Source organism: Saccharopolyspora mangrovi, from assembly GCF_035320975.1.
Taxonomy (GTDB): Bacteria; Actinomycetota; Actinomycetes; order Mycobacteriales; family Pseudonocardiaceae; genus Saccharopolyspora; species Saccharopolyspora mangrovi.
In genome coordinates this window covers 113,452-169,072 of sequence record NZ_JAWLNX010000009.1, presented here as the reverse complement: position 1 = coordinate 169,072, position 55,621 = coordinate 113,452, and the positions used below count along the sequence as shown (strand labels likewise).

Genomic DNA, 55,621 nt, shown 5'->3' with positions numbered 1-55,621 from the left:
GCACGTTGGTGGAGCCGTCGGAGAGGAACACGCCCGTGCCCGCTGCGGCGACCTGCATGGCGTGCCGCGCGTAGTCGCAGGCGCGGTGCGCGAGGTGCTGGTGGGCGGCGGTGAGCCCGCAGGACGCGGTGTAGTCGTAGGTGCCGAAGTGCAGCCCGGTGACCCGCCCGGCCCCGGCGCGCAGGAAGCGCGGCAGCGCGAACCGGCCCTCGGAGTCCACGATGGACTGAGTGGTCTCCACCTGGATCTCGAAGCGCAGCGTGCCCTCGTCGAGCCCGAACCGCTGCTCCAGCAAGCCGAGGATCTCCACGAACACCTCGACCTGCGCGACGTCGACGACCTTCGGGAAGGTCAGCACGAACCCGTCCGGCACACCCCCGGTGCGCGCCAGCAGCGCGGTCAGGAACACGTCCAGCGTCCGGACCGAGCGTTCGCGCAGCTCAGGCATGTCGTAGGACTTCACGCGCAACCCGAAGTCGGTCGGCGCCACGCCGTCGCGCAACCAGTCGGCCACGACCCCGGCGGTGCGCACCGCGTCGTCGTCCTCGGCGTTGGCGCGGTAGCCGTCCTCGAAGTCGATCCGCAGGTCCTGCACGGGAGATCCGGCCAGCTTGGCCCGCACCCTGGGGTGCACGGCCTCGGCGATCTCCGAGGTCAGCCCCAGGATCTCGGCCAGCCGGGAGGGTGTGGCCGCGTGCTCGTCGAGCGCCGCCAAGGCCTCATCGGCCCAGTCCCGCAGCACGTTCTCGTGCACCCGGTCCGCGGGCACGTAGCAGGTGTGCACCGGTTGCAGGTCGGAACGAGCACCCGGGTACGTCCGCGCCATGTGCTCGTCCACAGTGGATAAACAAGCGAGCCGCCGGGCGACTTCCGCGGAATCCAACGAGGTTTCAGCCACTTGCACCCTCCCTAGAGACAAAGCGGGGGCACCGGCTTGTCCGGTACCCCCGCGATGACAACTCAGTCGATCTGCTCGTAGGCGGGCAGCGTCAGGAAGTCGACGAAGTCGTCGGCCACCGCCACCTGCTCGAACAGCTCAACCGCGCGGGAGAGGTTCTCGGTCGGGAAACCGGCCTCCCCGCGCAGCGCCTTCTCCGTGTCGGCCAGGGTCTCCCGGACCAGCTCCAGGGTCACCGTCTGGCCACCGGCCAGCTGCACGTTGTTGTGCAGCCACTGCCAGATCTGCGAACGCGAGATCTCGGCGGTCGCGGCGTCCTCCATCAGGTTGTGGATCGCCGCCGCACCGTTGCCGCCGAGCCAGGACACGATGTAGCGAACACCGACGTCCACCGCGCCGCGCAGGCCCTCGATGGTCTTCTCACCGGGGGTCTCCGAGACGGCGAGCAGCTGGTCGGCGGTGACGTTGACGTCCTCGCGCTTGCGGTCGATCTGGTTCGGCTTGTCGCCGAGGACCGCGTCGAACTCCTCGAAGCAGATCGGCACCAGGCCCGGGTGCGCGACCCACGAACCGTCGAAGCCGTCGCCGGCCTCGCGCTTCTTGTCGGCGTGGACCTTGTCCATCGCCGCCGCGTTGGAGTCGTCCTTGGTCGGGATGAACGCGGCCATGCCGCCGATGGCGAACGCACCGCGCTTGTGGCAGGTGCTCACCAGCAGCTCGGTGTAGGCGCGCATGAACGGCGCGGTCATGGTCACCGCGTTGCGGTCCGGCAGGATGTACTTGTCGGAGTCGCGGAAGGTCTTGATGACGCTGAACAGGTAGTCCCAGCGACCGGCGTTGAGACCCGCGGAGTGGTCGCGCAGCTCGTAGAGGATCTCCTCCATCTCGAACGCGGCCGGGTAGGTCTCGATCAGCACCGTCGCGCGCACCGAGCCGTGCGGGATGCCCAGTTCCTTCTGCGCGTGGGTGAACACGTCGTTCCACAGCCGCGCCTCGAGGTGGCTCTCCATCTTCGGCAGGTAGAAGTACGGGCCGCTGCCGCGGTTGATGAGCTCACGGGCGTTGTGGAAGAAGTGCAGGCCGAAGTCGACCAGCGCGGCCACGACCGGCTTGCCGTCGACCTCGATGTGCTTCTCGTCGAAGTGCCAGCCGCGCGGGCGCACCAGCGGCACCGCGTGGGTGACGTCGTCGCGCAGCGTGTAGGACTTGCCGCCCGGGACGTGCAGCTCGATCTGCTTGCGGACGAGGTCGTAGAGGTTGACCTGACCGGAGACGACGTTGTCCCAGTGCGGGGTGTTGGCGTCTTCCAGGTCGGCCAGCCAGATCTTGGCGCCGGAGTTCAGCGCGTTGATGGCCATCTTGCGGTCGGTCGGACCGGTGATCTCCACGCGGCGGTCGGCGATGTCGGCCGGCGGCGCGGCGACCTGCCAGTCACCTTCGCGGATGTGCTTGGTCTCCTCGAGGAAGTCCAAGCGCCCCTTCTCAGCGGCCTCCGCACGACGCTGCTTGCGACGTTCGAGCAGCTCATCGCGCCGCGCACCGAAGGCCCGCTGCAGGCTGGCCACGAACTGCAGCGCCTCGGCGGTGAGGATCTCGTCGCCGCGCTCGACGGCGCCGCCGAGGACCTTCACCCCTGCCGTTTCGGACATGAATCGTCCACCTCTTTCTGCTGCCGGATATCAGACGGTGGCTGATGGCTCACCTTGCCGCGTGACGAGCCGGCGCGCACCCGCGAGCAGGTCCGTCACAACCGGAGAACATCTGCATGAAATTCTGCATCGTGGATGTTAGTTTCCACATAGCGTCAAAAGCAACATGAGCTTGCGCACGCACCACGAACTAGACTTCTGCTGGATCCGGAAGAGGGAGTTCTGCGATGACGACTGGCCCACGGCGGGCGAACCAGGGCGGAGGGGTGCAGTCGGTCGAGCGCACCTTCGAGCTCCTGGAGCTGATGGCCGATGCCGGCGGCGAGGTCGCCCTGTCCGAGCTCGCCGAGAAGTCCGGACTGCCGCTGCCCACCATCCACCGCATCATCAGGACCCTCGTGAACAGCGGATACGCCCGGCAGCAGCCCTCGCGGCGGTACGCGCTGGGGCCGCGGCTGATCCGCCTCGGCGAAACCGCCAGCCGCGCGCTGGGCTCCTGGGCGCGGCCGTACCTGGCCGAGCTGACCGAGGTCACCGGCGAGTCGGCGAACATGGCGGTGCTCGACGGCGCCCAGATCGTCTACGTCGCGCAGGTCCCCTCACCGCACTCGATGCGGATGTTCACCGAGGTCGGACGCCGGGTCGACGCCCACGCCACGGCGGTCGGCAAGGCCGTCATGGCGACCATGCCCGCCGACGAGGTCAGCCAACTGCTGTCGCGCACGGCGATGAACCCGCAGACCGAGCGCACCATCACCGACGTCGAGGCGATGCAGGAGGAGCTCGGCCGCATCCGCGAGCAGGGCTACGCCATCGACGACGGCGAGCAGGAGGTCGGCGTCCGCTGCTACGCCGTGGCGGTCCCGGGCGCCCCGGCGGGCGCCGGCATCTCCATCTCGGGCCCCGAAGGCCGCATGACCCGCATCGCCACCGACGAGGTCATCCCCCTCATGCAGCGCCTCGCCAAGGACCTCTCCACCGAGCTCAGAGCCACCGCCTGACCACGAGCCCCCTCACCACCTGACCAGGTGCCCTCCCGCACCCACGGGCCCGAAGGTCACCTCATCGAGGGGTCTTCCAGATTTCAATGGAAGTCGGAAGCACGATTTCAATGGAAGTCAGGACCACGACTTCCCTTGAAATCGCGACGACGACGGGACCACCAGACCAGGCCGAGGACCAACGCGGCGAGGGCCACCAGCGGCAGGCCGAGCAGGCCCGTTGCCGTTTGGACTCGCTCGTAGGCCTCGCCGGAGTAGGCGCCGAGGAGGGCCAGGCCCGTTCCCCAGACGGCGCCGACCGGGGCGTTGCAGGCGGTGAAGTGCAGGTGGGGCATGCCGGAGCGGGCCGCCAGGCGGGGGACGAGGGTGCGGACGACCGCGAAGCACTGGCAGATCGCGGTGGTCCGCCCGGCTCGTCCGTCCAGGGCGGACTCGACGCGCTTCATGCGAGCCTCGCCCACCCGCTCGGCCAGGCGCCGGTTCAGCACGCCGGGGTGGGCACCGCGGAAGTAGCCGTGCTGGCAACCGGCGATCGTGGCCGCCGACGCGACCAGCGCCGCCGCCCAGACCGGCAGGGCACCGTGCCCGGCCAGCCAGCCCAGCGCCAGGACCGTGCCCGATCCGGGCAGGAAAACGCCGATGAGCAGCCCGGATTCGGCGAACAGCACCACGGCGGCGATCGCGAGCGCGAGCAGACCGGGGAACCCGGCCAGGAATTCCGTCACCCGGTGAGCTCGCCGAGCCGCTCCGGCCAGCCCTCACCACGCGGTTCGAGGGTGAGTTCGCGGACGTCGTCCTCGCGGCGGCGCAACCGCACCATCAGGTGGGTGTCGGAGAGCTGGTCGGCCAGGCCCTCGCCCCACTCCACCACCACGGCGGCGTCGGTGAGGTCGGTGTCCAGGTCGAGGTCGTCGATCTCCTCGAGCCCGCCGAGGCGGTAGGCATCGACGTGCACCAGCGCGGGCCCGTCGGTCTCCGGCCTGTGCACGCGGGCGATGACGAACGTCGGCGAGGTGATCCTGCCGGTCACCCCCATGCCTGCCGCGATGCCGCGGGTCAGCACGGTCTTACCGGCGCCCAGCGGCCCGTCCAGCAGCAGCAGGTCGCCGGCGCGCAGCGCGGCGCCGAGCCGACGACCGAACTCCAGCGTGTCGGACTCCTGCGGCAGTTCCACGGTCTTCAGCGCGGCACTCAACTCCCGGTCCCCTTCTTGAACTTCATGCCGGTGGCGCGCCGCAGCATCGCCACGATCTCGTTGGTGACCAGGTCGGGGCGCTCCAGCATCACCGGATGCCCGGCGCCCTCGACCTTGACCAGCGTCGCGTCCGGCAGCTCCCCGGCGAGCACCTCGGCGTGCGGGGAGAACGGCGTGAGCTTGTCGACATCGCCGCTGAGCACCAGCACCTCGCAGGTGTTCAGCGCCGCCAGGGCCTTCTTGCGGTCGTGCAGGCTGATCGTTTCGAGGAAGTCGGTGACGACCTCCACGGTGGTGGCGCCGATCATCTCAGCCATCAGGTCCACCACGGCCGGGGACACCTTGCGGTCCCCGAAGGACAGCGCGCGGATGATGCTCCACGCCAGCCGGTCGCCCATCTTGCGGGTGCGCTCGACCAGGCCCGGGTTGAGCTCGGACAGCAGCGCGAGCCCGCGCGGCACGGGGTTGGCGCGGGACAGCCAGGTGCGCGGCAGTCCCGCTTCGCCGAGCTGACCCGCGGAGGTGCCGATGAGCGCCACCGCGCGGACCCGGTCGGCGAACAGCTTGGGGTTCTGCTCGGCCAGCGCCATGATCGTCATGCCGCCCATCGAGTGGCCGACCAGCGCGATCGGGCCGCGGGGAGCGGCGGCGCGCAGCACGGCGTCGAGGTCGCGGCCGAGCTGGTCGATCGTGCTGTTCTTCTTGCTGGAGTGACCGGAGCGGCCGTGGCTGCGCTGGTCGTACTGCACCAGCCGCACCTTGGGGCCGAGCAGTTCGGGCAGGTCGCGGCGCTGGAAGTGCCAGCAGCGGGAGTCCAGCGCGAAACCGTGCACGAGCACGACGGTCAGCGCGGGTTCACCACCTGTGGCGGGCCCGATCTCCTGCACCGACAGCGGGACCCCGTCGTCGGCGGCGACGGTGGACTGCCGGTCGGGCTGCAGCCTGCCGAGGGGTTCTTCGACGAACGCCTCGTCGCCCTTGCGCTGCACTGCGGCGCGCGTGCTGTGCGCGGCCACGCCCACGGCGGCGCCGGTGACCGCGGCCCCGATCACCCCGCTCGTCCAGGCCAATGCCTGCCACACCGGTTTCACGTCGCCTCCACTCGGTTCCGGCGGCGGAACGTGAAGATCGTTACAGAACGCAGTGCCGGTTGCACACCGCTATGTGTGCTGCGCCCCACTCGCGCGGTGCGATTCCGCCTGGAATGCCGCTTTTCGGTCATGACTCCTCCAGCTCGGAGTCGACGACCGTGCGCGTCACCCGCGGCCGGTACATGCCGGTGACGATCTCGTAGTGGATGGTGCCGAGCTGATCGGCCCACTCGGCGGCGGTCGGTTCGCCCAGGTCACCGGCGCCGAAGACGATCACCTCGTCCCCTTCGACGACCTCGTCGTCGCCGCAGTCCACGACCAGCTGGTCCATGCACACCCGGCCGCGCACCGGCCGGCGACGTCCCGCCAGCCACACCTCCATGCGGCCGGACAGGCTGCGCGGCACGCCATCGGCGTAGCCGACCGGCACCAGCGCCAGGTTGGTGGGCTTCTCCGCGGTCCACGAGTGCCCGTAGGACACGCTCTCACCTGCGGGAACGCGCTTGGTCAGGGACACCGACGAGCGGAAGGTCATGGCCGGGCGCAGGCCGTGGTCGCCGGCCTGCGGAACCGGGTCGAGCCCGTAGACGGCGATGCCCGGGCGGACCACCTCGAAGTGCAGGTCGGGCCGTGTGAGCACGGCGGCGGAGTTGGCCAGGTGCCGGACCGGGGCGAGCCCGGCGGCTCGCGCCTGCTCGTAGGCGCGGTGGAAGCGCTCGGCCTGCATGTCGATCGACGGGTGGCCGGGCTCGTCGGCGCAGGCCAGGTGCGACCACACGGCCTCGACGCGGAGGTGTCCGGCGGCCTCGGCCTTCGCGGCGGCTTCGACCAGCGCGGGCCACAGCTCGGCGGGGCAGCCGCTGCGCGCCAACCCGGTGTCGATCTTGAGGTGCACCCGCGCGACCCGGTCCTGCGCAGCGGCGGCGGCCACGATGCGGGCCAGCGTGGCCTGCGACGACGCCGAGAGCTCGATGTCGGCGTCGATCGCCGGGCCGAACTCGTCGGCCTCGGTGAACAGCCAGCACAGCACCGGTGCGGTGATCCCGCCCTCGCGCAGCTGCAGCGCCTCGCCGAGGGAGGCCACACCCAGCCGGTCGGCACCGGCCTGCAGCGCGGCCCGCCCGACGGTGAGGGCTCCGTGGCCGTAGCCGTCGGACTTGACGATCACCATCGTCCGCGCACCGGAGTGGGCGGCACGGCCCGCGAGCACCCGGACGTTGTGGCGGATCGCATCGACGTCAATCCGCAGGTCGGCGCGGTACACGTGCTGGTCACTCATGGCCTGGTCATGGTCCCACATCAGCCATCCCACCCTTCGCCCGACGTGGCCTTTCCCCAGCTCAACGCACCGAAGGGACGCCTCGGGCCGCCCACTCCCACGCGACATCCCACCATCGTGTGGAAGCCGGCCGATTTTCGGGCGGAGTCAGGAGGGCAGGGCCGCGTCCCGGACCGCGCCGATGGCGTGCGGGACGGCGTCGAGGAGGGCCGAGGCGCCGATGGGGGCTCCGGCTTCGGAGCGGGGGCCGTCGCCGCTGGTTCCGTGGGCGGCGAGCTCGGCGGCCAGCGAGTGGACGTGGGCCGCGTAACCGCAGGCCAGCAGGGGTTCGACGCCGGTGGCGAGCAGGGCGCCGATCAGGCCGGTGAGCACGTCCCCGGAGCCCGCCGTGGCCGGCCACGCCTGGCGGGCGTCGTTGACCAGGACCCGTCCGTCGGGGGCCGCGATGACCGTCGTGTTGCCCTTGAGCAGCAGGAACGCGTCGCAGCGGGCCGCGACCTCGCGAGCCGCGGTGACCCGGTCCGCGCCCAGGCCTTCGCCCGCCAGCCGGGCGAACTCGCCCGCGTGCGGCGTCAGCACCAGCGGCGCGTCGGGGTCCCGGGAGTCCCACATGGTGTCGTCGTCGGCGAGCAGCGTGATCGAGTCGGCGTCGGCGCACACCGGACGGCCGGATTCGAGCACGAACCGCAGCACGTCGCGGCCGCTCGAACCGAGCCCGATGCCGGGCCCCACCGACCACGCCTGCACCCGCCCCGCGTCGCCGACGGAGCCGGTCGCGACGACCTCGGGCCAGCGGGCGCGCACCTCGTCGGCGGCGTGCCCGGCGTAGCGCACCATCCCGGCGGTGGCCCGCACGGCCGCGCCGGTGGTCAGCACCGCCGCACCCGGGTAGGTCGCCGAACCGGCGGCGACGCCGACGACCCCGGTGCTGTACTTGTCGTCCTCCGGGCCGGGGATCGGCCAGCCCTCGCCGATCTCGGCGGCGTCGAGCAGCGCGAACTCCGGTTCTGGCAGCTCATCGGCGATGCCGACGCCGGCCGCGGTGACCTCGCCGGAGCGCACCGCCCCGGCGCCGAGCACGTGGCAGGGCTTGAGCCCGCCGAAGGTGACGGTCAGGTCGGCCGACACCGCGGGCCCTTCGACGGCCCCGGTCACCGGGTCGACGCCGCTGGGCAGGTCCACCGCCACGATCGGCACGATCACCCGGCGCACCAGCTCGGCCGCGACGGGCCGGAGCGGACCGCGCGCCGACAGGCCCACGATCCCGTCGATGACCAGGTCGGCGCGTTCCAGCGCGTCGGCGGCCTCGGCGCCGATCCCGGCGGTGTCGGCGTTGGCGCCCTCGGCGGGCACGGCCCGGCCACCGGCGCGGCGGAGCCCTTCGAGCCCGGCCGCGTGCGCCTTCTCCGGCGCCAGCAGCACCGCCGTGACACCGACGCCGCGCCGCCGCAGGAACGCTCCCGCCCACAGCGCGTCGCCGCCGTTGTTCCCGGCCCCGACCAGCAGCGCGACGCGCCGCCCGGCGACTCCGCCGGTCTGCTCGGTCAGCACCCGCGCGCACTGCCCGGCCACCGCGTAGGCGGCGCGGCGCATCACGACCGGTTCCGGTGTCCGGGCGAACAACCGCTGCTCGGCAGCCCGAACCTGGTCAGGAGTCCACACGCCCTGCATCACGAGCCCTCTCGCCGACCCACAAGATCCGCCGACAGTGTGCCCCAGCCAGCCATCACCCGGCGGGTGACGCGAGTTCAACGGAAACCGCGTCACCGATTTCAATGGAAATCAGGGACCGGACTTCCATTGAAATCGCGTCACCGGACATCACTCGACCGTGACGGACTTCGCGAGGTTCCGGGGCTTGTCGACGTCGTAGCCGCGCGCCCGCGCGATCTCCGCGGCCAGGACCTGCAGCGGAATCGTCGACACCAGCGGCTGCAGCAGCGTCGGCACGGAGGGGATCGAGATCAGCTCGTCGGCGAAGGGCTTGATCTCCTCGTCACCCTCCTCGGCGATCACGATCGTGCGCGCGCCGCGGGCCTGGATCTCGCGGATGTTGGACACCATCTTGGCGTGCAGCAGCGCCCGCCCGGTCGGCGAGGGCATCACGATCACGACCGGCAGCTTGTCCTCGATCAGCGCGATCGGGCCGTGCTTGAGCTCACCAGCGGCGAAGCCCTCGGCGTGCATGTAGGCGAGCTCCTTGAGCTTGAGCGCGCCCTCCAGCGCCACCGGGTAGCCGACGTGCCGGCCGAGGAACAGCACGGCCTTCGAGTCCGACAGCTCCTGGCCGAGCTTGCGGACCTGGTTGACGGTCGACAGCGTGCTGCGCACCGCCTCCGGCATCGCGGCGAGCTCGTCGAACTCGCGCGCCACCTCGTCGGAGTACTTCGTGCCGCGCGCCTGCGCCAGGGCCAGCCCCACCAGGTAGTTCGCCGCGATCTGCGCGAGGAACGTCTTGGTGGCGGCCACGCCGATCTCCGGGCCCGCGTGGGTGTAGAGCACCGCGTCGGACTCGCGCGGGATCTGCGCGCCGTTGGTGTTGCAGATCGCCAGCACCCGCGCCCGCTGGGTCCGCGCGTGCCGCACGGCCTCCAGGGTGTCGGCGGTCTCACCGGACTGCGAGATCGCCACGACCAGGGTGTCGCGGCCCAGGACCGGGTCGCGGTAGCGGAACTCGCTGGCCAGCTCGACCTCGACCGGGATGCGGCACCAGTGCTCGATGGCGTACTTGGCGAGCAGACCCGAGTGGTAGGCGGTGCCGCAGGCGACGATGAACACCTTGGTGATGTCGCGCAGGTCCTGCTCGGTGAGCCGCTGCTCGTCGAGGACGATCTGGCCGTTCGCGAAGTGGCCGCGCAAGGTGTCGGCGAGCGCCTCGGGCTGCTCCTCGATCTCCTTGAGCATGAAGTAGTCGTGGCCGCCCTTCTCGGCGGCCGAGAGGTCCCAGTCCACGCGGAACGGCTTGGCCTCGACCTCGACGTTGTCGAAGTCGCTGACCCGGTAGCCGTCGCGGGTGATGGTCACGACCTGGTCCTGGCCGAGCTCGACCGCGTCGCGGGTGTGCTCGATGAACGCCGCCACGTCCGAGGCCACGAAGTGCTCACCCTCGCCGACGCCGACGACCAGCGGCGAGGAACGCCGGGCCGCCACGATCGTGCCCGGCTCGTCGGCGTGCGTCACGACCAGCGTGAACGCGCCCTCGAGGCGTCGCGCAACGGCGCAGGCGCTGGCGGTGAGGTCACCGGCGGTCGGTCCGGCCGAGTAGGCCGCGGACACCAGGTGCGCGGCGGTTTCGGTGTCGGTCTCGCTGGCCATCTCGACGCCGTCGGCCTCCAGCTCGGCCCGCAGCGCGGCGAAGTTCTCGATGATGCCGTTGTGCACCACCGCGACGCGGCCCGAGGTGTCCCGATGCGGGTGGGCGTTGCGGTCGGTGGGTGCACCGTGGGTCGCCCACCTGGTGTGTCCCATGCCGCCGTTGCCCTCGAACTTGGAGGCCTCGCCCCCGGCGAGCTTCTTCTCCAAGTTCGACAGCGCTCCGGCCGCTCGCTCCACCGCGAGGCTGCCCTCGCCGTCGAGCAGCGCCACGCCTGCCGAGTCGTAACCCCGGTACTCGAGTCGCCGGAGTCCGCCCAGCACGACTTCGAGCGCCTGGCGATGTCCTACGTAACCTACGATGCCGCACACGCGAGTCAGGGTAGCCATTCCGGTCGAACGGAACATGATGGAGCCCTGGCGACCCACATCACTACCGCGCGCGTGCGCGTAGATCCGCTACGGTTGTCGATTATGGCGCGCAAAGCCAAGAAGCTGCCCTCCGCGAAGCACGCGTTCGTCGAGCTGTCCCGTCGTGGCCCGCACGACGTGCTGCACGGCGACCTGGCACTGGTCGGCCTGCCCGGCATGGTCTGCACCCCGCGGGAGGGGACGAGCCTGCCCGCGGTCGTGTTCGGGCACGGCTGGCTGCAGCCGCCGCGCCGCTACCTGAACCTGATGAGGCACCTGGCGAGCTGGGGCATCGTCGTGGTCTCGCCCGCGACCCAGCACGGCCCGCTGGCCTCCCACCGCCTCTACGCCGAGGACATGCGCACCGCGCTGGACATCGCCGTCGGCGTCCGGCTCGGCGACGGGAAGATCAGCGTCGACGAGAAGAAGCTCGGCGCCGCCGGTCACGCGATGGGCGGAGGTTGCGCCGTCCTGGCCACGGCCGAGGACCCGCGCATCAAGGCGGTCGCCACGCTCGCCGCGGCGGAAACCCACCCGTCAGCCCTGGAGGCCGCCGCGAAGGTCACGGCCCCCGCCCTGCACCTCGCCGCCGCCGAAGACCTGCTGACACCACCGGTGGCCAACGCCGAACCGATCTCGCGCGCCTGGGGCGGCCCGGTGCAGCTGCGCACCATCAAGAAGGCCACGCACCTGGGCTTCACCGAGGGCGCGCACTGGTCCCAGCTCCTGCTGCACGGCAAGCCCGAGTACAACACCCAGCGCATCACCAAGGGCCTGCTCACGGCGTTCTTCCTCCGAGCCCTCGCCAACGACCGCCGAGGCGACCTCCTGCTCAACGAGAACATCAAGGGCAGCACCATCGACCAGGTCAACACCCACGGAAAACTCGCCGCGTAGAGCTGTGCGGAACACTCCCGCACCACTGATCGGATGCGGGAGAATCCCGCTCATGACGCCGCCGCACCCGCCCCACCGCCAGCAGCCGGGATACCCGCAGCAGGGTTATCCACAGCAGCAAGGCTTTCCCCAACAGCAGCCTGGATACCCGCAACAACCTGCTCATTCGCAGCCCCAGGCGAGTTATCCACAAGGATATCCACAGCAACTTGGACATCCCCAGCAGCCGCAGAGCGGTGGGGCAGGTCGAGTCGTCGGGATCGTCACCGCCGCGATCGCAATCGTCGCTGGTATCTACGTCGCGATCGACGGACTCGACTCGCTCCCCGGCCTTCTGCTGTGCCTGACCGGCGGGCTCGCCTTGATCACGGGAGGCGTCCTGCTGATCCTTCGGCTGTGGGTGTCACCGTTCGTACTGCTCGGCGGTTCCATCCTGCTCCTGGCGAACCTCATCTGGGACATCGTCTTCAGGTTGATGGAGATGGAACCGGAGTACGGGGACACAATCGCCGAGGCCCTGCTGCCGTTCGCCGGAATCGCAACCTTCCTCCCCGGCCTGGTCGTCACGGTGCTGGCCTTCCTGCCAGCCGTGCGGAAGTCGCTCAAGCCCAGAGCAGGCGGCGCATTCAACCAGACACCAGTGCAGTTCGGCGGTTACGGCTACCCGCCTCAGCAGCCGGGCTACCCGCCGCAGCAGCCCGGGTATCCGCCGCAGCAGCCGGGTCCGCAGCCGCCGGGCGGGTATCCGCAGCAGTGACGAACCGGGCCGTGATCCAGCGGATCACGGCCCGGAATGCGTTCAGCGCAACCAGCTCTGGTTCTCGTAGTCATCGTCGTCGTCGAACGCCGGCTGCTGCCGTCGCGGAGCGGGCTTCGGTGGCGCGGGCGGTTTCGGAGCGGCAGGCGGCGGAGGTTGCGGGTTCCGCCGCCCGAAGCGACCGGCCTGGACGTTCCACCCGTTGTCCGCCGGTGGAGCTTGCGGCGCGGTCGCTGGTTGAGCGTAGGCACCGTGCTGCGGCGCTTCCGGTTCGGCGGCCTGCGCAGTGGTTGCGGCGAGCGCCTCGGCCTTGCTCTTCTGCGCCGAGTAGAGCTCCTGCGAGAACCGCTCGACCTCCGGGTCCTCGTCCTGGGCCTCGGGCTCTTCGCCGACCGCGATCTCCTGCACGCCCGACTTCTCGTCCGCGCGACGGAGGTTCTCGGCGCGCTCGCGGATCCGCTCCACGAGCTTTTGGCCCTTCTCCGTGGTCTCCTGCGCCGACTTGTCCGCGGACTTCGCGGAATCGGCCCAGCTCTGCTCGACGGCACGAACGCTCGCCGAGTTGTCCTTCACCAGGCCTTCCATCGAGTTGCGGAAGGCCTTGGCGTTCTCGCTGATTCCGGTCATTGCTCCCTGTCCTCACCGAGCACCGAGCGGAAGCGCACGTTCGAGGCGTCCACACCGTCGTCGAAGAGCTGACCCTGGGTGCGCCACGGGCTGTCGTTGGTGCGCTCTTGCTCGCCGCCTTGCTGGCCGCCCTGCGCACCACCCATCATTCCGCCCATCATGCCGCCGCCCATCGCGGCCGAGCCCTGCCCGCTCTGAGAACCGCCCGGCTGGCCACCTCCGGTGGGGTCGCCGCCGAGCGAGGACAGGCCTGTGGAGCCGGCGCCTTGCGCCTGCCCGCCTGCCGGGTCGCCACCGAGCGAGGACAGACCGGCGGATCCTCCCGGCACTGGGCTCGGCTGGTCCTGGCCACCGAAGAGGTCTCCGGACATGCTCCCGAACGAGTTCTGCACCCCGTCGCCACCAGGTGCCGACGTTCCGACCCCCGCAGCCTGCGCGGTCGTCGCCGCCGGAGCTCCTGGAACCGGACCGCCACTCGGATCCGCCGCGGGCATGGTCGTGAACCCGCTCGTGTCGGGCGCGGGGATCGTGGTGAAGCCGTTGCCCGCACCCGCTCCTGCGAGGTCAGGTGCAGGCGGAGGCGGAGGTGCGGCCGGAGCGACGGGTTCAGCAGGAGGAGGCGGCGGGAAGCCACCCGGCACGGGCTCAGCCGGCGGAGGCGGGAATCCGCCCTGCGGAGGTTCCGCGGGGTAGGGGCCGCCAACGATCCCCCCGCCGGCCGGCGCACCTTCCGGACCGCCGAGGGTGGGCGGCTGCGGTGGTTCATCACCAAAGTTGATCGTCTGGTTCAGCGGAGGCTGACCACCGCCGTTGTCGACGTTGACCTTCATCTCGCCGCCGGGGCCTTGCTCCAGCGTGATGGTGCGGTCGCCTTCGTGGATGACCGCGCGCCCGTCCGGTCCGGCTTGAACCGGGATCGGCTGGGGACCACCCTGCGCACCCGGCATCTGCCCTGGTGCGGGCATGGTCTGCACGCCTCCGGGAACCGGTCCGGCGCCGGGCTGTCCCGGCATCTGGCCCGGTGCTCCCTGGCCGAAGTCGACCGCGTAGGCCTTGGGCTGGCCATCCGGTCCGGTCAACTGCACCTGAGTCTTGCCGTCGGCGCCGGGTTCCTGGACCGTCACGGCGTTCTGCCCCTGCCCGAGGGTGACCTTCTCGCCCCCGCCGCCGGGCGTGCCAGGACCGCCTGGGCCGCCCTGCCCTGGCATGCCGGGCACCTCCGGCATTTCCGGTGGCTTCGGCATTTCCGGCGTGGGCGGCATCCCGCCGGCTCCGGCTCCACCCCCCGCACCGGCTCCAGCACCGCCGCCTGCGCCTGCGCCGGCTCCAGCGCCACCACCAGCGCCCGCACCGCCACCTGCTCCGGCGCCACCACCAGCGCCCTGTTGGCCGCCGGGCTGCTGTTGACCGCCGGGCTTCTGGTCACCGCCCTTGTCGGCCGGCCCCGGATTCTTGAACGGGTTCGGCTCGGCCTTGCCCAACTCGTCGTTGAGCTTCTTCCAGGCGTCGTTGATGTTCTTCTTGGTGTCGTCGCACATCTTCACGAACGAATGACAGGTGTCCTCGACCTGCTTCGCGAAGGATTGGCGGACGGCCTTGTGGCACTCGCTCTTGATCTTGTCCCTGGCCTCGTCGGACAAGTCGCCGCAGTCTTCTTCGATTGGGACGCCCCAGATCGAACAGGCCTCGCGCAGGAGGGTGTCGTCCTCGGTGTCGTTGGCCACCTTGATGGTGGTGTCCCAGTCCTGCTCGGCTTTCTCACCGATGCGATCGGAGAACTTGTCGAGCTCCAGCGCGGCGTTGGCCTTCTCCTGGATCATCTTCGACACGGCCTTGAGCGTGTCCTTCGTCGCCGACGCGCCGTCGCTGACGGTCTGGATCACGCGTTCCTGCGCGGTCGGGGTGAACTTCGACGAGAAGAAGTCCTGCGAAGCATCGGACGCGCCACCGGTCCAGCTCTTCCACAAGCCGCCGAGCTTGTCGGACATGGTCTGCATCGAGTCCCGCATGCCCTTTTCGGCCTTTTCGAGATCGTCGATGTTCTTGGCGAACTTGTCGAAGTTCAGCTGCCGCTGCTCGTCGTAGTGTTCCTTGATCTTGTCGAGCTTCGGGACCTTGCTCTTGTCGTTGTAGTCGTTCTCGATCTTCTCGTAGAGCGGCACCCAGGTCTCGAAGAACCTCAGCCCCGGCTTGCCCGCGTCGAGCAGCTCGTCCCCGGATTTCGCGCCGGCGCCGCCGTTCTCGCCGTTCTCGGACTTGCGCTTGACGTCCTCGAGCTTCCCCTTGCCGTCCTTGACGGCCTGGTCGTGCTCCTTCTCAGCCTTCGAGGCCTTGTCCCCCTCGTCCTTCGCTGCCTTGTAAGACTCCCGAAGGTCGGCTTCTGCATCCGTGGTCGTGAAGCCCTCGCCAAAGACGACGCGCGAATAGCCATCGTCGTACTTGTCCAGGTAGGGCTCGATTTCGTCGCGCATGCCGAAATAGCCAGCATCGTCTTCACCGGCGTAATCCAGCGCGAGTTGACGCTTCTTCTCATCCGAAACGTTCGGGTCGTCGAGGACCTTCTTGACGTTTTCCCATGCGGGGAGATTGGACTCGTCGCCCATCAGTTACCCCCAGACTTTCCGACGGTGCTGGCCGCGTCGGCGTCGGACCAGGTGTAGCCGGACCCGGTCTTCTCCAGCTTTCCGGCGAAGTCGTCCATGCCGTCGGCGAGACTCGCGACGCACTTGGAGATCTTGTCCATCGCCTGCTGGTAGGGCTGGAAGTTCTCGCCGTGGGCCTTGCCGAAGTCGGCCTGCCCCATCCCCATGTCGGCGATGTTCTTGCTGTGCTGATCGCGGACAGGATCCGCCGCCGCACGAATGCTTCCACCTACCGATGAGAACTCACCGGCGTTAGCCCCGAACCCGGTCACCCTTCCCCCTCCATCCAAGGAACCCGCCGTCGCTCATGCGGCGCTCAAGCACAGGTGCCGACGCGAACCAAGACTCTCTGGTTCCTCATCTTCGCAGGATTGCGCCGCCAGGAGGCCGGAACGGCAGAGGTGCTTGCATCCGCGAAGGCGTCAGCGCGGCGGGTGCTGGCCGAAGCCCTGCTGCGGCGGGTACTGCTGCGGGGGTTGCTGCGGCGCCTGTCCCCACTGCTGCTGCGGCGGCTGCTGTCCCCACTGCTGGGGAGGCTGCTGAGCCCACTGCTGCGGCGGGCCGTAGGGCTGCTGAGGCTGCTTGTTCTTCCGCTTGACCAGAACGATCACCAACGTGATCGCCCCCACGACCAGCAGCAAGAGGACGATTCCAATGAGCGGGCGCACCATGTGCCGCATCATGCCAGGCCACGCCCGCGAGCCGTGTCGGATCAGCGGGTGACCTTCCTCGTCACGTCACTGCGGCGGGTGCTGGCCAAAGCCCTGCTGCGGCGGGGGCTGCTGGTGGCCCCACTGCTGCTGGGGCAGCTGGGGAAGCTGACCCCACGGCTGAGGAGGCTGCACGGGCTGCTGCGGCGGCTGCTGGGTGCCCCACGCCTGCGGAGCCTGCGGATAGCCCTTCTGAACTGGGCGTTTGCGGAACACCAGGAAACCCACGAGGAAGCCGAGGCCTCCGCCGATCACCAGCCCGATCAACAACGGCACGAAACTCACCAGCATTGCACCTATCCTCGTCAACCACTATTGCCCCGCGAACCTATCGGACGCGCGGGGTTGGTGGGGCGGGGCTCAGTGGACGAGGGTGTGCAGGCCCCAGCCTTGGGCGAGGATGACGGCGAAGACGAGTGCGCCCAGGAGCATGCACACCAGGGGGACGATCAGGACCGCCCAGAGGTCACCGAGGAGGCGCATCGGAACCTCACACCTTGTGATGCCTGCGGTTGACGTACCAGGAGCGGCCCTCGTGGGCTGCGTTGACAGCCTTGAGCGCTCCGAGCATCAGCGCGCCGAGCGCGATGATTCCGACAACGAGCCCGACAGCGATGAGCCCGACAACTATGGCGACGACGATGGCACCCATGTGAGCAGGGTCTCACAGAATCGACCTCCGTGGAGACCCAAATCACAAAGATCACCGGATAGCGGAGACGATCTTCGCCAGTCTGTCCGCGATGTCCTGCGCGTCCTGTTCGCTCGCGGCCTCGACCATGACGCGGACCAGCTGCTCGGTGCCGGACTGGCGGAGCAGGACCCGGCCGGTCTCGCCCAGCTCGACCTCGGCCTCCGCGACGGCGGCGGTGACCTCGGGCGCGACCACGGCGGCGGCCTTGTCGGCGACCCGGACGTTGATCAGCACCTGCGGCAGCCGGCGCATGACCTTGGCCAGCGACGACAGCGGGTTGCCGGTGGCCGAGACGCGGCCCATCAGGCGCAGCGCGGTGAGCAGGCCGTCGCCGGTGGTGGCGTGACCGGGCAGCACGACGTGCCCGGACTGCTCGCCGCCCAGCGAGTACCCGCCGGCGCGCAGCTCCTCCAGGACGTAGCGGTCCCCGACGGCCGTGGTGCGCAGGGACACGCCCTGCTCGCGCATGGCCAGGTGCAGGCCGAGGTTGCTCATGACCGTCGCGACCAGCGTGTCCTCCGCCAGCTCGCCGGACTCGTGCATCGCGACCGCGAGGATCGCCATGATCTGGTCGCCGTCGACGGCCTCACCCGCGGCGTCCACGGCCAGGCAGCGGTCGGCGTCACCGTCGTGGGCGATGCCCAGGTCGGCGTCGTGCTCGACCACTGCGGCCTGCAGCACCTCTAGGTGGGTGGAGCCGACGCCGTCGTTGATGTTGATGCCGTCGGGCGCGGCGTTGATGGCCACGACCTCGGCGCCCGCGCGGCGGTAGGCGTCCGGTGCGGCCTCGGAGGCGGCGCCGTTGGCGCAGTCGACGACGACCTTGAGCCCGTCGAGCCGGTGCGGAGCGGCCATGAGCAGGTGGTCTGTGTAGCGGCGGAGGGCGTCGGGGACGTCGCGGACGCGGCCGACGTGCACGCCGGTGGGCCGCTCGACCTGCTCGGCGAGGCGGGCCTCGATCTCGTCCTCGAGGGCGTCCGGCAGCTTGTTGCCGCCCGCGCTGAAGAGCTTGATCCCGTTGTCGGGCATCGGGTTGTGCGAGGCGGAGATCATCACGCCGATGTCCGCACCCAGCTCCTTGACCAGGTAGGCCACGGCCGGGGTCGGGAGGACGCCGATGCGCAGGACGTCCGCGCCCGCCGAGGTCAGGCCCGCCACGACGGCGGCTTCGAGCATCTCGCCGCTGGCCCGAGGGTCACGACCGACCAGCGCCACCCGGCGCCGGGAGTCGTCCCGGTCGTAGAGCACGCGAGCGGCGGCGGAGCTCACCGACATCGCCAGCTCGGGCGTGAGATCGCCGTTGGCCAATCCGCGCACACCGTCGGTGCCGAACAACCGAGCCATCAGCAGCAAGTCCTCCTCGTGTCTGCGACCGGTGGGACAAGCGTCGCACAACCGGCCTTAGGGCACTCCACGCGTCCCCCGTGCGCGAGCGGGCGGTTCCAACCGGACCTGCCCATGATCAACGTCCGTTTTGACCGGACAGTTCGGGTAGGGACCGACATCTGCCCCGAAACGACTGCGGGAGCAGGCCCGCCCTGGTCGGGCGAACCTGCTCCCGCAGGTGATGCTGGGGTTCGCGTCAGCGCTTGCTGTACTGCGGCGCCTTGCGGGCCTTCTTAAGGCCGTACTTCTTGCGCTCCTTCTCCCGCGCGTCACGGGTGAGCATGCCGGCCTTCTTCAGCGCCGGGCGGTCCTCCGAGTCGAAGGCGGTCAGCGCACGGGCGATCGCCATGCGCAGCGCACCGGCCTGGCCGGACGGGCCGCCACCGCGCAGGGTGGCCAGCACGTCGAAGTTCTCCAGGCGCTCGACCGTGACCAGCGGCTCCTTGATGAGCTGCTGGTGGACCTTGTTCGGGAAGTAGTCCTCGAGGGTCTTGCCGTTGAGCTTGAAGCCGCCGTTGCCCGGCACCAGCCGGACGCGGACCACGGCTTCCTTGCGGCGACCAACGGTCTGAACCGCGCCACCGGCCGGAACCGGAACGGGGGCGGGAGCCGGGGTCTCGTCAGCGGCGACGGCCTCGACCGTCTCCTCCGCGGCAGCGGTCACTGCCTCTTCCTGCTGCAGTTCGTCAGTCACTTCTCGACCTTCGCCTTAATCTCGAACGCCTGCGGGTTCTGGGCCTGGTGCGGGTGCTCCGGACCGGCGTAGACCTTGAGCTTCTTGCCCATGGCCCGGCCGAGCTTGTTCTTCGGGAGCATGCCCTTGATCGCCTTCTCCAGCAGCCGCTCGGGGTGCGAGTCGAGCACCTGGCCGAAGGACTGCTTGCGCAGACCACCCGGGTACCCGGAGTGCCGGTAGTGGAACGCCTGCTCGCGCTTGTTACCGGTGAGGGCCACCTTCTCGGCGTTGATGATGACGACGAAGTCACCGGTGTCGACGTGCGGCGCGTAGGTCGGCTTGTGCTTGCCGCGCAGCAGCGTCGCGGCCTGAGTTGCCAACCGGCCGAGCACCACATCCTCGGCGTCGATCACATGCCAGGCGCGGGTCACCTCGCCGGGCTTCGGGCTGTACGTGCGCACGGGTCTACCTCGTCGTCGTTCGCGTCGGAATCTCAGTGCGGAGCCCGTCTCGATCACGCCGGTCGGTCCGCACGAGGTCTTCTCGTGGAACCGGCACGTCCGCCAGTACCGCCGCCGGGACCGCGACTCGCTTGGCGAGTCCGTTCCGCTGGCGCGAACTGCAGCCGCGCACCGCACAACAAAGAATAAGGGTACTTGGTGGCTTCTGGCCCGGTCAAAACGGGTCCTCGGTTGCTAATTCGAGGTTCTGACCTGGCAGATCGCCGAAACCAGCATAGCAATGCCAGCTGGTCGCCGACGGGGACCCCGGCAAAGCCGATCGGACCTCCGCAAACGGAGATCAACCGCCGGACGCGTTGATGGCCCCGGCGAAATCACCGGAGCCATCAACGCGGAAATCAGTGCGGAGTGAGCTCAGCCACCGAAGCGGCCGGCGTTCTTCTTCTCACCGGCCTGGAAGGACTCGTTGGCCGCACCGACGGCCATGCCCATCTTGGCGGCGGTCTCCTGCATCTTGGCGGCCTCCTGGTCCCAGGCCTTCTGAGCCTCCTGGTAGGCGCCCACGGCCTCGCCGTCCCAGGTGGCGACGAGCTTCTGGATCTTGCCCTCCAGGTCGTCCAGCTCGCCCTGGATCTTCTGGGCCGCGGCCTGCAGGTCATCGGAAGCCTGCTGCAGCTCCGCGAAGTTGACGTTGATCTCGCTCATTACCTGTCCCCTCGAAATCGTCTAGATCAAGAAATGTGGAATCTGCGAACTGCGGAGGCGAAATCAGCCGTCGAGCAGGCTGCCGATCTTGGACTGCATCTCCTGCGCCTGCTCTTCCTGGGTAGCGGCGTAGTCCTGACCCGAGGACTTCACGTTCTGGCCCAGCTCGTCGAGCTTCTGGATGATCGTCTTGCCGCTCTGCTCGTACTGCTCCATCAGCTTGCGGAAGACGTCGGCGGCAGCACCCTTCCAGTTCTGCACCGGGCCCTCGAGCTGCCCCTGCAGCTGCTGCAGCGCCTGCTCGACGGCGTTGCGCGCCTCGTCGATGTCAACCGACGCCTGCTGGATCGCCTCGGTGTCCGCACCAATTCCAGCCATCTCTGGATGACCCCCTTCAAACTCGGTATCAAGCTCTGATGAACCTGCGACGCAGACATTGCCACGTCTGGTTCCCCGTTGTCCTGGATTTCTTCACAAGCCGTTGCTGTTGTAAACGCAGAACCGGGAACCTGCTGGTCATCCGGGGTTTTGCGGTTGCGAAAACCTGAAAGGCGACTCCGCCGAACGGAGTCCGTTTGCAATTGCGTCAACCGATCGCGAGTGATCCCACGACCTGTTCGCAGGCGCGAACGACCTCGTCCTTGCCGGCCGGTCCGTACTTGCAGCCCACGCTCACTTTGAATTGACCTTTGTACAGCGTGTACCACTCGACCGTCGCCTCCGGCAGGGTCTCCCGGTAGTAGACGACGTCCCGCCCCGCGAAGCTGGTGGACGGCGTGAACAGCGAGAACTTCTCGCCCGCCGCAACGCTTTTCTCGTACTCGCCGCGCAGCAGCTGCACCGCGCGGTTGCGGTCGCCGTCGGTGTCGAAGGTCAGCCGGCCCTCCTCGACCGCGACCAGCGCCCCCTGCGGGCCTTCGGCCGGTTCGACGAGGGTCTGGAACTTGGCGGCGTCGCCGCCCGCCGGACGCCAGCTGCCCGGATACGCGAAGTGGTAGTCGTAGCCGGCCATCTGCTTGGCGGGAACGACCGGATCGGCCTGCGGAGGTGCGTCGGTGAGCAGCAGCGCGGTGATCCCGGCCGCTGCCGCCAGCACGACGGCCGCGGCGCCGATCAGCCACGGCGCCTTGCGCTTGCGCTTGGGCTGCGGGCGCTTGGTGACCGGTCTGGTCGGCTCGTCGCCGGTCATGACCACCGTCCGGGCGTGGCTGAGCGAATCTCCCCTGGTCGCCTGGTGTCCCGGCAACGGGTAGTCGCGGATGGTCGTGCCCGCCCACTTGCCGGTGGGCGCGAGACCGCCGCTGCGTTCCGGGTCCAGCCGCACGGCGCGCAAAGCGCCTCGGGCGACCACGGTTTCGGGCTGGTCGAGGGTCGCTGGGACGACGCCGGTGCGTTCGTGGATCAGCCGCGCCACCATCGGGATGCGGCTGGAGCCGCCGACGAGGAACACCCCGGCGAGCTGTCTTCGCGGGACCTGGCCGTCGCGCAGCGTCGTGAGCACCAGGTCGGCGGCCTTGCCCAGAGGTGCGGCGATGAGCTTCTCGAGGTCGGCGCGGGTGACGTGGGCGTCGGGGAACGGCGGCGGCATCGGCACGTCGGTGTAGGCGTGGCGGGAGAGCGTCTCCTTGGCGCCGCGCACGTCCTGCCGCAGCACGCGGCGACGCCGCCGGTCGGGCATCTCGCGGCCTTCGACGAGCTTGCGCCACGCGGCCGGATCGGTGCTGCCGACGAGCTCACCGACGTGCTCCAGCAGCAGCTGGTCGATGTCGGCTCCGCCGAAGTTCGGTTCGCCCTTGGTGGCCAGGACCTGGAAGGACGCGCCCTGCTTACGCACCACGGAGGCGTCGATCGTGCCGCCGCCGAGGTCCAGCACCGCCAGCGCACCACCGTCGGGCAAGCCGTTGCCAGCCGAGTGGAAGACGGCCGCGGCGACGGGCTCGGGCACCAGGACGATCTCCTTGCCGAGGCCGGTGGCGGCCTGGCGGAGCTCGGCGGCGCGCACCGAACCCCAGTCGGCGGGGTGGGTGAGCACGAGCAGGTCGACGGGCGCTCCGCCGGCGAAGCGGCGGGCCTCCCCGACCGCGCGCTGCAGGACGGCGCGGATGACGTCGCCGACCTTGAGCACGGCGCTGCCGAGCAGCAGCTCACCCTCGTCGATGCGGCGCTTGGGGTGCGGTTCGAAGCGGGCGGGGTCGACGGCGGCCTGGCGTTCGGCTTCGTGGCCGACGAACAGCGTGCCGTCCGCGGCGGCGAAGACCGCCGAGGGCACCAACGGCTGCCCGTCGATGACGACCACCTGTGGTTCGGCGCCGCCGACCGAGACCACCGTGCATGTGCTCGATGTGCCGAAGTCGATCGAGACGTGCAGGGACACCCAGTACTCCATTCACCGTCGCCGAAGCCCTCGCCTGCGGCGACGTCGTCATCCGGCCCGCCGTCCCGACGGCACCGTCCCCCGGGAGAGCACCCTAGAGCCCCCGGCCACCCCCGCACCAACATCCTCCCGCGACCGGCCGACACACCGCCCGCACTTCACCCGGAACGCGCCGTAACACCCGCCCACGCGGGCGCATTCCAATTTCGCGCGAAATTCGAGTCGGAACTTCGGGAGCCGAATTTCGCGCGAAATTGGAATGCGCCTGGTCAGGAGGGCCCTTGTCGGGGATGGGAGTGCGTTGTCAGGGTGGTGGGTCAGGACTGGGCGAGGGTGCGGACCTCGTGGACTCGGTTGTCGAGGGCTGAGGTGAGTTCTGGGGCTCCCAGGCCCGCGAGGATGATCTCGAGGCCGACGCCGGGGCGCTGGGCTTGGGTGAGGCCGTAGCGGCCGTCGGGTTCCGGGGCGTCGAACCACTTGAGGACCGTGGAGCGGTGGGTCCGTCCGAAGCGGTCGCGGAGGTTGGCGGTGAACTGGCCGTCGCGGTGGTGCTCGGCCTCGGCGAAGGCGCGCAGCGCTTCGGCGGCCAGGGCTTTGCGCGGGCCGGCCGACTGCATGTGGTCGATGTTCTCGAAGTCGTCGGACGAGGGCTTCGCGGCCAGGTCGGCGGCCGGGACTGCCAGGCGCGGGCGCTTGCCGACGGGTGCGGGCGGCATGCCCTGCACCGCCGCCGCGGCCACCGAGGTGCGCGGCAGCACCGAGATCCGCAGGTCACCACCGTAAGTCTCGGTGTCGCCGGGCTGCTGGACCAGCAGCAACGCGCCCTGCTCGGTGGCGACCGACAGCAGCCTGGCGGGGGATTCCGCCGCGCCCTCGGGCATCCAGAGGCCTTCGATCCACAGTCCCGGCTTGGCCAGCTGACCGAGGACCTCGGCGAAGCGCTGGGTCAGGCCGTTCTGCCCGAGCAGACCGGCGTTGTGCAGCTCGGGGAGGGTGCGCTGGCGCAGCACGGCCCGCTCTTCGAGCGTTTCACCGTGCGAGCGGACGGAGATCGGGAACGGGTACTCGTCGAACCCGCCGATCTCCCAGCACAGGTCGAACCACAGCGGTGGCAGCAGCCAGCGCTCGGACACGCTTCCTCCCCCAGTCACACCGAAACCGCTGGTCACTCACCGAAAACGGGAGGAGCGGTCTTGGGCATGTCGTCCATCCAGATGTCTTCCTGCTCCTCGAGCCAGGAGGGGCGCTCGTGCTCGTCGTCCTCGCCGCCCTGGCCGCGCTGACCGGCACCAGCACCAGCCCCGGGAGCACCAGCGGCACCACGACCACCAGCACCCGCACCAGCGGCACCTGCCCCGGCGCCCGCACCGAGACCGCCCATCCCGGCACGACCACCAGCGCCCATGCCACCACCGGCCTTGCCCCCGGCACCCATGCCGGCACCCGCGCCGCGAGCACCACCCATGCCACCGGCACCGCGGCCCGCCCCGGCCCCAGCACCGGGCGGCATCCCGCCGACGAACCCGGCGGACGGCCCGTTCGGGCCCGGGTTCATCCCGGGCGGCGTGCCACCGCCTGCACCCGGACCGGTCGGCGACGGCGAAGCCCACTGCGAACTGCTCTGAGCAGGCGAAGAACCCGAGTGGCCACCACCGGAACCACCGCCGACGGCCGAGCCGGAGTACCCGCTACCGCTGCCGGACCCGGAACCCGAGCCGGTGCCCGTGCCAGGCCCACCCGGAGTCTCACCACCAGGCGGAGGCGGCGGAGGCGCGAGCGGATTCACCGGCGGAGGCAGAGTCGGAGTACTGGCGTCGACGTCCTGATAACCCGCTGCGTAGATTTGCTCGGCAACAGCGCGGGCCTGCTGGTTCGCTTCCTGCTGTTCCCGCATCTGCATGGCGCCGTCGACGAGACCACCGGCAGGCCCGAACACCGAAGCAATCGCTCCGCGCGTTCCGTCATAACCAACTGGAGGCTCGATGGACTTCTTCGTGCTCGCTGCCGCGTCTCCGGCGCGGCTGATCGCCTCGCCCACGCCTTCGGCGGCCTGGCCGAAGCTCGTGCCCCACTCCTGAAGCGGCTTGGCCGCGTTGAGCCCGGCTTCGGCGGCTTCGCCACGCATGCCGTCACCAGCAGCGGCCCGGGCGCGCTTGTCAAGGTCACCCAGGGACTCCTTGATCTCCTCGCCGAGCTTCTTCCACCCTCTGGCCGAGCTTTGAATTTCCTCCGGCCCCAGCGAAGGCGTCAGCTGACTGGCGAGACGCGCCTGATCCCAGTTCTTCCAGTTGTCCGCTTGGGAGATCGACGGGCGGTCGAACTCATCGAGACCGCGGTTGAGCGGCTGATCATTCCGCTGCGCCCGCTGGACGGCCGCCTGCATGGCGTGCGCCTGCTCGCGCGTAGCGGTGTCACCACCGACGAGGCCCTTTCCGAGGTCCCCGACCGACGATGTGAACGAGCCAACCGCGTCGGTGAATGCGTTTCCCATGTCACTCCCCCTAGCCGACCGCTACTTCGGCAGCTTGGCGCTCACTGCCTGCGCGATTTCCGTTGCCTTGGCGCAGGTTTCCTGGTCGGTGGGCATGTTGTCGGACCGGTAGGTGACGTCCACGGTCACCGAGCCAGAGCCCACGTACAGAGTTTGGCTGCAGCCACCCAGGCCCTTACCACCAGCTGCGATACCGGTGAACCCGCTGTGCGAACCGACCTGGTTCGGCGTGAACTGATCGAATTGGCCTCGCTGGCCCTGCCAGTACTGCTCGCCTTGACCTTCGCCCTTCATCACACCGAACTGGAACTCCGGGCCTTCGTAGTCACAACCGGGGCCACCGAGGTCCGGATCAATGGGCGCGCCCTGCGGCGAAGCTCCGAAGGACTGAACCTGGTCCGCAGACAGAGCCGTGCACGGGTCGAAAGCCTTCAGTGCATTGCTGTCAGGCGCTTCGGTCGGCTGGCCAGGAGCCCCCTGCCCGCCCGAGCAGCCTGCGATCAACAACGCCGTCGCAGCGAACACCGCGCTGCCAAAAGTCGCCTTGTGCATACCCACCATCAGATCAGTCTTTTCGGAGGTTTCGAGCGTTCTCGTCGTCAGTATTCTGCATCTCACGAGCCGAGTCTCGGTACGCCTGAGCCATGTCCCGCAAGGTCTGCTCCATCTTTCGCAGAATCGGGAGGAGTCCGGCTTCCGACGAACCACCAGGTCCGCGCACCTTCTCGTTGAACTTGCGCTCCAGGTCCCGTCCGATGAAGCACTCGCCGTAGACACCGTTGCGAATCAGACGTTGCGCATCTCGATAGAAGCCGACGAAGTCCTTGGCCTTGTCCTCGTAGACCTTGGCGACTGCTTCGGCCCTCTCCGGGTCCATGACGAGTTGGCCGTTGTCAACGGCTGCGCGGAGGCCTGCTGACTGGCCCGCGAGCGCTGAGGCACCTTGGGCTAAGCCTTCCATCCCGGTGGTCATCGAGAGCCCCCTCCACGTTCGTGATCATGAACGTCACTCAACCGAGCGATCACGGACGCAGAGGCTACAAGGGCGCGATCTTGCGCGGGGCGCGTTTCGGGGGAGGTAGCTCACACGCCAGCCGAACAGCCCAAACCCTCAGCCGGAATGGCGTAGTCCGTTCAGGAACTCGACCCAGCGATCCCGTGGAAACACCAGCACGTCGCCCTCGCGGTCCTTCGAATCGCGGACTCCAACCCGCTCAGGTGTCGTTGCGACCTCGACGCAGTCACCTTCGACACCGCTGTATGAGGACTTCTTCCAGCTGGCTAACTCGCTGTCCATGTCGCCTCGCTCTCGTACTTCTGCAGGTACGAGAGAATTATCGCGCGCGAGGCGTCGACATCAGAGGCCTGAGTTTCCAACGTTTCGACTGAACCAAGGAAGAGCCCCACATCGTCTGGGCCGTCGATGAATGCTCCCGACCGACGAGCCTCGATGTAGACCACCGGTCGGGAGCGGTCGAACTCGAACAGCAGGAACGCGCCGCTCATCCCGGCATGGGCGCCGATCGATCGCGGGAGAACGCGGATCTCGACGTTGTCGGCCTCACTGGCCTTGAGCAAGTGCCGCATCTGCTCGGCCATGATGCGTGGACCGCCGATCGGTCGGAAGAACACGGCCTCATCGAGGAAAGCACGGAGTTGGACGGCGTTTCGCTGATGGAGGATCTCCTGCCGCTTCATGCGGATTTCGACCCGCTCATCCGCCGTGACGTCATCGAGCTCAGCCGAGGTCATGATCTCCCGGGTGTATTCGCGGGTCTGCAGGACACCAGGGATGAGGTTGAGCTGGACGCTCGTGATGCGCTGCGCACGTTGTTCGGCGTCTAGGAGCGCGGTGAGCTGTTCGGGGATGTCGCGGCCGATCTCCCACCAGGCGGGCTCGCGGATTTCGCGAGCCATCTTGAGCAGGCGTTCGCGCTCGGCACCTTTCACCTTCAGCGCCTTGAGGATCGCTTCGACGCTCTCGACGTGAATCCCCCTGCGGGCGGTTTCAAGGCGGCTGACCTTCGCCTCGGACCAGCCGAGCTTCCGCGACAACTCGCGTGCGGTCAGCCCGGTTGCAGATCGAGCCGCGCGGAGCTCCTTAGCGAGCGCGCGTGCTCTCGGTGTGTCAGCCATAGGCAACAGCTTACGAGCGCCGAAGGGCCTTTCTGACCTCCCTCTTTCGTGTAATTGATCAGCTGAAAAGCCGCTGGCAAGCTTGCCAAAACCAACTCACTGGGGAGTTCCGATGCCCGAATACCTCACCTACGTCTGGCGTCCCGTGCCCGGCAAGCGCCACGCGTTCCCGTTCGCCGCCACCAAGCTCGACCCCGAGGAGACCGCGACCGCCTACTGCGGAACCGAGGTCGGAGCCGTCGAGCTCCACGACCTCGACGAGATCGCCTGGATCCTCGAACCCACCTGCATGGACTGCTGGAAGCACCTAGCCGACAACCCGCCCACCAAGTGACCGAAATACTCAGCCCCACGAAAAAGCCTCCCCTCGAAACTGGTTCGAGGGGAGGCTTTTTCAGGGCCTAGATCACTGCTGCTGTTCGGTGATCATGGCGGTTTGGATCATCTGCGGGCCGCCGCGCAGGGTGCGGCTGACGAGGGTGCCTCGGCCCGGGGGCAGCTGGCGGGACTTGATGTTGGCGACCAGCTGACCGTCGTCCTTGTTCGCGCTCATCGCCAGGCCCGGGGCCGACGTCTCGCGCATCTTGCCGATCAGCGGCTCGTACAACGCACGTCCCGCACCACCGGAGTTGCGGGCCAGCACGATGTGCAGACCCACGTCGGCCGCCTGCGGGATGAACTCCGCCAGCGGGGCCAGCGGGTTGTTGCCCTGCGGTGCCACCAGTTCGTAGTCGTCGACGACCACGAACAGCTCCGGGCCCTTCCACCAGGAGCGGTCGCGCAGCTGCTCCTGCGTGACGTCCGGTCCGGGCAGCCGCTTCTTCAGCGAAGCGCAGACGTCCTTGACGTTGCTCTTGAGCTGATCCGCGCCGACCGAGTACTCCAGCAGGTGCGAGTTGAGGAAGCCCAGCATCGAACGCCGGTAGTCCACCAGCAGGATCAGCGCTTCCTTCGGCGTGTACCGCTCGGTGATGCCGCGGACGATCGTCTTGAGCAGCGCCGTCTTGCCCGACTCCCGCTCGCCGAACGCGTAGAAGTTCGGCTCCGCGCGGAAGTCCAGGTAGACCGGGTGCAGGCCGTCCTCGTTGATGCCGATCGGCACCAGCTTCGGGTTCGGCTGCTGCTCCGGACGCGGGAGCTGCTGGTAGGGCAGCAGTTCCGGCAGCAGGCGGACCTGCGGGGCCGGACGGCCCTTCCACGAGCTCTTGACCCGGTTGACCAGGTCGGCGACACCGTCGGAGACGTCGTCGTTGTAGAGCTCCCAGCCCATCCGGGCCGGGCGGCGCTCCTCCTCGGCGGCCGCCTTCTCGACCTCGATGCGGTCACCGATGTTCTCGCTGTCCACGCGCGGCAGCGCCGTGAGGAAGTGCAACTTCGACTCGTGCATGCCGCGACCGGGGCGGCCGTTGGGGACCTTCACCGCGGCCTTGCGGTCGACCTCCGACTCGCTCGGGTCACCCAGCCGCAGCTCGATGCGCGTCTGGATCAGGTCCTTCATCGCCGGCCGGATCTCCGCCCAGCGGGTGGCCGTGATCAGCACGTGGATGCCGAAGGCCAGACCGTTGGAGGCGAGGTTGAGCACGTCCTGCTCGAGGGTTTCGAACTCCTCGCGGAAGGCGCGCCAGCCGTCGATCACCAGGAACAGGTCGCCGTACGGGTCGTCGTCGAAATCACCGCGACGCTTGCGGTTGCGGTAGTCGTTCATGCCCTCGACGCCCAGCTGCTGGAACCGGCCCTCGCGCTCGGCCAGCACCGCCTTGAGCTCGGCGATCGACCGGCGGACCGTGTCCGGGTCGCGGCGGGAACCGTAACCGCCCACGTGCGGCAGCCCCCGCAGCGCGGTCAGCGAACCACCACCGAGGTCGACGCAGTAGAACTGCATCTCCTGCGGCGTGTGGGTCAGCGCGGCCGAAGCGATGATCGCCCGGACCGCGTTCGACTTGCCCGAACCGACACCGCCGACCACGGCGCCGTGACCGCCCTGACCAGACAGGTCGAGGACCATCGGGTCCTGCCGCTGGTGGTACGGGACGTCGATGATGCCGACCGGGATCTGCAACCGCGAGCTGCCCGAGTAACCGGCGGCGGTGTAGCCGCGGTCGTCGGTCTGCTGCAGCGGCGGGAGCAGGGTGTCCAAGGTGGGCGGAGCGTCCAGCGGCGGCAGCCACACCTGGTGGGCCGCGATGCCCTGCCCGGTGATCTTGTCGATGATGATCTGGAAGTCGGTGAGCTCCGACTCCTTCGGCTCCTCCTTGACCTCCGGCTCCGCCGGGGTCTCGGGTTCCGGGGGCTTCTCGATGAAGTCCGGGATGAAGTAGCGCGGCATCTTCTCACCGGTCACCGGCGAGGCACCGCCCCGCAGGGCCGGACGACGACCGCTGGTCTGGTGCAGGTGCCCGGAGACGTAGGCGGCGCGGAACCGCTCCATGCCGTTGGGGTGCTTCAGGTAACCGTGACCACCGCTGGCCGGCAGGTCGGCGGCGTCCGGAACACCGATCGCGGCGCGGGATTCCGCCGCGTTGAACGTCTTCAGACCGATCCGGTACGACAGGTGCGAGTCCAGGCCGCGCAGCTTGCCCTCTTCCAGGCGCTGCGAGGCCAGCAGCAGGTGGACCTGCAGCGAACGGCCCAGTCGACCGATCATCACGAACAGCTCGGCGAACTCCGGCTGCTGCGAGAGGAGCTCGGAGAACTCGTCGATGACCACGAACAGCGCCGGAAGCGGTTCCTGGCAGTGCTCGTCGCCCGCCTCGGCCATCTTCCGGTAGTCCCAGACGTTCTTCGCGCCCGCCTTGTTCAGGACCTCCTGGCGGCGGTTCATCTCACCGGCCAGCGCGTCCTGCATGCGGTCGATCAGCGAGCCGTCGCCCTCGAGGTTCGAGATCGACGCCGACACGTGCGGCGCGGTGTCGAACCCGTTGAACGTCGCACCACCCTTGAAGTCGACGAGCACGAAGTTGAGCATCGACGACGAGTGCGTGGCCATCAGGCCCAGCACGATGGTGCGCAGGAACTCCGACTTACCGGAACCGGTCGCACCGATGCACAGACCGTGCGGACCCATACCGCCCGAGGCGGTCTCCTTGATGTCCAGGTGCACGATCTCGCCCTGCTCACCAGGACCGATCGCGACCTTGTAGAGGTCGTCGGTGGGACGCGGGCGCCACGCCTCGTTGAGGTCGAAGGTGACCACGTCACCGGCCAGGCCCAGCTGCTCGATGTAGTTCAGCGGGGTGGTCAGCGGCTCGTAGCCGCCCGAGTCGGTGTCGACGGCGGGGCCACCGGCCACCCGGTACGGGGCCAGCTGGCGGGCCAGCGACGTCGCTTCCTCCTCGGTCAGCGAGTCCGGCTTGCCGAACCACTCCACACCGGAACCACCGCGGGCACCGATGCGGTCCTCCTCCACGACCATCCGCATGCCGCGGCGGGCCGTCAGCGGGCCCAGCAGGTCGGACAGGTCGATCATGGTGACGCCCGCCAGGCCGCCCTCCACGTAGAGGGCCTCCTCCCGGCTGATCTCGGCGTCGTCGATCAGGATCACCACGTGCGGCTGGCCTTCTGGCGGAGCCGCGTTGCGCTGGAAGCGCGGCCGGTCGGCGAGCTGCTCGGAGAGCATGCTCTCGACCGTGGCCAGCGAACCCGCCATCAGCCGCATCTGGCCGATGCCGTCGGTCTCGGTGGGGTGCTGCGCGTGCGGCAGCCACTTCACCCACTCCCACTCGCGGCGCGCCTGGCCGGAGCTGGCGACCGCGATGATCACGTCCTCGGGCGTGTGGAACGTGGCCAGCTGGCAGAGCATCGCGCGGGCGAGCCCGCGCACCTGCTCCTTCTCACCCTGCAGCCCGACCGCCGCGAAACCGCGCAGCGACGTCGCGATCGGCAGGTCCTGCACCAGCGAGTGCGCGCGCACGAAGCGGCGCAGCGCCAGCGTGGTGATCGGCTCCAGCTCGTCGACCGGGCCCGTCTGCGGCGGGACCAGGCGGGTTTCCAGCCGCTGCGAACCGCGGCCCACGCGGACCTGGCAGAAGTCGTTGTCGTTGGGGCGGCGCTCCCACATCCGGCGGCTGCCGGCCGCCAGCGACCACAGGGTCTGCGGGTCGGGGTGCACCCACTCGCGGGCCAGCCGCTGCTCGTCGGCGGCCTCCCGGGCGCGGTCGCGCATCTGGCCGAGGTACCGCAGGTAGTCCTTGCGGTCCTCGTCCATCTCGGCCTTCTTCTGACTGCCGTCCCGGCCGCCGCCGGCCATCATCCCGAATGTTGAGATGAGCATCATCATCGGCATCATCATCATCATCGGGTTGTTCTGGGCCCGCGTGAACATGAAGGCCATCATTCCCAGGGACGCCACGATCATCAGGCCCGGAAGGACCTTCTGAACGATGTTGCCCGGGATGGTCCGCGGAATCTCCGGCGGTGGCTCGAGGTGCACCTCCCCGCCCGGTGGCCTGGGAGCGGCCAGGCGTGGCGTTCGCTTGAACTGCAGCGTGCTCACCGGACGCAACAACCTTTCTCAGACGTGCCTGAAAACACCAGAAGACCTCCGGTGCTCGTCGAACTCGCAGCCAGCATTGTTCACTGCCGCGCAGCTCTGGATGGCGGGGTGCGGCTCAGCGTGACCAACCAGATATCAAGTAGTTGACACGAGTTCCGCCAAACCCGTCACCCGTGGACGGTCGGTGTGGCCATACTAGGGGCGCTCTCCGATCGGGCGGGTGGGTTTCGACAAGAAAACCCGGCCTTGGTTGGATCGAGCCCTCGACAAATGAATGCAAGGCAATCAACTTTCAGGGAGTAGGGGGCCCAAGTGGCGACCGGGACCACGGTGTTCAGCCGCGTGACGGTGGTGGCGCCTACAACTCGTATCGACCTGGCGCTGCCTTCAGACGTATCGGTGGCAGACCTGCTGCCGATGCTGCTGGATATGGCCCGCGAGATGACCCCGGACGGCGGTTCGCGGCACGGCGGCTGGGTGCTGGCCAAGCTCGGTGAGAGCGCGGCCCTCGATCCGAGTCAGTCGCTGTCCTCGCAGGGCGTGGTCGACGGGGACATCCTGCAGCTGCGCCGCCGTTCGGACGACCCGCCGCCGCCGCTCTACGACGACGTCGTCGACGCGCTCGCGGAAGCCGAACCCGGCAGCTACCGGCCGTGGACCAAGGAGACCTCCGCGAAGGTCGGCCACACCGCCGGTGCGCTGGGGCTCATCGTCGCGGCCGCCGCGCTCGGGCTCGCCGGCCCCGCCGGGATGCTGCACCCGACCACCATCCACGGCACCACTGCGGTCGTGTACCAGCTGGCGGCGGCCGTGCTCTCGATGGTCATCGCGATCTTCGCGACCGGCATCGGTTCCATCGTCACCCGCGCCTACGCGGCGTCCACGACCGGAACCGTGATCGCCGCCGCCGGTGGTCTGCCGATGGCGTTCGTGGCCGGCTTCAACATGGTTCCCGGCAACACGCTCGAACCCCGGTTGCTGCTGGGCAGCGCGCTGGTGTTCATCTTCGCCTCGGTGTCGATCATGCTGATCGGCGCCGGGATCGTGACGTTCATCGCAGCCGCCACGGCCGGTGCTTTCGGCACCCTGGCGTTCGCCGTGGCCACGATCTTCACGCAGGTCAGCGCCTCCAGCGTCGCCGCCGGTGCCGGTGCCGTGGCGCTGGCCGGAATCTCCCTGCTGCCGCGCATCACCATCCAGCTGTCGAAGCTGCCGCTGCCGCACGTCCCGGGCAGCGCGGAGGACCTCAAGGAGGACTCCGGGTTCCCCGACTACCGGATGATCGAGCGGCAGACCGGACTGGCCCACCAGTACATGACCGGTCTGATCATCGGTTGCGGCGTCGTCGCGGCCATCGGCGCGATGGTCGCCGCCGCCACCAACCCGATCTGGGGCTCGGCGTTCGCCGTCGTCGTCGCCGCCGTCCTGCTGCTGCGCGGCCGCAACTACGCCAACGGCAGCCAGGCGCTGGCGCTGCTGTTCAACGGTCTGCTCGCCTCGGCGGGCATCGCCGCCGGACTGCTGGCGCAGGTCGCCGACAACCCGGTGTACGTGGCGGTCGTGTTCCCGCCGCTGCTGATCCTCGGCGGTCTCGCGGTGATCTTCGGCGTGGTGTTCCCGAACCGCCGGTTCTCGCCGGTCCAGCGCCGGATGGTCGACATCCTCGAAGCCGTCCTGATCGCCCTCGTGCTCCCGCTGGCCCTGGCCGCGATGGACCTCTACATGGCCATCCGCGACCTGAACCTGAACTTCTAAGAGGGACCTCGCACATGGGCTTCAAGCACCCCCGCTCTCGCGGCGCACGGCGCGGTCTCGCGCTGTGCGCCGCGGTGGGCGTCCTCGGGCTCAGCGGACCGGCGGCTCCGGCCGTGGCGCAGCAGGTGGGTCCGCCTGAGCTGGATCCGAGCCAGGTGACCGGGTCCAACCTCACGACGCAGAACTTCCCGCAGAAGCAGGGCTGCATGAACGGCAGTCCCGGCAGCACCGTTGCCGAGAAGCCCTGGAGCCAACTGGTCCTCGGCTACGAGCGGGCCCACGAGCTCGGCCTGACCGGCTCGGGTTCGAAGGTCGCCGTCATCGACACCGGCGTGAACAACCAGCCGCGGCTGGGAGCGGGCGGGCTCGAGTCCGGTGGCACGGCGATCCCCGACGGCCGGGGCACCCAGGACTGCGACGGCCACGGAACGATCGTGGCGGGCATCATCGGCGCCGATCCCGACCCCACCGGGGAAACCGGGTACGTCGGAGTCGCGCCGAACGCCGCGATCCTGTCCATCCGGCAGACGTCGAACCTGTTCGTCGACGAGCAGACCAACGCCACGGTCGGCACCACCGAGACGATGGCGCAGGCCATCAACCTCGCGGTGGCGCGCGGTGCGAAGGTCATCAACATCTCCCAGTCGTCGTGCCAGCCCGTCGCCCAGGCCGGCCAGTACAGCAACTGGGGCAACCAGATGCTGCACAACGCGGTCAAGAACGCCTACAACCGGGACGTCGTGATCGTCGCGGCAGCGGGCAACGTCGGCGGGACCTGCCAGAAGAACTCGCCCGGCAGCCCTTCGACCGCCGTGCTCCCCGCCTGGTTCGACGAGGAGGTGCTCACGGTCGCCTCGCTGAACCAGCAGGGCGCGCCGTCGGAGTTCACGGTCCCCGGCCCCTGGGTCGACGTGGCCGCTCCCGGTGAGAACTTGATCGCGATCGACCCCGGCCAGGGCGGCAACGGCCTGGTCAGCCAGATCTCCGAGGGCGAGCAGGGGAAGATGGGCCCGATCCAGGGCACCAGCTTCGCGGCGCCGTACGTGTCCGGGCTGGCCGCGCTGATCCAGGAGAAGTACCCCGGGATGACCGCTTCCCAGGTCATGGAGCGGATCAAGACGACCGCCCTGCACCCGGGCGGGTCCAACGGACGCAACGACATCGTCGGCTACGGGATGGTCGACCCGATGGCCGCGCTGCAGGACGTGGTCCCGGCCGAGCACGGCAAGCAGGCGCCGCCGAAGAAGCCGACGCACCTCGCGGCGGACGCCCTGCAGCAGAAGGACTTCCCGGCCATCATCGTCGCCATCGGCGGCGCCGGGGCGGGAATCGCGGGCATCGTCTTCACGGCGTTCCTCGCCAACGCGGTCCGCAGCGTCCGCGCCCGGGCACGCCAGAACCGCTGAAGGGGAACCTCCGCTTCGCACGACCGAGAAAGGGCCGCCTCCCCTGGGAGACGGCCCTTTCTCACATCCACACCGCGCACCTGGAAAGGTACATTCCCGGCTGAAATTACCCAACCCCCCGACACGCGATGAGCACCTCGCTCGCGACGGTCGGGGCGCGGCCTCGCTCAGCCGCGGGGTTTCGGGGGCGGGGCGTCGCCGACGCTCGCGGTGCCGGTCTCGGGCTCGGCCTTCGGCTTGGCCTCCGCCTCAGGAGCGAGGGCCTGGTCGATCGAGGGCTTCGGTGGCGCCGGTTGCAGCGTCGACGGGAGATCGAGCTTGCCCGGCGCGGCCTGCGCCTTCTGGTCTTCGGACTGCTGCGGTTTCGGCTGTTCGCCGAACACCGCTGGCTGGGAGTCCGGCGGGGTGCCGAAGAGCTCTTCGGGGTTGGACTTGAAGCGGGAGGAGTTCTGCCGCTCCTTGTTGCCCCCGCCCCGCTGTCCGAGCATGCCGCCCATCATGCCCATCGGCATCATGCCCATCCCGACACCGGCAGCTCCGACCGCGGCGCCCGCGGCGACTCCGCCCGCCGCTGCGCTGGTACCGGACTGGTCCTCCCCGGACTCACCGGACGCGCTCGCCGCAGAAGTCCCGGCCGCCTCGTCCGCCCGGGCGGCTGCGGAACCGGTCGCCGCCGCGGCCGGCGGCTGCGCCTCCCACCGGCCGGGCTCGCGGGTGGCGACGCCGGCCATGTCGTCGCAGAGCCGGGTGAAGGCCATGTAGTAGTCCGCGATGGACTCCAGGAGTTCGCGGGCCGGTTCGGCCAGGGCCGCCAAGTGCTCGCGGGCGCGGTCCTCGTCGGACCCGGCCAGCGCCGACCTGACGTCGTCGGCGGTCTTGGCGACCAGCTCGGTGAGACGTCGCTGCTGCGCACCAACGCCCTCAGCGGTGTGCTCCAGGGCCTCCGCCAAGCCCGTCATCGAATCGGCCAGGTCCTTGCCCGCCAGTCCGGCGTCGCGGATGTGCGCGACGAACGCCTCCGCGTCCGCACCCTGCCACGCCGTGTCGATCCCGCCCAGCTTGCCGTCCACATCACCGGAGGACCGCTCGACGTTCGCAGCCGCCTCGCGCCAAACCCGGGCAGCCGCGCGGAAGTCCTCCGGGCGCCCGACGAGTTCCGCCGCGTCGGCGGGGATCGAGTGCGCGACGTCGAGCTCGTCGGCGATGCCCGCGAGGTAGTGCAAGTGCTCGGCCGACATCGTCACGCCTCCTGTCTGCGCAGGTCAACAGCACTGTCGTCGTCGCCGCCCGAGTGGAAGTCGACGACTTCGCGCAGCTCGTCGCCCGCGCTGGTCAACGTCTCGGCGGCCTTGCGGTGCCGGTCGAGCAACTGCTCGCACAACCGCTGATAAGCCTCGGGCGCACCGGATTTCCGCCCGATCTCGCCGAAGGACTCCCCGGCCAGCTCCGCCTCCGCCAGCCGCGCGCGCCCGGTGGTGATGTCCTCACCGGCCTCGCGGACCTGCCGCGCGTGGGTCGACAGCCAGTCGATGTCGATCCTGATCCCCGACATCCGCCCACCTCCAAGATCGGGTCTCGCTTCCAAGACAAACCGCCCGCAGCTCACCGTGGCTGCGGGCGGTTTGCTCGTTCCCTCGGACGTCCGAACCTGGTGGTTCGGTTCCCGGGCGGGGCCCAGTTTCAGCCTGAAACTTCGCCCCACCCGCGCGACTACGCTCCTCCCGCCTGCGGCTTGGGAGCGGGGCGGTTCACGCCACCCGGTCCCACGGGGACGGAGTCGTAGGTGACGCTCGCAGCGGCCGGGTCCAGGAAGTCACCGCGCGGGAGGCTCCGCATCAGCCACGACGGACCGGCCTTGAGGTCACCGGCGCCCTTGGCGACACCCAGGCCCTGCGCGGTCGCGAGGTCCTTGATGCCGTACTGCACGCCCTGGTCGGAGACCAGGAAGATCGGGCCGCTCGCGGCCCCGGCCTCGTTCGACGTGCCGCGCACCACGGCCGCCTTGCCCGCCGCGCCGTAGTAGTAGTCGACCTGCGGGCCCGAACCGTCGTACTGCGCCAGCTTCACCGCGGGCTTGACCGCCGGCGTGCCCTTGTTCAGGGTCACCGTGATCATCTGCGAGCCGTTGACGTTCTTCCAGCTCAGGCAGGACGTGTCCGCCTGCTGGAAGGAAACCGGCTTCGGCACCGACATCGGGAAGTAGTCGAGGTCGAGCGGCTTGTTCGTCCACGGGGCATCGGTGATCGCACCCGTGAGGTTCGGGATCTCCCGGCTGGACAGCTTGCCCGCGTGCAGCGCGGCGGCCGCGCCCTCGGCGCTCAGCTCCTGCTTGCCGTCCTGCAGCAGCACGAAGAACTGCTCCGGCTCACCCGGGACGCTGCGCTTGACCACGTCACCGACCTTGTAGCGGGTCAGGTACGAAGCGGTGCCGTTCGCGCCCGGGATCTCCGGGACCTCCAGGTCCGGAACGCTCGGGATCGCGTTGAGCATGTTGGTGCTGATGGTGCGCGGGGTCACGCCGTTGAGCCCGAAGACGTCGCGAATGACGGTCTCGTCCTTGCCGATCTTCGACTTCACCGCGTGCGTGTTGTCGTCCCGCTCGACCCGGTAGACGAGGTACTCCTCGCCCGAGCTCTGGTCCTTGACGAACAGCGACTGCTTCGGATCCAGCTCCACGCCGTGGTTCCCGTCACCGCCGATGACCGTCGTCTCGACCTTCGTGGCGGCCTCCACCCGGGACGAGCTGAGATTGCCCTGCACCTGGCCGACGTCGCAGATCGCCCACGACGGTTCCGCCGGGTTGTCCGCGCTCGGCACGTAGGTCGGGGCGTTGACCATGCCGGTCAGCGGCCCGCGCGGGAAGTCCGCCAGCGCGGCTTCCTTGACGGTGGTCGTCGGCACCGCGCCGCTGCCCTGCTTTCCGCCCTGCTGCATGACCAGCAGCTTCGCCGAGGCCATGTTGAGCATCGGGATGAGCCGCTTCTGCGCCTTGTCGTCGGAGGTGACGACGAAAACGCTGCCGCTCTCCTTCGCGACGACGATGTTCCCGGGTTCCGGAACCGTGCCCTTGCCGCCGAACAGGCCCCAGACGAGGAACCCGATCACACCGACGGCCGCCAGCACCGCACCCGCGACCGTGGCCCGCTTGTGCGAGCCCATCGGGTCGTGGAGCATCACCGCGTCTTTCCGCACCAGCGCCGACTCCATGCGGCGAAGCACGAACCGGTAGGCCTGAACCTGTGACTTCGTTGTGGGTGTTGATGCCATTCTTCGCCTACAGCTCTCCCGTCCGAGGTACGGTTTCGCAGGATAGTCGCTGAGATATACCGAATGGGTGCGGTTCGGCGGACTCCGTCAGTATTCTCTGCACGCGGCTCAACTCCGACGAACGCGTCCGCCGCACCTACCTGCGAGGGGGAGAGACCGAACGGATGTCCGTGCCCACACAACATCCGGCCCAGCCGAAGGCTCCCGGGCCAGCCAACCCGACCCGCGCCCGAATTCGCGCGCGACGTCGGCGGATCAACGGCGTGACGCTCGCCGGAATCCCGGCGGCCAACATCGTGCTCATCGAAGTCGGCCTGGGGATCGGCGCCGGCGTCTTCTTGATCAACCCGCGCGACCCGGTCATGTGGTCCATCGCGGGCGGAATCGTCCTGCTGGCCCTGATCATCGCGCTGCTGCGCCGACGCGGCCGCTGGTTCACGCAGTGGTTCGGGCAGGTGCTCGAATACCGCAGCCGCAACCACACCCGAGTCTCGCACCCGGCCAACGTCGACGCCGCCGAGCCCGCTGAGGACAAGGACGGCGACGGCATCATCGGCCCGGACGAGAACCACCGCGTCGCGCTGCTGCGCCTGGTCGTCGAAGACCTCGTGATCGCCCGCACCCAGGACCACGACCGGAACCCGGTCGGGATGTCCTGGCACGACGGCAAGTGGACCGCGGTGCTGATGGTCGAGCCGACCCCCTCGCTGCTCAACCCCGTGGACAACGCGCCGAACCTGCCGCTGGGCGTTCTCGTGCCGTGCCTGGAGGACCGCGGCGTGGTGCTCGACGCGATCCAGGTCATCTGGCACTGCTACCCGGGAAGCGCCGCGCTGCCGTCGAACTCCCCCGCGCTGAACTCCTACCTGGAGGTGCTGGGCCGGCTTCCCGCCGCCGCCCGCCGCACCACCTGGATCGCCGTGCGGCTCGACCCGCAGCGGTGCGCGAAGGCCATCGGCGAGCGAGGCGGCGGCGTGCTCGGCGCCCAGCGCGCGCTGATCGGTGCCCTCTCGCGCGTGCGGTCCTCGTTGGAACAGCGCGGAATTCCGGCTCGCCCGCTGGACCCCGACGAGCTGCTGCAGGCCGGCATCTCCTCGGCGGAACTGCACAACGTGCTCGGTTCGCAGCGTCCCGTCGGCCTCAAGGAGCGCTGGGACGGCGTCACCGCCGGCGGCGTGGGCCACTCCAGCTACGCCATCACCTCGTGGCCGAACCAGATGAACGACAGCCTCAACGCGCTCACCGGCATCCGGGCGCTGTCGACCAGCATCGCCCTGTCGGTGTCGCCGGTCGGCGAGGAAGGTGAGGTCGGACTGCGCGGACTGGTGCGCGTCTCCGCCCGCACGCCCGCCGAGCTGGACACCGCCGACGCGCGGCTGAAGGCCATCAGCAACCGACTCGGGTTGACGCTCACGCCGCTGCGCGGTTCGCAGCTGGCCGGTTACGCAGCGACGCTGCCGCTCGGAGGTGCGGCATGAGCCGAAGCAGGACGATCGACGTTCCCGGCAGCCAGGGCGTCGCGCCGGAGTTCTTGGTCACCCCGGACACGCTGGACGCCATCAGCCCGTCCGGCGACCGCGGCGGCGTGATCATCGGATCGGACCCGCAGGGCGAGGCCCAGGCGGCGTCGATCCTGCGCTCGCTGCCGACCCGCATGGTCACCGTCGGCGGCCTCTACCTGGCCCGCCAGCTCGCGCTGCGCGCGATGGCCACCGGCGCGTGGGTGATCATCGCCACCGGCCGTCCCGCCGCGTGGAAGATGCTGGAGCGCGCCGCCGGTGAAACCCCCGACGGCAAGCCGGTTCCGCTGGTGCAGATCCGCCGCCTCGCCCCGTTCGACCTGCCGCGGTCCTCCGAGGACACCCCGCTGCTGGTCATCCACGACGGCGGCGCGGTCCCGCAGGAGCTGTTCCCGCCGCGCGCCCCCTGGCAGACCACGATGTACGTGCTGCCCTACCTGCACCCGCAGGTCAGCAGCGGCACGGCGGCCAACACGGCGGACCTGGTGCTGCTGCAGCGCCTCCCGCTGAACCAGGCGCAGCTCGCGCAGCGCATCTGGAGCCTCCGCAACCACCAGGTGCAGCCGCTCACGCAGCTGCAGGACGACCAGCTCATCGCGCTGGGCAACATGACCTGGACAATGATCCGCCTGGTGACCAACCAGAAGGAGAAGGAGATCCTCGGCCCCATCCGCCGAGGCGACTGACTCCAACCCCACGCGGAGCCCCCGGGAGCCACCTCTCCCGGGGGCTTTCTGCTGCCAGGACGCGTTGATTCCGCCCGCTATCAACAACGGCTGCTGCACCCGCAGTGCGTCAGAGCTCTTGCAGTCCCACGAGCCGCCCACGAGCGGTTCCGTCCCGAGGCGTGGATTCGAATTTCGCGCGAAATTCGAGTGCCACGCAGCCCTCTCAAACTTCGCGCGAAATTCGAAAAACCCCCCGCGACGGTGACGCTGAGTTATTCACACACCGGCACTTTGTCCACAGATTTCCGATTTTCGTTGAGGACGCGTACTTTTCGTGGCCACTCTGTGGCTCATGGACCCCGCTGTTCACTTCGACCGTCGGCGCTTCCCGCCGCTGTTCACGCGTGCCCAGGCGAAGGCGCAAGGCGTCTCCGACTACAAGCTGGCCAAGTACTGCGTCAGGGTCTTGCAGGGGATCTACACGGTCCCCGGGGCACCCATCAGCCATGCGCTCCGATGTCTGGCTGCGGCGATGACTCTGCCCGCCGACGCTGTCATCACGGGGCGTTCTGCGGCCACCTTGCTGGGCGCGGACCTCGCCGGACCGAAGGATGACGTCGAGGTGCTCGTCAGCGACCACAAGTACATGAACCGCCGTTTCGGGATCCGCGCTTGGGCCCGCAAGACCAACGGCGACGAATACGTCCCCTGGCAGGGCATCAACCTGGCCCGGATGACCCGCGCCGCCTTCGACGTGCTCGCCAGGAACACGGTCCGCTTCGCCGTCGCCAACTGCGATGCCATGCTCCGCGCCGGACTGCTCGACGAGACGTCGCTGCACGACTTCCTCGCCAGACGGCACTACTACGGCTACCGCAAGGCCCTTCGCGCGTTTGCGCTGGTGGACGCACGTGCCGAATCGATTCCCGAATCCGTGCTCCGCGTGGAGCTCGTCCAGGCAGGGCTGAACCCGGTCCCGCAAATCGAGGTGTTCGACCTGCTGGGCAACTTCGTCGCACGCCTCGACCTCGCCTTCGAGGAGGAGAAGGTAGCCGTCGAGTACGACGGGAACTGGCACGCGAAACCCGAGCAGCGCGCGAAGGACGAATCGCGTCGGCAACGCCTCCGCGACTGCGGCTGGACCGTCATCGTCGTCACGCGAGACGACCTCTACGGGAACCCGGGCGCAGTGATCAGCGCGGTCAAGAGGGCTCTCGGGTTGCGGTCATGAGGCGGCGATTCCAATTTCGCGCGAAATTCGAGTGTCACGAAGCCCACTCCAATTTCGCGCGAAATTGGAAAACCACTGGTCAGGGGAGGGTTCTGGTGGCTCGGGTTTGGTGTTTGCGGGCTGCTAGTTCCGCGTTCGGGGGGTAGTCGATGGCGCGGAGGGTGAGGCCGTGGGGTGGGGCGACCGCTGTGGTGCGGGTCTGGGCCGCCAGCAGGTCCGCCGGGAACGAGTCCGGGCGCCGGCCGTCGCCGGTCATCAGGAGGGTGCCGACGAGGCTGCGGACCATCGAGTGGCAGAAGGCGTCGGCCGAGACGTCGGCGACGATGAAATTGTCCTCCACGCGGGTCCAGGTGAAGCGCTGCAGCTCGCGGATCGTCGTCGCGCCCTCGCGCGGCTTGCAGTAGGCCGCGAAGTCGTTGAGCCCCAGCAGCTCCCGGGACGCGTCGTTGAGCGCGTCCACGTCGAGCGGCCGGTTCCAGGCCAGGGTGTCCTTGCGCCGCAACGGGTCCGCGCCCCACGGGGCGTCTGAGACCTGGTAGCGGTAGTGGCGCCGCAGCGCCGAGAAGCGCGCGTCGAACTCCGGCGGCACCACCTGGGCGCCGAGGACCCGCACGTCCGGCGGCAGGATCCGGTTCCACCGGTGGACCATGCGCGTCAGGTCCGGGATCCCCCGCTCGTCGACCGACAACCGGCCGGGCGAGTCGGGATCGAGCGGGACGACGTCGAAGTGCAGCACCTGGCCCGTGGCGTGCACACCGGTGTCGGTGCGGCCGGCGACCACCACCGACTTGGGCACCTCGCGGCCCGGGGGCTGCTTGGCCAGCGCGTCCTCCACCAGGCCCTGCACCGTGCGCAGACCCGGCTGCTTGGCCCACCCCTTGAAGTCGGTGCCGTCGTAGGACAGGTCGAGGCGCACGCGAACGAGCCCGCCGTCCCCAGCGGGGACAACGGGCTCGTTCACAGCATCACTGCCCAGAATCAGGACTCGTCCTTCTTCTCGGCGGCGGTGTCCTCAGTGGTCTCCACCTGCGCCTCAGCGGACTCGGTGGTCTCCACGGTCTCTTCGGCCTTGGGCTCCTCGGCCTTGGGCTCGTCCTTGGCGAACTTGGTGCCGCGGGCGGCCTCGGCCTCGGCGGTGGCGGTCTTCTCCGACACCAGCGCGATCACGGCCATCTTCGCGTTGTCACCCTTGCGCGGCATCGTCTTGATGATGCGGGTGTAACCGCCGTTGCGGTCGGCGAAGAAGGGGCCGATCTCGGCGAAGAGCTTGTGCACGACGTCCTTGTCGCGGATGGTCTTCATGACCTCGCGACGGTTGTGCAGGTCGCCCTTCTTGGCCTTGGTGATGAGCCGCTCAGCGATCGGCCGCAGCCGCTTCGCCTTCGCCTCGGTGGTGGTGATCCGACCGTGCTCGAACAGCGAGGTGGCCAGGTTGGCCAGGATGAGCCGCTCGTGCGACGGGGACCCGCCGAGACGCGGACCCTTGGTCGGGGTGGGCATCGGTTGCTCCTCTCGAGGGCGCGCCGGTGAACCCCGGACGCGCAACACAGCTACAGCTGCTCTGTCTCCGCGTAGTCCTGACCGTCGTCGTAGCCGTTGTCCTCGACGGGACCCGCCGAGCCGACGATGACCTCGTCCTCGGCGGTCCAGCTCTCCGCGGGGTACTCGGCCGCAGCGGCGGACGGGTCGAACCCGGGCGGGCTGTCCTTGAGGGCCAAGCCCAGACCGGCCAGCTTCATCTTGACCTCGTCGATGGACTTCGCACCGAAGTTGCGAATGTCCAGCAGGTCGGCCTCGCTGCGCGAAACCAGCTCGCCGACGGTGTGGATGCCCTCCCGCTTGAGGCAGTTGTAAGAGCGAACCGTCAGGTCCAGGTCCTCGATCGGCATCGCGTAGGCCGCGATGGTGTCGGCCTCCGCCGGCGACGGGCCGATCTCGATGCCCTCGGCATCGACGTTGAGCTCGCGGGCGAGCCCGAACAGCTCGACGAGAGTGCGACCGGCCGACGCCACCGCATCGCGGGGCGTGATGGACGGCTTGCTCTCGACGTCGAGGATCAGCTTGTCGAAGTCGGTGCGCTGCTCGACACGAGTGGCCTCGACCTTGTAGGTCACCTTCAGAACCGGCGAGTAGATCGAGTCGACCGGGATCCGGCCGATCTCAGCACCGGTCTGCTTGTTCTGCATCGCGGGGACGTAGCCACGACCACGCTCGACGACGAGCTCGATCTCCAGCTTGCCCTTCGCGTTCAGCGTGGCGATGTGCAGCTCGGGGTTGTGCACGGTGACACCGGCCGGCGGGACGATGTCCGCGGCGGTGACCTCACCCGGGCCCTGCTTGCGCAGGTACATGGTGACCGGCTCGTCCTCCTCGGAGGAGACGACGAGCTCCTTGATGTTCAGGATGACGTCGGTGACGTCCTCCTTCACACCCGGAATGGTGGTGAACTCGTGCAGCACACCGTCGATGCGCAGGCTGGTGACCGCCGCCCCCGGGATGGAGGAGAGCAGCGTACGACGCAGCGAGTTGCCCAGGGTGTAACCGAAGCCCGGCTCCAGCGGCTCGATGACGAACCGGGAACGGGTCTCCGACACGGCCTCTTCGGACAGTGTGGGTCGCTGGGAGATGAGCACTTCGTATTCCTTTCCTCACGGCGCCCGCTATTTGACGCCGATGGAACGGCATGCCCGCGACGGATCGCGGGCCGGCGACGGATTCCTGCACCGCCACCGCTGGTTGCGGACCGCCGGCGGCCACCTCGTGGAAGGCCGCCGGCGGGACGCGTCACTTCGAGTAGAGCTCGACGATGAGCTGCTCGGTGACCGGGGTGTCGATCTGCGCGCGCTCCGGGCGCTGGTGCACCAGGATGCGCAGGTTCGAGGGCACGACCTGGAGCCAGGCCGGAACCGGGCGCTCGCCGAGGGTTTCCTTGGCGATCAGGAACGGCGTGGTGCCCAGGGCCTTCGGCTTGACGTCGATGATGTCCCACTTCGAAACCTGGAAGCTGGGGACGTTCACCTTCTTGCCGTTGACCAGGAAGTGACCGTGGCTGACGAGCTGACGCGCCATGCGGCGGGTGCGAGCCAGACCAGCGCGGTACACGACGTTGTCCAGCCGGCTCTCCAGCAGCTGCAGGAGGTTCTCACCCGTCTTGCCCGGGCGGCGGTTGGCTTCCTCGTAGTACGCGCGGAACTGACGCTCGAGCACGCCGTAGGTGAACCGGGCCTTCTGCTTCTCCTGGAGCTGCAGCAGGTACTCGGTTTCCTTGATGCGCGCGCGACCGTGCTGCCCCGGCGGGTACGGGCGACGCTCGAATGCCTGGTCTCCGCCGACAAGGTCAACCTTGAGACGACGGGACTTGCGGGTCGCGGGACCGGTGTAACGAGCCATTGGTGATCCTTACTCCTTTCCCGCGGCTCAGACCCGACGACGCTTCGGCGGGCGGCAGCCGTTGTGCGGCTGCGGGGTCACGTCCTGGATCGTGCCCACCTCGAGGCCTGCGGCCTGCAGCGAGCGGATCGCCGTCTCCCGGCCCGAACCCGGACCCTTGACGAAGACGTCGACCTTCTTCATGCCGTGCTCGGCGGCCTTGCGGGCCGCGTTCTCGGCGGCCATCTGCGCGGCGAACGGGGTGGACTTGCGGGAGCCCTTGAACCCGACGTGGCCGGCCGATGCCCAGCTGATCACCGCACCGGTGGGGTCGGTGATCGAAACGATCGTGTTGTTGAACGTGCTCTTGATGTGAGCCTGCCCGTGGGCAACGTTCTTCTTCTCCTTGCGCCGCACCTTCTTGACGGCGCCAGCGCGAGCCTTGGGTGGCATAGCTTTAGCTTTCTCCTAGCGAGGCTTACTTCTTCCCGGCCTTCTTCTTGCCGGCGACCGTCTTCTTCGGCCCCTTGCGGGTGCGCGCGTTGGTCTTCGTCCGCTGCCCGTTGAGGGGCAGGTGACGACGGTGGCGCACACCCTCGTAGCAGCCGATCTCGATCTTCCGGCGGATGTCGGCCTGGACCTCGCGGCGGAGGTCACCCTCGACCCGGTAGTTCTCCTCGATGAAGTCGCGCAGCTTGGTCAGCTGCTCGTCGTCGAGGTCTCGCGGCTTCGCGTCGGCCGAGACGCCGGTGCCGGAGAGGATCTCCTTGGCCCGGGTCTTGCCGATCCCGAAGATGTAGGTAAGCGCGATCTCCATGCGCTTCTCGCGCGGGAGGTCGACGCCAACGAGCCGTGCCATGTCGGCTCCTTCTCCTTAGATCAGTCCAGGTCTGCTCCCTCGCCGCCCCCGCGCGGTGCGCGGAGCCCCGGCCTGGTCCGGGGGTCAGCCGGCTCAACTCACGAGCCGACAGGTCGAGGGAGTTCTTCTCGTTGTCTTCTGCGACCGAAGTGGTCTGCGCTCAGCCCTGACGCTGCTTGTGTCGGGCGTTGTCGCAAATCACCAGGACTCGTCCGTGACGACGGATGACCTGGCACTTGTCGCAGATCTTCTTCACACTCGGCTGGACCTTCACGGTCGTGCTCTCCTGTTGGACGCGTGTCCGGGTCGCCCCGGACACCGTGGAGGTCACTTGTAGCGGTAGACGATGCGCCCACGGGAGAGGTCGTAAGGCGAGAGCTCCACCACAACCCGGTCCTCGGGGAGGATTCGGATGTAGTGCTGGCGCATCTTGCCACTGATGTGCGCGAGGACCTTGTGGCCGTTCTCCAACTCGACACGGAACATCGCGTTGGGAAGCGGCTCGATCACCCGACCCTCGACCTCAATGGCCCCGTCCTTCTTGCCCATGTCCTCCGCGTTTCGTGACGGTGACGGTTTGCGGGGCGAAAGCCCCTGCCACACGAACCGGAGGCCCCGGCACGCATGACCGACACACGCGGGATCCGATTCGAAATACCGATGACCACCCGATCCGGATACTCTTGAGAAGAGTCGTGCGGACGGACACTCCGGGCACAACGAACCGGCGCCACTCGTGCGCCGATAGTCCATCGTACGCGCAGCCCGATGAGCACCACACATCGGGGCTGCTCACGCCGCATCCGACGCCATCGGCGGCTTGCGCGGATCTTCGCGGGCTCACTAATTTCGACCACACACTCGAAACCCTCGACACCGGCGTCGGGGCGCGGCCACCCCGGAAGCACCGAGGAGCAGCGTGACAGCCCAGCAGCAGCGCACGGGCACACCCGTGCAGGCGGTGACCGGCAAAATCGCCGAATACCGGACCTTCCTCCACACCGCCGTGCGCAACCCGCGCATGGTCGGTGCGGCCACCCCCACCTCGTCCGCGGTGGCCGCGACCGTCGCGCAGGTCGCGCCCAGCACCGGCAAGCCGGTGGTCGTCGAGCTCGGACCCGGCACCGGGTCGCTCTCCGACGGCATCCACGGCCGACTGCCCATCGGCGCCCGCCACCTGGGCATCGAGCTCGGCGCGGACATGGTCGCCCACCTGCGCGAGCACAAGCCCTGGCTGGAGGTCGTGCACGGCGACGCCGGCGACCTCAAGAGCCTGCTCGCCGAACACGGGATCGACCAGGTCGACGCCGTCGTCAGCAGCATCCCGTGGTCGCTGCTCGACGACCGCGAGCAGGGCCGCATCCTCGACCAGGCCGCCAAGGCCCTCACCGGCAACGGCGCGTTCACCGCCCTGACCTACCTGCCGGCCGAGCGGACCCGCAACGCGCGGCGGTTCCGCGAGCGGCTGCACGAGACCTTCGACGAGGTCCTCACCCACACCACGTGGCGCAACTTCCCGCCGATCCTGCACTACATCTGCCGGCGACCGCTGGTCTGAGCAGCCCGGCAACCGGGTACTTCCAGGCAAAAGCCCGGGATCGGTCGATGTCGAACTCCGATTGCGGACCGGTTACGGTCGGGCGGCGTCAACCCGGGGAGGGGCAGGAGAACCGTGAACAAGTCACGCGAGTACCTGATGTTCGTGGGCCGTGCTGTCCAGAATCCGTCGAAGGTGGGTGCGGTGCTGCCGACCTCGGAGCACGTGGCCCGAGCTGTCGCCGACGTGGTGCCCAGCAACGGCCCCAGCACGGTGCTGGAGCTCGGCCCCGGCACCGGTGCGCTCAGCGGACCGATCCAGCAGCGCATCGCGCCGGGCTCCCGGCACCTGGCCGTGGAGATCGATCCGGAGCTGGTCCGCTACCTCAACCGCACCAAGCCGTGGCTGGAGGTGATCGAGGGGGACGCTTCTGACCTGCGCAAACTCCTCGCCGACGCCGGTGTCGATCGGGTCGACGCGGTCATCAGCTCCATCCCGTGGACCCTGCTGCCGGGCGACAAGCAGCGCGAACTGCTGCACGAGGCCGCCTCGGTCATGACCCCCGGCGGGGTCTTCACCACGGTCACCTACCTGACGACCCTCTGGCGCGCCCAGACCAAGGAGTTCATCGGCGCCCTGGACGACACCTTCGACGAGGTGTTCCCCCGCAGCGCGGTCTGGCTCAACGTGCCCCCGGCCCGGGTCTACGCCTGCCGACGCCCGAAGGGCTGAGGGTTGCGGCTGATCAGGCCTCTTCCGGGGCGGTGAGGACCCAGGGGCCCTCTTCGGTGATGGCGACCGTGTGCTCCCAGTGCGCGGCCCGCGAGCCGTCCGCGGTGACGACGGTCCAGGCGTCGTCGAGCTCCTCGGTCTCGGCGGTGCCGCCGGTGAGCATCGGCTCGACCGCGAGGCACATGCCGACGCGCAGCTTCGGTCCCCGGCCGGGCTTGCCGAGGTTCGGCAGGAACGGCTCCATGTGCATCTGGGTGCCGATGCCGTGGCCGCCGTACTCGGCGATGATCCCGTACTCGCGGCCGTCGGCCTTCGCCGCGGCCAGCGCGGCGGACTCCACCGCGTGCGAGATGTCGGTGAGCCGGTTGCCCGCCCGCACCTTCGCGACACCCGCCCACATCGACGCCTCCGTCGCGGCCGACAGCGCGCGGTCCGCGTCGCTGATCTCGCCGATGGCCAGCGTGACGGCCGAGTCGCCGTGCCAGCCGTCGAGGATCGCGCCGCAGTCCACCGACAGCAGGTCGCCCTCGGAGAGGACCTCGCGCACCGACGGGATGCCGTGCACGACCTTCTCGTTCAGCGAGGCGCAGATCGAAGCGGGGAAACCGTGGTAGCCCTTGAACGAGGGCACCGCCCCGGCATCGCGGATGACCTGCTCTGCGATGGCGTCGAGCTCACCGGTGCTCGCTCCCGGCACCGCCTTCTCCCGCACCGCCGCCAGCGCACGCGCGACGACCAGACCGGCGGCGCGCATCGCCTCGATCTCACCGCGCGACTTGAGCTCGATGCCCTTCCCCCGACGCAACAAGGCACTCACCTTCGAAGTATGTCTGGATGATGCCGGGACGCGCCCGGCGGCTGAAATGCGACGGCCGGCCACCCGAGGTGACCGGCCGAGCGAACGCTCACTGGTGGGCGCGCAACGCTTCCAGCGCGCGGCCGGTGATCTCCTCGATCGAGCCCAAGGCGTCGATCTTGATGACCTTGTCCCGGTAGTAGCCCAGGATCGGTTCGGTCTCCTCGTGGTAGACCGCGAGGCGACGCCGGATGACGTCCTCGGTGTCGTCCGAGCGGCCGCGCGCGAGCATGCGCTTGACCAGCTCCTCCTCCGGGACGTCGAACTGCACGACGGCGGTCAGCTCGAGGTCCTTCTCCGCCAGGATGCCGGTGAGCACCTCGGCCTGAGCGGTGTTGCGCGGGTAGCCGTCGAGCAGGAAGCCCTGGGCCGCGTCCTCGTCGCCGAGGCGGTCGCGCACCATCTCGTTGGTGACCTCGTCCGGCACCAGTTCACCGGCGTCCATGTAGCTCTTGGCCTTCTGGCCGAGCGGCGTGGAGTTGCCGATGTTCGCGCGGAACAGATCTCCGGTGGAGATGTGCGGCACACCGAGCTTCTCGCTGAGCACAGCCGCCTGGGTACCCTTACCGGCACCGGGCGGGCCGACGAGAACCAATCGCACCAAGGGTCTGCCTCCGAATCCTCACCATCGCGCGCCAACTGCTGACGAGCTACGCTGCGCCGCCCCGTACCAACGGCGCCGCGATCCCAACCACCCTACGCATTGACGACGGGCGGGCGAACACGCCCATGCGAATCTCACGCAAGGGCAAGCACGCTGGTCCGGGCGTGTGCGCCACACGCCCGGACGCTCCAGGCTACCGGAGGAAGCCCTCGTACTTGCGTTGCGTGAGCTGGCTCTCGATCTGCTTCACCGTGTCCAGGCCCACGTTGACCATGATCAGCACCGCGGTGCCGCCGAACGGGAAGTTCTGGTTCTGGCCCTGACCACCGGTCAAGCCCAGGAAGAACATCGGCAGGATCGCCACGATGCCCAGGTACAACGAGCCGGGCAGCGTGATGCGGGAGAGCACGAAGCTCAGGTACTCCGCGGTCGGCCGACCGGGCCGGATGCCGGGGATGAAGCCGCCGAACTTCTTCATGTCGTCCGCCCGCTCTTCCGGGTTGAACGTGATCGACACGTAGAAGTAGGCGAAGAAGATGATCAGCAGCATGTACAGCAGGATGTGCACCCAGCTGGACGGATCGACGATGTAGGTCTGCAGGAAGCGGGCCCACCAGCTGTCCTGGTTGCCGGCCAGCTGACCGATCAGCTGCGGCAGGTACAGCAGCGACGAACCGAAGATGACCGGGATGACACCGGCCTGGTTGACCTTCAGCGGCAGGTAGGTGGACGTGCCGCCGTACATCCTGCGGCCGATCATGCGCTTGGCGTACTGCACCGGGATCCGGCGCTGCGCCTGCTCGATGAAGACCACGGTGGCGATGATCGCCACCGCGAACAAGCAGACCATCGCGAACACCAGCGGGCCGTGCGAGGTCAGGATGTTGCCGCCCTCGGCCGGGATCCGCGAGGCGATCGAGACGAAGATCAGCAGCGACATGCCGTTGCCGATGCCGCGCTCGGTGATCAGCTCGCCCATCCACATCAGGACGGCGGCACCGGCGGTCATGACCACCACGATGGTGATCAGGTTCAGCACGGAGTCGTCCGGGATCGGCGAGACCGAGCAGCCCTGGAACAGCTGCCCGCGCACCGCGAGCGCGACGATGCCGGTGCCCTGCAGGACCGCCAGCGCGATCGTCAGGTACCGGGTGTACTGGGTGAGCTTGGCCTGGCCGGACTGGCCTTCCTTCTTCAGCTGCTCGAAGCGCGGGATGACCACCTGCAGCAGCTGGATGATGATGCTCGCCGTGATGTAGGGCATGATGCCCAGCGACAGCACCGACAGCTGCAGCAGCGCGCCGCCGCTGAAGAGGGTGAGCAGTGAGTAGACACTCTGAGCGCCGCTGCCCTGAATCTGCTGGATGCACTGCTGGATGTTCGGGTACGACACACCGGGCGACGGGATCGTCGCGCCGAGGCGGTACAGCACCACCATTCCCAGCGTGAACAGGATCTTGCGGCGCAGGTCCGGCGTTGCCAGAGCCGAGCGGAAGGCGCCGAGCACGCGAACCTCCTGTACGCGAGCCGGTCGGAACCGGCCGGAAAACAAGCGGCCGGCTTCGCCAGCCGGCACGGCGGGAAACTCCTTGGACAAGGCCGTGGTCACCCACGGCACTACCGCGCGACTTTAGCAGGCCGCGAGGCGGATACGGACAGCGACCGAACCCTCACGACGATCAACGTTTCGCAACATCGCCGCCAAGCAGCGGCAACCGCGCCCTCGCGAGCGCGGTTGCCGTTATTCCCAGCCTGACCTGCGGTGTTGGTGGCGGTCGACGATCACTCGGTCAGCCGCAGTTGGCCTGCTTCTCCTCGTCGGTCATCGGGCGCGTCGACTGGGTGACCGTGCCGCCCTGATCATCGGCCGGACCGCTGGCCTCGAAGTCGTTCACGTACCAGATGTAGTGGTCGTAGAACTTGTCCTCGAAGTGCAGCTCGTAGGTCCCCTTGGCCTTCTGCATCTTCGCGCCGTGGTAGACCTGCCCGACCTCGCCGGGACGCACCGTGATGTAGGTGGTCTGGGACTCGGTGTGCTCGGACCGCCACTCGTGACCGTAGGTGGCCTTGAACGTCACCTTGAACACCTCGCCGAAGCTGGTGCTCATCGACAGCCCCACGCTGTTGCTCTCGGCGGTGCTGTCGGACCAGGCGACGTTCATCATCTGCTCCTTGTCGGTGCAGTTGAAGACCGGAGCGCCGACCTCCTCGGAGGTGTTCTGGTAGTACTCGACCTCTCCCGAGGGGTGGAACACGCAGCTGTCGGTGCCGTTGTTGCACTTCTCCAGCAGCTCGCGAACCGTGGGCTCGTCGGCCGCCGAGGCGGGCGGGGCCAGCAGCAGGGCCGCCCCGATCGCCGACACGCAGCTCATCGCGATGCGCTTCATCATCGAGTTCCTCTCGATCAGGTTCCCGTTCGACCGATGACACCCGTCTCCGGCACCCGGATTACTCCGGTATTCGGTGACCGGATTACGGCGGTATTCGGGGAGGGGACCGGATTACCGCCGTGATCGGGGAACGGATCACGGCGGTAATCCGGTCACCCCTGGGGGACGTCACGGGCAGGCGTCGATCTCTTCCTGGGACATGTCGCGGGTGTGCTGGCTGACCGCGGTCGACGAGTCCTGGGCGGGACCGGTCGCCTCGAAGTCGTTGACGTACCAGATGTAGTGGTCGTGGAACTTGTCCTCGAAGTGCAGCTCGTAGGTGCCGCGCACCTTCTGCATCTGCGCGGCCCGCTCCACCCAGCCGACCTGGTGCGAGCGGGTGTCGACGAAGGTCGTCTGCGACTCGGTGTGGGACTCCTCCCAGGTGTGCTGGAAGGTCTGCTCGTAGCTGACGGCGAAGACCTTGCCGAAACCGGCTTCGGTGGTCATCGACAGGCCGACGCTGTTGCTCTGCGAGGTGGTGTCCGACCAGCTGACGTTGTGGCGCTGGTCGTCGGGGGTGCAGTTGTAGACCGGGTCGCCGACCTGCTTGGCGTCCGCGGTGAAGTACTCGGGCTCGCCCGCCGGGTGGAACACGCAGCTGTCGGTGCCGTTGTCGCACTTCTCCAGCAGCTCGCGCACCGTCGGCTCGTCAGCGGCGTTGACACCCCGAGCGTTGATCACGCCGGCGTCCTCGGCGTTGGCGGTGGCGGGCACGGCCAGCGCGCCCAGCACGCTCGCGGAGGCCACCAGAGCGCGGATCGTTCGTGCGTGCATCGCGAAATCCCCTCAGCTCAGACCGACGGACTGGGTGCAATCGTTCATCATTCCGCCGACGTCGGGCGTGTTCTCCTTGAACGGCCCGTCGCGCTCGCCGCCCAGATCGGGCTCCGGGTACAGCCACACCCAGCAACCGCCCCACGGCTGCACCGAGGAGACGATGTTCTTCCAGTCGTCGGGCAGGTTGATCTGGAAGTTGACGACGCCGTCCTTCTCGCACATCTCGGAGCCGTAGACGGTGAAGCTGCTGCCGCCGTAGTTGGGGTCGGCGAACAGCGTCGCCTGGATGACGTCGCCGCGGGCGTCCCTGGACTGCGCGGTGGCTTCGGCCAGCGTCGTGAAGCACGTGGTCTCGCCGGTGCTGAAGTGGTAGCTGCAGTGCGATTCGGGCGGCGGTGCGGTGTGCCCGCCCGCCTGGGCCACCGCTGCTCCCGGGACAACCGCGGCCAACACCGCGACGATCACCAGAACGGCACGCCGCCCCACCTGTCGTGGTCGCATATGCCGTCGCTCCTCCCTCGATTGACCAGCGCCGTCCGGGTGAAACGGCGCCGCCAAAGCTAAGGAGTTGTGTGACGGCAGCAACACCGACGAAGAGTCGCCGTCCGGGCCCACCTTCGCTTGAAACTCTTCGGTGGATCACTTTCGACTGAAGAGGGGTCACGTCGTTCGCGCATATCGCGGCCGGAGAACTCGCGAACCGGCTAAGTGAACTGCCAAGGGTGATTTCCCGAACGCGCACCGTATCGCGACTGGGAAGTTGTGGGAATCAGGAAAAAGAAGGGGCCCGAAACGGGAAAAATAAAAGACCCGCCTTCCCGGTGGGATGGCGGGTCTTCTACTGGAGCCAGATCAGCGCTCGATCTTGGTGACCGAACCGCCGGCGGCGGTGATCTTCTCCTGAGCGCTGCCGGTGAAGGCGTGAGCGGTGACGTCCAACTTGACGCCCTCCAGGTCCCCGTCGCCGAGGATCTTCACCAGCTCGTTCTTCTTGACCAGGCCCTTGGCGACGAGCTCGTCGAAACCGACGGTGCCGCCCTCGGGGAACGCCTGGACCAGCTTGCCGAGGTTCACACCCTGGTACTCGGTGCGGAAGCGGTTCTTGAAGCCCTTGAGCTTCGGGAGCCGCATGTGGATCGGCATCTGCCCACCCTCGAAACGAGGGGAGACGTTCTTGCGGGCCTTGGTGCCCTTGGTACCGCGGCCGGCGGTCTTGCCCTTGGAGCCCTCACCGCGGCCGACGCGGATCTTGTCGCGCTTGGCACCGGGGGCCGGACGCAGGTCGTGCAGTTTGATGACCATGTCAGTCGACCTCCTCGACCGTCACCAGGTGACGGACGGCATTGACCATGCCGCGCACGTTCGAGTCGTCCGGGCGAACCACGGACTGACGGATCTTGCGCAAACCGAGGCTGCGCATGGTGTCGCGCTGGTTCTGCTTGGTGCCGACCAGCCCGCGCACCTGAGTGATCTTGAGCTGTGCCATGACGATCAGACCCCCGTCCCGGCGGCACGCGCGCGCATGATGAACGCCGGAGCGACATCTTCCAGCGGCAGGCCACGGCGAGCCGCGACCTCCTCCGGACGCTGCAGCTGCTTGAGGGCGTCCACCGTGGCGTGCACGATGTTGATCGGGTTGTCCGAGCCCAGCGACTTGCTCAGCACGTCGTGGACACCGGCGCACTCGAGCACCGCGCGCACCGGGCCACCAGCGATGACACCGGTACCGGCGCTGGCCGGACGCAGCAGCACGATGCCCGCGGCGTCCTCGCCCTGCACCGGGTGCGTGATGGTGCCGCCCAGGCGCGGGACGCGGAAGAAGTTCTTCTTCGCCTCCTCGACGCCCTTGGCGATGGCCGCGGGAACTTCCTTGGCCTTGCCGTAGCCGACACCGACCATGCCGTCACCGTCGCCGACGACGACGAGAGCGGTGAAGCTGAAGCGCCGACCACCCTTGACGACCTTCGCGACGCGGTTGATGGTCACGACACGTTCGAACTGCGGGGTCTTCTCTTGGGCCGCCCCGCCACGGCCGCCGTCGCGGCGGTCCCGGCGGTCCTTGCCGCCGGACTCCCCGCCTTCACGCCGAGTGCGTCCAGGCATCAGGCGTCCCTTCCAGTCTCGTTCTTACGCACTTGTCAGAACTCCAGTCCGCCGTCACGGGCGGCGTCGGCCAGAGCGGCCACGCGACCGTGGTAGGCGTTGCCGCCGCGGTCGAACACGACCTTCTCGACACCGGCGTCCTTGGCACGGGCGGCGACGAGCTCGCCGACCTTGGTGGCCACGGCCTTCTTGTCGCCCTCGAAGCCGCGGAGCTCGGACTCCAGGCTCGTGGCCGACGCGAGGGTGTGCCCCTTGGTGTCGTCGATGACCTGCGCGGTGATGTTGCGCAGCGACCGGGTGACGACCAGACGCGGGCGCTCGGCGGTGCCCAGGATCTTCTTCCGGAGGCGCGTGTGACGCTTGGCGCGGGAGAGCCGACGCTTGGTCGAGATGTCCTTGCCAACCGGCTTGCGCTTGGTAGCTGTCTCGCTCATGGTCACTTACCCGTCTTTCCGACCTTGCGGCGGATGGTCTCACCCGCGTACCGGACACCCTTGCCCTTGTACGGGTCGGGCTTGCGCAGCTTTCGGATACGAGCCGCGATCTCGCCGACCAGCTGCTTGTCGATGCCCTTGACCGAAAGCTTGGTCGGGCCGTCGACCGCGAACTGGATGCCGTCCG

General features: G+C 68.8%; 61 protein-coding genes (2 of these 61 running past the window's edge). 11 read left to right on the top strand and 50 right to left on the bottom strand.

Translation table 11 applies throughout. The features are described 5' to 3' along the window. On the bottom strand, positions 1-838 hold the 5' portion of the coding sequence (locus R4I43_RS15460; RefSeq protein WP_407691251.1) for a DUF6986 family protein. It extends 347 nt beyond the left edge of the window; the window shows 838 of its 1,185 coding nt (coding positions 1-838); it begins with the start codon at positions 836-838; the stop codon falls past the left edge of the window. 122 nt (positions 839-960) lie between these two features. Beyond that, a complete protein-coding gene (gene aceB, locus R4I43_RS15455) occupies positions 961-2,547 on the bottom strand; it encodes a malate synthase A (protein WP_324266302.1) in 1,587 nt (528 codons plus the stop codon). A 227-nt stretch (positions 2,548-2,774) separates the two neighbouring features. On the opposite strand from aceB, the gene R4I43_RS15450 reads away from it, so the two are divergent. Beyond that, a complete protein-coding gene (locus R4I43_RS15450) occupies positions 2,775-3,548 on the top strand; it encodes an IclR family transcriptional regulator (protein ID WP_324266301.1) in 774 nt (257 codons plus the stop codon). 107 nt (positions 3,549-3,655) lie between these two features. On the opposite strand, the gene R4I43_RS15445 is transcribed toward R4I43_RS15450, so the two are convergent. The 6 genes from R4I43_RS15445 to glmS all read right to left on the bottom strand — a co-directional run bounded on the left by R4I43_RS15445 (position 3,656) and on the right by glmS (position 10,797). Further along, entirely contained in the window at positions 3,656-4,273 is a 618-nt protein-coding gene (locus R4I43_RS15445) for a DedA family protein (RefSeq protein ID WP_324266300.1), read from the bottom strand. Then, entirely contained in the window at positions 4,270-4,743 is a 474-nt protein-coding gene (tsaE, locus tag R4I43_RS15440) for a tRNA (adenosine(37)-N6)-threonylcarbamoyltransferase complex ATPase subunit type 1 TsaE (RefSeq protein ID WP_324266299.1), read from the bottom strand. Before tsaE ends, R4I43_RS15445 begins: the two co-directional genes overlap by 4 nt. Then, positions 4,740-5,834 carry an alpha/beta fold hydrolase gene (locus tag R4I43_RS15435; RefSeq protein WP_324266298.1) on the bottom strand — a complete coding sequence of 365 codons (1,095 nt, stop codon included), beginning with the start codon at positions 5,832-5,834 and terminating at the stop codon, positions 4,740-4,742. Before R4I43_RS15435 ends, tsaE begins: the two co-directional genes overlap by 4 nt. A 127-nt stretch (positions 5,835-5,961) precedes the next feature. Continuing rightward, positions 5,962-7,113 carry an alanine racemase gene (gene alr, locus R4I43_RS15430; RefSeq protein ID WP_324266297.1) on the bottom strand — a complete coding sequence of 384 codons (1,152 nt, stop codon included), beginning with the start codon at positions 7,111-7,113 and terminating at the stop codon, positions 5,962-5,964. A 147-nt stretch (positions 7,114-7,260) separates the two neighbouring features. Beyond that, positions 7,261-8,784, bottom strand: coding sequence for an NAD(P)H-hydrate dehydratase (locus tag R4I43_RS15425; RefSeq protein ID WP_324266375.1), 1,524 nt, complete (start codon positions 8,782-8,784; stop codon positions 7,261-7,263). Positions 8,785-8,934: 150 nt separating this feature from the next. Then, positions 8,935-10,797: a glutamine--fructose-6-phosphate transaminase (isomerizing) gene (gene glmS / locus R4I43_RS15420; RefSeq protein WP_324266296.1), complete on the bottom strand. Its 1,863-nt coding sequence runs from the start codon at positions 10,795-10,797 to the stop codon at positions 8,935-8,937. A gap of 102 nt (positions 10,798-10,899) precedes the next feature. Here glmS and R4I43_RS15415 point away from each other — a divergent pair, with 102 nt between their 5' ends. Both R4I43_RS15415 and R4I43_RS15410 read left to right on the top strand, forming a co-directional pair. Then, complete coding sequence (locus R4I43_RS15415) at positions 10,900-11,733, top strand: dienelactone hydrolase family protein (RefSeq protein WP_324266295.1); 834 nt, start codon at positions 10,900-10,902, stop codon at positions 11,731-11,733. 52 nt (positions 11,734-11,785) lie between these two features. Further along, positions 11,786-12,490, top strand: a complete 705-nt coding sequence (locus R4I43_RS15410; RefSeq protein WP_324266294.1) for a hypothetical protein — start codon at positions 11,786-11,788, stop codon at positions 12,488-12,490. Between the two features lie 42 nt (positions 12,491-12,532). Here R4I43_RS15410 and R4I43_RS15405 read toward each other — a convergent pair whose 3' ends face one another. From R4I43_RS15405 to R4I43_RS15315, 19 genes are all read right to left on the bottom strand, one after another. Then, positions 12,533-13,117 (bottom strand): hypothetical protein, encoded by a 585-nt coding sequence (locus tag R4I43_RS15405; protein ID WP_324266293.1) that lies wholly within the window; start codon positions 13,115-13,117, stop codon positions 12,533-12,535. Next, entirely contained in the window at positions 13,114-15,720 is a 2,607-nt protein-coding gene (locus tag R4I43_RS15400) for a hypothetical protein (protein ID WP_324266292.1), read from the bottom strand. Before R4I43_RS15400 ends, R4I43_RS15405 begins: the two co-directional genes overlap by 4 nt. Continuing rightward, positions 15,720-15,926: a hypothetical protein gene (locus R4I43_RS15395; RefSeq protein WP_324266291.1), complete on the bottom strand. Its 207-nt coding sequence runs from the start codon at positions 15,924-15,926 to the stop codon at positions 15,720-15,722. The genes R4I43_RS15400 and R4I43_RS15395 overlap by 1 nt, the downstream gene beginning before the upstream one ends. A gap of 255 nt (positions 15,927-16,181) precedes the next feature. After that, positions 16,182-16,430, bottom strand: a complete 249-nt coding sequence (locus tag R4I43_RS15390) for a hypothetical protein (protein WP_324266290.1) — start codon at positions 16,428-16,430, stop codon at positions 16,182-16,184. 66 nt (positions 16,431-16,496) lie between these two features. After that, entirely contained in the window at positions 16,497-16,760 is a 264-nt protein-coding gene (locus R4I43_RS15385; RefSeq protein ID WP_324266289.1) for a hypothetical protein, read from the bottom strand. A 69-nt stretch (positions 16,761-16,829) separates the two neighbouring features. Continuing rightward, positions 16,830-16,952: a hypothetical protein gene (locus R4I43_RS15380; protein WP_324266288.1), complete on the bottom strand. Its 123-nt coding sequence runs from the start codon at positions 16,950-16,952 to the stop codon at positions 16,830-16,832. Between the two features lie 7 nt (positions 16,953-16,959). Then, on the bottom strand, positions 16,960-17,121 hold the full coding sequence (locus R4I43_RS15375; RefSeq protein WP_324266287.1) for a hypothetical protein: 162 nt from the start codon (positions 17,119-17,121) through the stop codon (positions 16,960-16,962). 51 nt (positions 17,122-17,172) lie between these two features. Further along, complete coding sequence (gene glmM / locus R4I43_RS15370; RefSeq protein ID WP_324266286.1) at positions 17,173-18,507, bottom strand: phosphoglucosamine mutase; 1,335 nt, start codon at positions 18,505-18,507, stop codon at positions 17,173-17,175. Between the two features lie 238 nt (positions 18,508-18,745). Further along, positions 18,746-19,231 carry a 30S ribosomal protein S9 gene (gene rpsI, locus R4I43_RS15365; RefSeq protein WP_324266374.1) on the bottom strand — a complete coding sequence of 162 codons (486 nt, stop codon included), beginning with the start codon at positions 19,229-19,231 and terminating at the stop codon, positions 18,746-18,748. An 8-nt stretch (positions 19,232-19,239) separates the two neighbouring features. Next, positions 19,240-19,686, bottom strand: a complete 447-nt coding sequence (rplM, locus tag R4I43_RS15360; protein WP_132624452.1) for a 50S ribosomal protein L13 — start codon at positions 19,684-19,686, stop codon at positions 19,240-19,242. A gap of 414 nt (positions 19,687-20,100) precedes the next feature. Further along, positions 20,101-20,391, bottom strand: coding sequence for a WXG100 family type VII secretion target (locus R4I43_RS15355; RefSeq protein WP_324266285.1), 291 nt, complete (start codon positions 20,389-20,391; stop codon positions 20,101-20,103). Between the two features lie 63 nt (positions 20,392-20,454). Then, a complete protein-coding gene (locus tag R4I43_RS15350) occupies positions 20,455-20,769 on the bottom strand; it encodes a WXG100 family type VII secretion target (RefSeq protein WP_281455351.1) in 315 nt (104 codons plus the stop codon). A gap of 208 nt (positions 20,770-20,977) precedes the next feature. Then, positions 20,978-22,765, bottom strand: coding sequence for a type VII secretion-associated protein (locus R4I43_RS15345; RefSeq protein ID WP_324266284.1), 1,788 nt, complete (start codon positions 22,763-22,765; stop codon positions 20,978-20,980). A gap of 317 nt (positions 22,766-23,082) precedes the next feature. Continuing rightward, on the bottom strand, positions 23,083-23,898 hold the full coding sequence (locus tag R4I43_RS15340; RefSeq protein WP_324266283.1) for an ESX secretion-associated protein EspG: 816 nt from the start codon (positions 23,896-23,898) through the stop codon (positions 23,083-23,085). A gap of 32 nt (positions 23,899-23,930) precedes the next feature. Further along, on the bottom strand, positions 23,931-25,256 hold the full coding sequence (locus R4I43_RS15335) for a hypothetical protein (RefSeq protein ID WP_324266282.1): 1,326 nt from the start codon (positions 25,254-25,256) through the stop codon (positions 23,931-23,933). 21 nt (positions 25,257-25,277) lie between these two features. Then, a complete protein-coding gene (locus R4I43_RS15330) occupies positions 25,278-25,808 on the bottom strand; it encodes a DUF3558 domain-containing protein (RefSeq protein WP_324266281.1) in 531 nt (176 codons plus the stop codon). A gap of 13 nt (positions 25,809-25,821) precedes the next feature. Then, positions 25,822-26,229, bottom strand: a complete 408-nt coding sequence (locus R4I43_RS15325; RefSeq protein WP_324266280.1) for a hypothetical protein — start codon at positions 26,227-26,229, stop codon at positions 25,822-25,824. Positions 26,230-26,367: 138 nt separating this feature from the next. After that, positions 26,368-26,553, bottom strand: coding sequence for a DUF397 domain-containing protein (locus R4I43_RS15320; protein ID WP_324266279.1), 186 nt, complete (start codon positions 26,551-26,553; stop codon positions 26,368-26,370). Then, entirely contained in the window at positions 26,538-27,392 is an 855-nt protein-coding gene (locus tag R4I43_RS15315; protein ID WP_324266278.1) for a helix-turn-helix domain-containing protein, read from the bottom strand. The genes R4I43_RS15320 and R4I43_RS15315 overlap by 16 nt, the downstream gene beginning before the upstream one ends. A gap of 112 nt (positions 27,393-27,504) precedes the next feature. Between R4I43_RS15315 and R4I43_RS15310 the strand changes: the two genes are divergently transcribed. Further along, positions 27,505-27,726: a zinc finger protein gene (locus R4I43_RS15310; protein ID WP_324266277.1), complete on the top strand. Its 222-nt coding sequence runs from the start codon at positions 27,505-27,507 to the stop codon at positions 27,724-27,726. Positions 27,727-27,798: 72 nt separating this feature from the next. Here the strand turns inward: R4I43_RS15310 and eccCa are convergent, their stop codons facing one another. Beyond that, positions 27,799-31,884: a type VII secretion protein EccCa gene (eccCa, locus tag R4I43_RS15305; RefSeq protein ID WP_324266276.1), complete on the bottom strand. Its 4,086-nt coding sequence runs from the start codon at positions 31,882-31,884 to the stop codon at positions 27,799-27,801. A gap of 312 nt (positions 31,885-32,196) precedes the next feature. Between eccCa and eccD the strand changes: the two genes are divergently transcribed. Both eccD and mycP read left to right on the top strand, forming a co-directional pair. Beyond that, complete coding sequence (gene eccD, locus R4I43_RS15300) at positions 32,197-33,639, top strand: type VII secretion integral membrane protein EccD (protein ID WP_324266275.1); 1,443 nt, start codon at positions 32,197-32,199, stop codon at positions 33,637-33,639. A gap of 14 nt (positions 33,640-33,653) precedes the next feature. Further along, positions 33,654-35,045 carry a type VII secretion-associated serine protease mycosin gene (mycP, locus tag R4I43_RS15295; RefSeq protein WP_324266274.1) on the top strand — a complete coding sequence of 464 codons (1,392 nt, stop codon included), beginning with the start codon at positions 33,654-33,656 and terminating at the stop codon, positions 35,043-35,045. Between the two features lie 167 nt (positions 35,046-35,212). On the opposite strand, the gene R4I43_RS15290 is transcribed toward mycP, so the two are convergent. The 3 genes from R4I43_RS15290 to eccB form a co-directional block, all read right to left on the bottom strand. Then, positions 35,213-36,283, bottom strand: coding sequence for a WXG100 family type VII secretion target (locus tag R4I43_RS15290; protein ID WP_324266273.1), 1,071 nt, complete (start codon positions 36,281-36,283; stop codon positions 35,213-35,215). 2 nt (positions 36,284-36,285) lie between these two features. Further along, the gene (locus R4I43_RS15285) at positions 36,286-36,597 is read right to left on the bottom strand and encodes a hypothetical protein (RefSeq protein WP_324266272.1); all 312 of its coding nucleotides are present in this window, start codon (positions 36,595-36,597) and stop codon (positions 36,286-36,288) included. Between the two features lie 158 nt (positions 36,598-36,755). After that, entirely contained in the window at positions 36,756-38,312 is a 1,557-nt protein-coding gene (gene eccB, locus R4I43_RS15280) for a type VII secretion protein EccB (RefSeq protein ID WP_324266271.1), read from the bottom strand. Between the two features lie 263 nt (positions 38,313-38,575). On the opposite strand from eccB, the gene eccE reads away from it, so the two are divergent. The 3 genes from eccE to R4I43_RS15265 all read left to right on the top strand — a co-directional run bounded on the left by eccE (position 38,576) and on the right by R4I43_RS15265 (position 41,731). Beyond that, on the top strand, positions 38,576-39,790 hold the full coding sequence (eccE, locus tag R4I43_RS15275) for a type VII secretion protein EccE (protein ID WP_324266270.1): 1,215 nt from the start codon (positions 38,576-38,578) through the stop codon (positions 39,788-39,790). Next, the gene (locus tag R4I43_RS15270; protein WP_324266269.1) at positions 39,787-40,518 is read left to right on the top strand and encodes a hypothetical protein; all 732 of its coding nucleotides are present in this window, start codon (positions 39,787-39,789) and stop codon (positions 40,516-40,518) included. The genes eccE and R4I43_RS15270 overlap by 4 nt, the downstream gene beginning before the upstream one ends. 334 nt (positions 40,519-40,852) lie before the next feature. Then, a complete protein-coding gene (locus tag R4I43_RS15265) occupies positions 40,853-41,731 on the top strand; it encodes a DUF559 domain-containing protein (RefSeq protein WP_324266268.1) in 879 nt (292 codons plus the stop codon). 79 nt (positions 41,732-41,810) lie between these two features. Here the strand turns inward: R4I43_RS15265 and truA are convergent, their stop codons facing one another. The 8 genes from truA to infA form a co-directional block, all read right to left on the bottom strand. Next, the gene (gene truA / locus R4I43_RS15260; RefSeq protein WP_324266267.1) at positions 41,811-42,692 is read right to left on the bottom strand and encodes a tRNA pseudouridine(38-40) synthase TruA; all 882 of its coding nucleotides are present in this window, start codon (positions 42,690-42,692) and stop codon (positions 41,811-41,813) included. Between the two features lie 17 nt (positions 42,693-42,709). Continuing rightward, positions 42,710-43,231, bottom strand: a complete 522-nt coding sequence (gene rplQ / locus R4I43_RS15255) for a 50S ribosomal protein L17 (RefSeq protein ID WP_324266266.1) — start codon at positions 43,229-43,231, stop codon at positions 42,710-42,712. Between the two features lie 50 nt (positions 43,232-43,281). Then, positions 43,282-44,364 (bottom strand): DNA-directed RNA polymerase subunit alpha, encoded by a 1,083-nt coding sequence (locus tag R4I43_RS15250; protein ID WP_132624416.1) that lies wholly within the window; start codon positions 44,362-44,364, stop codon positions 43,282-43,284. A 151-nt stretch (positions 44,365-44,515) separates the two neighbouring features. Further along, a complete protein-coding gene (gene rpsD / locus R4I43_RS15245; RefSeq protein ID WP_132624414.1) occupies positions 44,516-45,121 on the bottom strand; it encodes a 30S ribosomal protein S4 in 606 nt (201 codons plus the stop codon). A gap of 27 nt (positions 45,122-45,148) precedes the next feature. Continuing rightward, a complete protein-coding gene (gene rpsK, locus R4I43_RS15240; protein WP_093414154.1) occupies positions 45,149-45,553 on the bottom strand; it encodes a 30S ribosomal protein S11 in 405 nt (134 codons plus the stop codon). Positions 45,554-45,578: 25 nt separating this feature from the next. Continuing rightward, positions 45,579-45,959: a 30S ribosomal protein S13 gene (rpsM, locus tag R4I43_RS15235; protein WP_093414155.1), complete on the bottom strand. Its 381-nt coding sequence runs from the start codon at positions 45,957-45,959 to the stop codon at positions 45,579-45,581. Between the two features lie 160 nt (positions 45,960-46,119). After that, a complete protein-coding gene (rpmJ, locus tag R4I43_RS15230) occupies positions 46,120-46,233 on the bottom strand; it encodes a 50S ribosomal protein L36 (RefSeq protein ID WP_093414693.1) in 114 nt (37 codons plus the stop codon). Positions 46,234-46,286: 53 nt separating this feature from the next. Continuing rightward, positions 46,287-46,508, bottom strand: coding sequence for a translation initiation factor IF-1 (gene infA, locus R4I43_RS15225; protein ID WP_009948665.1), 222 nt, complete (start codon positions 46,506-46,508; stop codon positions 46,287-46,289). 370 nt (positions 46,509-46,878) lie between these two features. On the opposite strand from infA, the gene R4I43_RS15220 reads away from it, so the two are divergent. Further along, on the top strand, positions 46,879-47,517 hold the full coding sequence (locus tag R4I43_RS15220) for a class I SAM-dependent methyltransferase (protein ID WP_324266265.1): 639 nt from the start codon (positions 46,879-46,881) through the stop codon (positions 47,515-47,517). 114 nt (positions 47,518-47,631) lie between these two features. Then, positions 47,632-48,228: a class I SAM-dependent methyltransferase gene (locus R4I43_RS15215; protein WP_324266264.1), complete on the top strand. Its 597-nt coding sequence runs from the start codon at positions 47,632-47,634 to the stop codon at positions 48,226-48,228. A gap of 13 nt (positions 48,229-48,241) precedes the next feature. Here R4I43_RS15215 and map read toward each other — a convergent pair whose 3' ends face one another. The 11 genes from map to rplF form a co-directional block, all read right to left on the bottom strand. After that, positions 48,242-49,036 carry a type I methionyl aminopeptidase gene (gene map, locus R4I43_RS15210; RefSeq protein ID WP_324266373.1) on the bottom strand — a complete coding sequence of 265 codons (795 nt, stop codon included), beginning with the start codon at positions 49,034-49,036 and terminating at the stop codon, positions 48,242-48,244. Positions 49,037-49,133: 97 nt separating this feature from the next. After that, positions 49,134-49,688: an adenylate kinase gene (locus R4I43_RS15205; RefSeq protein ID WP_324266263.1), complete on the bottom strand. Its 555-nt coding sequence runs from the start codon at positions 49,686-49,688 to the stop codon at positions 49,134-49,136. A gap of 193 nt (positions 49,689-49,881) precedes the next feature. After that, positions 49,882-51,195, bottom strand: coding sequence for a preprotein translocase subunit SecY (gene secY, locus R4I43_RS15200; protein WP_324266262.1), 1,314 nt, complete (start codon positions 51,193-51,195; stop codon positions 49,882-49,884). Between the two features lie 283 nt (positions 51,196-51,478). Next, on the bottom strand, positions 51,479-52,078 hold the full coding sequence (locus R4I43_RS15195) for a hypothetical protein (protein ID WP_324266261.1): 600 nt from the start codon (positions 52,076-52,078) through the stop codon (positions 51,479-51,481). Between the two features lie 168 nt (positions 52,079-52,246). Further along, positions 52,247-52,894, bottom strand: a complete 648-nt coding sequence (locus tag R4I43_RS15190) for a hypothetical protein (RefSeq protein ID WP_324266260.1) — start codon at positions 52,892-52,894, stop codon at positions 52,247-52,249. 12 nt (positions 52,895-52,906) lie between these two features. After that, a complete protein-coding gene (locus tag R4I43_RS15185) occupies positions 52,907-53,398 on the bottom strand; it encodes a hypothetical protein (protein WP_324266259.1) in 492 nt (163 codons plus the stop codon). A gap of 351 nt (positions 53,399-53,749) precedes the next feature. Further along, entirely contained in the window at positions 53,750-54,199 is a 450-nt protein-coding gene (gene rplO / locus R4I43_RS15180; RefSeq protein ID WP_324266258.1) for a 50S ribosomal protein L15, read from the bottom strand. A gap of 1 nt (position 54,200) precedes the next feature. Further along, positions 54,201-54,383 carry a 50S ribosomal protein L30 gene (gene rpmD / locus R4I43_RS15175; protein ID WP_093414171.1) on the bottom strand — a complete coding sequence of 61 codons (183 nt, stop codon included), beginning with the start codon at positions 54,381-54,383 and terminating at the stop codon, positions 54,201-54,203. 5 nt (positions 54,384-54,388) lie between these two features. Beyond that, entirely contained in the window at positions 54,389-55,000 is a 612-nt protein-coding gene (rpsE, locus tag R4I43_RS15170) for a 30S ribosomal protein S5 (RefSeq protein ID WP_324266257.1), read from the bottom strand. A 35-nt stretch (positions 55,001-55,035) separates the two neighbouring features. Beyond that, complete coding sequence (rplR, locus tag R4I43_RS15165; protein WP_324266256.1) at positions 55,036-55,434, bottom strand: 50S ribosomal protein L18; 399 nt, start codon at positions 55,432-55,434, stop codon at positions 55,036-55,038. 2 nt (positions 55,435-55,436) lie between these two features. Then, a protein-coding gene (gene rplF, locus R4I43_RS15160) for a 50S ribosomal protein L6 (RefSeq protein WP_324266255.1) crosses the window boundary here: on the bottom strand, positions 55,437-55,621 show its 3' end. 355 nt of this gene lie beyond the right edge of the window; the window shows 185 of its 540 coding nt (coding positions 356-540); its start codon lies off the right edge, out of view — the gene reads right to left on this strand; it ends in the stop codon at positions 55,437-55,439.

Excerpts from the sequence above, each read along its gene's own strand:
- aceB (WP_324266302.1), bottom strand. The coding sequence starts at position 2,547 with ATGTCCGAAACGGCAGGGGTGAAGGTCCTCGGCGGCGCCGTCGAGCGC.
- R4I43_RS15450 (WP_324266301.1), top strand. The coding sequence starts at position 2,775 with ATGACGACTGGCCCACGGCGGGCGAACCAGGGCGGAGGGGTGCAGTCG.
- alr (WP_324266297.1), bottom strand. The coding sequence starts at position 7,113 with ATGAGTGACCAGCACGTGTACCGCGCCGACCTGCGGATTGACGTCGAT.
- R4I43_RS15425 (WP_324266375.1), bottom strand. The coding sequence starts at position 8,784 with ATGCAGGGCGTGTGGACTCCTGACCAGGTTCGGGCTGCCGAGCAGCGG.
- R4I43_RS15415 (WP_324266295.1), top strand. The coding sequence starts at position 10,900 with ATGGCGCGCAAAGCCAAGAAGCTGCCCTCCGCGAAGCACGCGTTCGTC.
- R4I43_RS15410 (WP_324266294.1), top strand. The coding sequence starts at position 11,786 with ATGACGCCGCCGCACCCGCCCCACCGCCAGCAGCCGGGATACCCGCAG.
- R4I43_RS15405 (WP_324266293.1), bottom strand. The coding sequence starts at position 13,117 with ATGACCGGAATCAGCGAGAACGCCAAGGCCTTCCGCAACTCGATGGAA.
- R4I43_RS15400 (WP_324266292.1), bottom strand. The coding sequence starts at position 15,720 with ATGGGCGACGAGTCCAATCTCCCCGCATGGGAAAACGTCAAGAAGGTC.
- R4I43_RS15395 (WP_324266291.1), bottom strand. The coding sequence starts at position 15,926 with ATGGGGATGGGGCAGGCCGACTTCGGCAAGGCCCACGGCGAGAACTTC.
- R4I43_RS15390 (WP_324266290.1), bottom strand. The coding sequence starts at position 16,430 with ATGGTGCGCCCGCTCATTGGAATCGTCCTCTTGCTGCTGGTCGTGGGG.
- R4I43_RS15385 (WP_324266289.1), bottom strand. The coding sequence starts at position 16,760 with ATGCTGGTGAGTTTCGTGCCGTTGTTGATCGGGCTGGTGATCGGCGGA.
- R4I43_RS15380 (WP_324266288.1), bottom strand. The coding sequence starts at position 16,952 with ATGCGCCTCCTCGGTGACCTCTGGGCGGTCCTGATCGTCCCCCTGGTG.
- R4I43_RS15375 (WP_324266287.1), bottom strand. The coding sequence starts at position 17,121 with ATGGGTGCCATCGTCGTCGCCATAGTTGTCGGGCTCATCGCTGTCGGG.
- glmM (WP_324266286.1), bottom strand. The coding sequence starts at position 18,507 with ATGGCTCGGTTGTTCGGCACCGACGGTGTGCGCGGATTGGCCAACGGC.
- R4I43_RS15355 (WP_324266285.1), bottom strand. The coding sequence starts at position 20,391 with ATGAGCGAGATCAACGTCAACTTCGCGGAGCTGCAGCAGGCTTCCGAT.
- R4I43_RS15350 (WP_281455351.1), bottom strand. The coding sequence starts at position 20,769 with ATGGCTGGAATTGGTGCGGACACCGAGGCGATCCAGCAGGCGTCGGTT.
- R4I43_RS15335 (WP_324266282.1), bottom strand. The coding sequence starts at position 25,256 with ATGGGAAACGCATTCACCGACGCGGTTGGCTCGTTCACATCGTCGGTC.
- R4I43_RS15330 (WP_324266281.1), bottom strand. The coding sequence starts at position 25,808 with ATGCACAAGGCGACTTTTGGCAGCGCGGTGTTCGCTGCGACGGCGTTG.
- R4I43_RS15325 (WP_324266280.1), bottom strand. The coding sequence starts at position 26,229 with ATGACCACCGGGATGGAAGGCTTAGCCCAAGGTGCCTCAGCGCTCGCG.
- R4I43_RS15320 (WP_324266279.1), bottom strand. The coding sequence starts at position 26,553 with ATGGACAGCGAGTTAGCCAGCTGGAAGAAGTCCTCATACAGCGGTGTC.
- R4I43_RS15315 (WP_324266278.1), bottom strand. The coding sequence starts at position 27,392 with ATGGCTGACACACCGAGAGCACGCGCGCTCGCTAAGGAGCTCCGCGCG.
- R4I43_RS15310 (WP_324266277.1), top strand. The coding sequence starts at position 27,505 with ATGCCCGAATACCTCACCTACGTCTGGCGTCCCGTGCCCGGCAAGCGC.
- mycP (WP_324266274.1), top strand. The coding sequence starts at position 33,654 with ATGGGCTTCAAGCACCCCCGCTCTCGCGGCGCACGGCGCGGTCTCGCG.
- R4I43_RS15290 (WP_324266273.1), bottom strand. The coding sequence starts at position 36,283 with ATGTCGGCCGAGCACTTGCACTACCTCGCGGGCATCGCCGACGAGCTC.
- R4I43_RS15285 (WP_324266272.1), bottom strand. The coding sequence starts at position 36,597 with ATGTCGGGGATCAGGATCGACATCGACTGGCTGTCGACCCACGCGCGG.
- eccB (WP_324266271.1), bottom strand. The coding sequence starts at position 38,312 with ATGGCATCAACACCCACAACGAAGTCACAGGTTCAGGCCTACCGGTTC.
- R4I43_RS15270 (WP_324266269.1), top strand. The coding sequence starts at position 39,787 with ATGAGCCGAAGCAGGACGATCGACGTTCCCGGCAGCCAGGGCGTCGCG.
- R4I43_RS15265 (WP_324266268.1), top strand. The coding sequence starts at position 40,853 with ATGGACCCCGCTGTTCACTTCGACCGTCGGCGCTTCCCGCCGCTGTTC.
- rplQ (WP_324266266.1), bottom strand. The coding sequence starts at position 43,231 with ATGCCCACCCCGACCAAGGGTCCGCGTCTCGGCGGGTCCCCGTCGCAC.
- rpsD (WP_132624414.1), bottom strand. The coding sequence starts at position 45,121 with ATGGCTCGTTACACCGGTCCCGCGACCCGCAAGTCCCGTCGTCTCAAG.
- rpsK (WP_093414154.1), bottom strand. The coding sequence starts at position 45,553 with ATGCCACCCAAGGCTCGCGCTGGCGCCGTCAAGAAGGTGCGGCGCAAG.
- rpsM (WP_093414155.1), bottom strand. The coding sequence starts at position 45,959 with ATGGCACGGCTCGTTGGCGTCGACCTCCCGCGCGAGAAGCGCATGGAG.
- infA (WP_009948665.1), bottom strand. The coding sequence starts at position 46,508 with ATGGGCAAGAAGGACGGGGCCATTGAGGTCGAGGGTCGGGTGATCGAG.
- R4I43_RS15195 (WP_324266261.1), bottom strand. The coding sequence starts at position 52,078 with ATGATGAAGCGCATCGCGATGAGCTGCGTGTCGGCGATCGGGGCGGCC.
- R4I43_RS15190 (WP_324266260.1), bottom strand. The coding sequence starts at position 52,894 with ATGCACGCACGAACGATCCGCGCTCTGGTGGCCTCCGCGAGCGTGCTG.
- R4I43_RS15185 (WP_324266259.1), bottom strand. The coding sequence starts at position 53,398 with ATGCGACCACGACAGGTGGGGCGGCGTGCCGTTCTGGTGATCGTCGCG.
- rplO (WP_324266258.1), bottom strand. The coding sequence starts at position 54,199 with ATGGTCATCAAACTGCACGACCTGCGTCCGGCCCCCGGTGCCAAGCGC.
- rpmD (WP_093414171.1), bottom strand. The coding sequence starts at position 54,383 with ATGGCACAGCTCAAGATCACTCAGGTGCGCGGGCTGGTCGGCACCAAG.
- rpsE (WP_324266257.1), bottom strand. The coding sequence starts at position 55,000 with ATGCCTGGACGCACTCGGCGTGAAGGCGGGGAGTCCGGCGGCAAGGAC.
- rplR (WP_324266256.1), bottom strand. The coding sequence starts at position 55,434 with ATGAGCGAGACAGCTACCAAGCGCAAGCCGGTTGGCAAGGACATCTCG.